This is a genomic window from Paraburkholderia sediminicola (genome assembly GCF_046027355.1).
Lineage (GTDB): Bacteria > Pseudomonadota > Gammaproteobacteria > Burkholderiales > Burkholderiaceae > Paraburkholderia > Paraburkholderia sediminicola_B.
This window is the reverse complement of sequence record NZ_JAQQEK010000022.1, coordinates 1-57,671: the sequence shown is the minus strand read 5'-3', so window position 1 is coordinate 57,671 and position 57,671 is coordinate 1. Positions and strand designations below refer to the sequence as shown.

Sequence of the window (57,671 nt, the reverse complement as noted above, 5' to 3'; positions counted from 1 at the left end):
CGGCAGTTCGGCATCGGTCGGCGACTGCACCTTGAGAACGAGTTCGGCGCCGAATGCGGTCGCCGCGTCGACGATCTCCGCGCCGGCGGCCGTAAAGGCATCGTCAGGAAAGCTGGCGCCGGTCCCGGCGCCGCTCTGGATCGTGACCCGGTGGCCCTGGGTCACATACTTCTTGACCGTTTCGGGCGTCGCGGCGACGCGGGTTTCGTGCGCGCGCGTCTCGGCTGGCACTCCGATGTGCATCTTGTTCCTCCTCGACTTCCTGTTTTACGACAGATGCGCCGACGAGGCACGCCGGCTTGCAAGTGCAACGGCTAACGCGTCACTTTAACCGAAACAGGGGGGTGCGCAGAAATCGGGGACAATCCGGGGGTGCCCGGCGGACCGGGCCGACATCGCGGCCGGCGAGCGGCCCGCCCGCCGGTCGCGCCTCCCACCCATGACCGGTCCCCCGCCGCCGGCCGCCCGCTTCCCGGCAGGCGAGGCCCATAAACGGTAAAATGCGCACCCATGAAACCGGAAACCTGGCTGCCGCACGTCACCGTCGCGGCCATCGTCGAGCGTGACGGGCGCTTTCTCGTGGTCGAGGAACATACGGCCGACGGCCTGCGCCTGAACCAGCCCGCAGGCCATCTGGAGGCGGGCGAGACGCTGTTGGAAGCGGTGATCCGCGAAACGCTCGAGGAAACCGCCCACCCGTTCGCACCCGAGGCGCTGGTGGGCATGTACATGACCCATTTCGAGCGGCCCGGCAGTGAGGGCGTGACCGGGGGTGTCACCGGGGGTGTCACGTATCTGCGCTTCACCTATTGCGGCACCGGCGGCGAAGCCGATCCGCAGCGCGCCCTCGACCCCGACATCGTCCGCACGTTGTGGATGAGCGCCGACGAATTGCGCGCCTGTCCCGAACGGCACCGCACGCCGCTCGTCATGCAATGTCTCGACGATTACCTCGCGGGCCGGCGTTTCCCGCTCGACTTCGTGCACACGCATTCGGTCGGGCCAAAAAGATAGCCGCAACGAGCGGCCAACCCACGATCCATGAAGTCAAGCAGCACCCAGTGAGCATCTTATGAGCAAGCAGAAAGTCGTAGTAGGCATGTCGGGCGGCGTCGATTCGTCGGTTACCGCATGGCTGCTGAAGGAACAGGGCTACGACGTGGTCGGCCTGTTCATGAAAAACTGGGAAGACGATGACGACAGCGAGTACTGCTCGACGCGGCAGGACTGGATCGACGTGGTCTCGGTGGCGGACCTGATCGGCATCGACGTCGAAGCGGTCAACTTCGCCTCGGAATACAAGGACCGCGTGTTCGCCGAATTCCTGCGCGAGTACTCGGCCGGCCGCACGCCGAATCCGGACGTGCTCTGCAACGCCGAAATCAAGTTCAAGGCTTTCCTCGACCACGCCATGTCGCTCGGCGCGGAAACCATCGCGACCGGCCACTATGCGCGCGTGCGCGAGAACAACGGCCGCTTCGAACTGCTGAAGGCGTTCGACCATACGAAAGATCAGTCGTACTTCCTGCATCGGCTGAATCAGGCGCAGTTGTCGAAGACGCTGTTTCCGCTCGGCGAGATTCCGAAAACCAGGGTACGCGAAATCGCCGAGCAGATTGCGCTGCCCAATGCGAAGAAGAAAGACTCGACCGGTATCTGCTTTATCGGCGAACGGCCGTTCCGCGATTTCCTGAACCGCTATCTGCCGACCAAACCCGGCCCGATGAAGACCACCGACGGCAAAGTGGTCGGCGAACACATCGGCCTCGCGTTCTACACGTTCGGCCAGCGCAAGGGCATCGGCCTCGGCGGCAGCAAGGACGGCAGCGGCGAGCCGTGGTTCGTCGCCGGCAAGGACATTCCGTCGAACACGTTGTATGTCGCGCAGGGTCACGATCACTCGTGGCTGCTCAGCCATACGCTGTCCGCGGGCAATACGAGCTGGGTGGCGGGCGAGCCGCCGGCGGACGGCTTCGCGTGCGGCGCGAAGACCCGTTACCGGCAAGCGGATGCGCCGTGCACGTTCAGTACGGCGGGCGTGGACGAAGGGCTCTTCGAGCTGAATTTCGACGCGGCGCAATGGGCTGTCACACCGGGGCAATCCGCGGTGCTCTACGATGGCGACGTGTGCCTCGGCGGCGGCATCATCGAACATGCGATCACCGGACAGCCGGTCGCGCGTGAGCCGCAAAAAGCGGCGCTGCTGACCGCCCGTTGATCCAGTCGTCCATTCGTGCGGCAACACGGCCTGGCGCCGCACCCGCTTCACTTTCACGTTTCAACCTGCGCCGCGCGTGGCATCCACGCGTTCGCTCTTCAAGCCGCAACTAGCTTCACCATAACAAGCAGTCGTTCGTTTTCCTTCGCGGCGGATTCCGTCTGCGCCGGCAGCGCTGGCGATCCCGCCGTGACGATCCTCACTGCACTGGAGTCCCCATGTTTTCTCGACGTTATCTGGCCATGTGGTGCGCAGCCGCGCTGTTCGCCGTCTGCGCGGCGTTGGCCGCGACGCATCATATTTCGTGGTTCTGGATCATCGTGCCGCTCGCGCTGGTCGCGCTCGGCCTGTTCGACCTGACGCAACAGCGCCACGCGATCCTGCGCAACTATCCGCTGTGGGGCCACTTCCGTTTCCTGTTCGAATTCATCCGCCCGGAAATCCGCCAGTATTTCGTCGAAGGCGACACGGACGAAAAGCCGTTCTCGCGCGCCCAGCGCAGCATCGTTTATCAGCGCGCGAAGAACGACGTCGACAGCCGCCCGTACGGCACCGAACTCGACGTCAAAGCCATCGCGCACGAATGGATCAGCCACTCGCTCGCGCCGACCACGCTCGAGAATCACGACTTCCGCATCGTCGTCGGACCGGATCGCGCGCAGCCTTATTCGATGTCGATCTTCAACGTCTCGGCGATGAGCTTCGGCTCGCTGTCGGCGAACGCGATCATGGCGCTGAACCTCGGCGCGAAGAAAGGCAACTTCGCGCACGACACCGGCGAAGGCTCGATGTCGAAATATCACCGCGAGCATGGCGGCGACATCATCTGGGAGATCGCTTCGGGTTACTTCGGCTGTCGCAACGACGACGGCACCTTCAGCGCGGAGAAATTCGCCAAGCAGGCCGCCGAGCCGCAAGTGAAGATGATCGAGGTGAAGCTCTCGCAAGGCGCGAAGCCGGGTCACGGCGGCGTGCTGCCGGCCGCGAAGATCACACCGGAAATCGCGGAGACGCGCGGCGTGCCGATGGGCCGCGACTGCATCTCGCCGGCCACGCACGCCGAGTTCTCGACGCCGCGCGGCCTGCTCGAATTCGTCGACCGTCTGCGCACGCTGTCGGGTGGCAAGCCGACCGGCTTCAAGCTGTGCATCGGGCATCCGTGGGAATTCTTCGGCATTGCCAAGGCGATGCTGGAGACGGGCATCCTGCCGGACTTCATCGTCGTGGACGGCGCGGAAGGCGGCACGGGTGCGGCGCCGCTCGAATTCACCGATCACGTCGGCGTGCCGTTGCAGGAAGGCTTGCTGCTGGTGCACAACACGCTGGTGGGCATCGGCTTGCGGCAACGTATTCGCATCGGCGCGAGCGGCAAGATGATCACCGCGTTCGACATCACGAAGACGCTCGCGATCGGCGCGGATTGGGTCAACGCGGCGCGCGGCTTCATGTTCGCGGTCGGCTGCATCCAGGCGCAGACTTGCCACACGGGGCGCTGCCCGACCGGCGTCGCGACGCAGGACCCGGTGCGCCAGCGCGCGCTTGTCGTGCCGGACAAGGCCGATCGCGTCTTCAACTTCCATCACAACACGCTGCATGCGCTCAAGGAAATCATTCAGGCCGCGGGGTTGAAGCATCCGGCGGAACTACGCGCGCATCACATCGTGCGGCGCGTGTCGTCGCATGAGGTGCGGCTGATGTCGGAGCTGCTGAAGTATCTCGAACCGAACGATCTGCTTAAGGGCAACTATCGCTATTCGCTGTTCGAGAAGTACTGGCCGGTGGCGCAAAGCGATTCGTTTTCGCCGAAGGTGGAACTGGCGGCGACGTGAGCCGGTAGCCGACGCAGCCGGTACGACGCAGGGCCGCCACACGCGGCCCTTTGTCGTCTAACGCACACTCGAACTCCCGTCCGACCCCGCAAAACGGACACCCCCCTCCCTTTCCGTTAAAATCTCCTGTTTAGCACTTCGCTCCACGGCCAGCCTGGCGCGCTTCGGCGCTCACGGCGTGGCCCCATGCCCGAAAGGCACTTCATGCTCACGTTTCAGCAAATCATCCTGACACTGCAGTCCTACTGGGACAAGCAGGGTTGCGCGTTGCTCCAGCCGATCGACATGGAAGTCGGTGCGGGCACGTCCCACGTCCACACCTTCCTGCGCGCAGTCGGCCCCGAGCCGTGGCGCGCCGCGTATGTGCAACCGTCGCGCCGCCCGAAAGACGGCCGCTACGGCGAGAACCCGAACCGTCTGCAGCACTACTACCAGTACCAGGTCGTGCTCAAGCCGGCGCCGGAAAACATCCTCGACCTGTACCTTGGCTCGCTCGAAGCCCTCGGCTTCGACCTGAAGCAGAACGACGTGCGCTTCGTCGAGGACGACTGGGAGAACCCCACGCTCGGCGCCTGGGGTCTGGGCTGGGAAGTGTGGCTGAACGGCATGGAAGTGACCCAGTTCACCTACTTCCAGCAGGTCGGCGGTCTGGACTGCAAGCCGGTGCTCGGCGAAATTACGTACGGGCTCGAACGCCTCGCCATGTACTTGCAGAAGGTCGAAAACGTCTACGACCTCGTCTGGACCGAGTGGGAAGAGCAAGGCCCGAACGGCCCGGAACTGCGTCGCCTGACTTATGGCGACGTGTACCACCAGAACGAAGTCGAACAGTCCACCTACAACTTCGAGTACGCGAACGTCGAGTTGCTGTTCTCGATCTTCAACAGCTACGAAGCCGAAGCCAGGCGCATGATCGAAGCGCAGATCGCGCTGCCCGCCTATGAGCTGGTGCTGAAGGCCGGCCACACGTTCAACCTGCTCGACGCACGCGGCGCCATCTCGGTCACGGAACGCGCGGCGTATATCGGCCGCATTCGTGCGCTGTCGAAGCTGGTCGCGCAGGCTTACTACGATTCGCGCGAAAAGCTCGGCTTCCCGATGCTCGGCAATCCGGTGCATGGCGTGCCCGGCCTCACGACCGACGAACAGGACGCCGCGATGCCCGCCTGGGCGCCGCCGCTGAAAGTCGAACGCAAGATCGACCAGGACTGACGAGAACATCAAGAAATGACTCAACCCCATCAAGCTACCCTGCTCGTCGAGCTGCTGACCGAAGAACTGCCGCCAAAAGCGCTCGCGCGTCTCGGCGACGCCTTCGCTGAAGGCATTGCGCAGCGCCTCGCGGCGCGCGATCTGGTCGAAGGCGAACTGTCGTTCGAACGTTATGCCACGCCGCGCCGCCTCGCCGTCACGATCAAGAACGTGCGCGCGGTCGCGCCGGAAAAACACGTGCGCGAAAAAGTGCTGCCGGTTTCCGTCGCGCTGGATAAAGACGGCCAGCCCACCGCGCCGCTCGCCAAGAAACTCGCCGCGCTCGGCTTCCCCGATTTTTCGGTGAACGACCTGGAGCGCGCACAGGATGGCAAGGCCGAAGCCTTCTTCCTGCGTTACGCCGCGCCCGGCGCCACGCTCGCCGACGGCCTGCAAAGTGCGCTCGACGAAACGCTCGCCAAGCTGCCGATCCCGAAGGTCATGACATATCAGCGCCCGGACGGCACCAACGTGCAATTCGTGCGTCCGGCGCATCGGCTGATCGCACTGCATGGCGAACAGACCGTGCCGGTGAGCGCGCTCGGCATCGACGCCGACGACACCACGCTCGGCCATCGTTTCCTCTCCGAAGGTTTCGTGCAGATCCAGCACGCGGATTCGTACGCCGAGACGCTGCTGCACAAAGCCCGCGTAGTGGCGAATTTCGCCGACCGCAAGGAAACCATCCGCACGCATCTGCTCGCGCAAGCCGACGGCGACCAGGTGGTGATGCCGGAATCGCTGCTGGACGAAGTGACGTCGCTGGTCGAATGGCCGGTGGTCTACGCGTGCCGTTTCGAGGACGAATTCCTGCAAGTGCCGCAGGAATGCCTGATCCTCACCATGCAGACCAACCAGAAATATTTCGCGCTGACCGATGCGAACGGCAAGCTGCGCTCGCGCTTCCTGATCGTGTCGAACATCGAGACGTCCACGCCGGGCGATATCGTCGAAGGCAATGAACGCGTGGTGCGTCCGCGTCTCGCCGACGCGAAGTTCTTCTTCGAGCAGGACAAGAAGAAGCCGCTCGCGGACCGCGTGCCGCTGCTCGCGAACGTCGTGTATCACAACAAGCTGGGCTCGGCGCTGCAACGCGTGGAGCGCGTCGAAGCGCTGGCCGGCGCGATCGCAGGATTGATCGGCGCCGACGTGACGCTCGCGAAGCGCGCGGCGCGTCTGGCCAAGGCCGACCTGATCACCGACATGGTCGGCGAATTCCCCGAGCTGCAAGGCACGATGGGCACGTACTACGCGCGCCACGACGGCGAGCCGGAAGAAGTCGCGCTCGCGTGCTCGGAACATTATCAGCCGCGTTTCTCCGGCGACGCGTTGCCCACCACCGCGACCGGTACTGTCGTCGCGCTGGCCGACAAGCTCGAAACGCTGGTCGGCATCTGGGGCATCGGCCTGCAGCCCACCGGCGAGAAAGACCCGTTCGCGTTGCGCCGTCACGCGCTCGGCGTGCTGCGCATTCTCGTCGAGAAGCAACTGCCGGTCGACCTCGTCGAACTGTTGCGCACCGCTTACGCGCAATTCGCCGCGGTGCCGAACGTCGCCGATTCGACGCAAGCCATTTACGAGTTCAGCATGGACCGCCTGCGCGGCCTGCTGCGCGAGCGCGGCTACGCGCCGGGCGAAATCGACGCGGTGCTGGCGCTGAACCCCACGCGCCTGGACGACATCGTCGCGCGTCTGGACGCGGTGCGAGAATTCGCGTCGCTGCCCGAAGCGGCCTCGCTCGCGGCGGCCAACAAGCGCATCTCGAACATCCTGAAGAAGTCGGAAGGCGCGGCGACCGGCGGCGTGCAGGCCACGCTGCTCGTCGAAGCGGCGGAAAAAGCTCTGCATGCGCAACTCGAACAGGTCGCGCCGCGTGTGCAATCGCAACTGGCCGCGCGCGACTACACGGGCGCGTTGACCGCGCTCGCCGCGTTGCGCGAACCGGTCGACACGTTCTTCAACGACGTGATGGTCAACGCCGAAGATCCGGCATTGCGCGCCAACCGTTTGGCCTTGCTCGGCGCACTGCATCAGCAGATGAACTGCGTCGCCGATATTTCACGACTCGCCGCCTGAGCCTCGCGCCATGCCAACCAAAAAAGTGGTGATCCTCGACCGCGACGGCGTGATCAACGTCGACTCCGACGCGTTCATCAAGTCGCCGGACGAATGGGTTGCTCTGCCCGGTTCGCTGGAAGCCATCGCGCGTCTGAACCAGGCCGGCTATCGCGTGGCGATCGCCACCAACCAGTCGGGCATCGGCCGCGGCCTGTTCGACATGAACGCGCTCAACGCGATGCATCTGAAGATGCATCGCATGGCGGCGGCGGTCGGCGGGCGCATCGACGCGGTGTTCTTCTGCCCACACACGGCGGAGGATCATTGCGAGTGCCGCAAGCCGAAGCCCGGCATGCTGAAGATGATCGCCGAGCGCTTCGAGGTCGCCCCGGAACATACGCCGGTAGTCGGCGACGCCATGCGCGATCTGCAAGCGGGCGCGTCGCTCGGCCATCCGACTCATCTGGTGCTGACCGGCAAGGGCCGCAAAACACTCGAAGCCGGCGGCTTGCCCGAAGGCACGATCGTGCATGACGACCTGCGCGCATTCGCACTCGACTTCCTCGCCGACGCTCAAGAGTGACGCGCGCCACGCGCGTCCCCATCCCTCACTGACCACGCCGATGCGCTTCATCCGTTCTTTGCTTCTGCTGATCTACTTCGTTCTGTTCACGGTGCCGTACGCGACTGCATGCTTCATCGCATTCCCGTTCATGCGCGCCGACAATCGCTACTGGATGGCCGCCGGCTGGTGCCGCGCGACGTTGCATACGGTGCGTTGGCTCAACGGTATCCGCTACCACATCGAAGGTTTCGAGAACCTGCCCAACGGTCCCGCCGTGCTGCTCTCCAAGCATCAATCAGCTTGGGAAACGCTGGCGTTTCCAGCGCTGATGCCGCGGCCGCTGTGCTACGTGTTCAAGCGCGAACTGCTGTACGTGCCGTTCTTCGGCTGGGCGCTCGGCATGCTGAAGATGGTTCATATCGATCGCAAGGAAGGCAAGTACGCGTTCGAATCGGTCATCAAGCAAGGCAAGGCGCGCATGGCGGAAGGCGCCTGGGTCATCATGTTTCCGGAAGGCACGCGCACGCCGACCGGCAAGCAAGGCAAGTACAAAACCGGCGGTGCGCGTTTCGCGACGGCCACCGGCGCGCCGGTCGTGCCGATCGCGCACAACGCAGGACGTGTGTGGCCTCGCAACTCGTTTCTCAAATATACGGGTATAGTCACAGTGTCGATCGGCAAGCCGATCGACACGACGGGGCTCACGCCCGATGAAGTGAACACGCGCGTCGAACAGTGGATCGAAGCTGAAATGCGTCGCATCGATCCTACCGCGTACCGCGCGGCGGAAAGCAGTTCCGCCGCCGCACCAATCTGACGCGCCCACGCCCTCGAAGGCGTATTTGCGCGAAGCCGAATCCGATGCAGAAGTCTCCCACGCCACAGTCCGCTGCGGCGCTCGATAACCGGCAACTCGATCTCCCGCTCTTCGCCGAGCCGGGGTCGACGTCGTCGTCCCCTTCACCTTCCGCACCAACGCCGGGCGCTTCGCAGAGCTCGCCAGGCGGCCAGCAGCCGGGCGTGCCCCTCGCGCCGGATGGCAGCAAGCTGCGCAGCCTCGCGATCGGCTCACGCACGCTCCATTACGTGCTCAAGCGTTCGGCGCGCCGCTCGATCGGCTTCGCGATCGACAGCACCGGTCTGACGATCACTGCGCCGCGCTGGGTCACGCTCACCGATATCGAAACCGCGATCACCGAAAAGCAGCGCTGGATTTTCACGAAGCTGATCGAGTGGCAGACGCGTGTCGAGCAGCGCGCATTGCCGAAGGTCGATTGGAAAGACGGCGCCGAGGTGCCGTATCTCGGTCATCCCGTGCGCGTGAAACTCGGCGCGCCGCAAGGCACGCTCGCGTTCAGCGCGGAAGATGCGGCGCTGCAAGTGCCGCTGCCCTTGCAAGCGGATCCGCAGCAGATCAAGGATCGCGTGCAAGGCTGGCTGCAGGGTGAAGCGAAGCGTCTGTTCGGCGAGCGTCTCGCGATTTATGCCGAAAAACTGGGCGTGAACTATCGCGCGTACGCGCTCTCTTCAGCGGCGACGCGTTGGGGCAGTTGTTCGAGTGACGGCAAGATTCGCCTGAACTGGCGGCTGATTCACTTCCCGCTTTCCATCATCGATTACGTCGTCGCGCACGAACTCGCGCATCTGCGGGAAATGAATCACAGCCCGCGCTTCTGGCAAACAGTCGAATCGATATTTCCGGAATTCCGCGAAGCGCGTCAAACGCTGAAGTCGCATCCGCCGGAATTGCTGCCGACGCTTTAAGGCCTTCCTGGTGCATTGAAACCGGCGCTTCAATTTCAATCTGAAGCGCCGGTTTGTCACACACTCCCGCTCATTCCGAGCAGAAAGTTTCCTGCAGATGACGCCACGTCACCTTGCCGTGCGCGTCGAGATCCATCACCGCCGTGGAGCGCCGCACGTTCGCGTTGCCGGCCTTGTCGCGCTGATACTCGCGATATTTCACCACCGCACCTGACGGATACTCAGCGACGATCTCCTTGTCGCGGATCGTGATTTGCGAGCCCGGACGCGCGCCGCGCAGCTTCGAGAAAATCTCGCGCACGGCGGCATGATCCAGTGCGATGCCCGATGTCATGACCAGCGTGAACTGCGGTGCGAAGCGTGCCATGATTCGCTGCAACGCGCCTTCGTCCGCGGAACCGTCGAACAGGGCTTCGATTTCGACGTGGATCTCGTCGAGTTCTTTGAAGTAGGGATTAATGTGATTCATTGTTTGAACTCGCCCTGCCGCCAGCCTTATTTCTTCTTCTGGATGAACTCGATCTTGTAGCCGTCCGGGTCCGTGACGAAAGCGATCACGGTCGTGCCGTGTTTCATCGGGCCGGCTTCGCGCACGACCGTACCGCCTTGTGCCTTGATCTTGTCACAGGCGGCGTAGGCGTCTTCCACTTCGACGGCGAGGTGGCCGAAGCCGGTGCCGAGGTCGTACGAGGGCGTGTCCCAATTGTGGGTGAGTTCGAGCACGGTGCCGTCGCGCTCATCTTCGTAACCGACGAATGCCAGCGTGAATTTGCCGTCCGGATAATCATCGCGGCGCAGCAGTTTCATGCCGAGCAGTTCAGTGTAGAAGGCAATCGAACGGTCCAGGTCGCCGACCCGGAGCATGGTGTGAAGCAGGCGCATGATGCACTCCCTGTTGCGTGGTAACGAGACCGTCAATGTACCCGGAATCCCGCGGCGCTGCAGAGAGTGCCACCTTTGAATCAGTACTCAGAACTGATGCCGCACGCCTGCCATCAAGCCGATCTGCGAGCCCTTCTGCGCGAGCCCGACGCTGTTGACGCCCTGCAACTGCGCGCCGATCAGGTCGCCGCGGTACAGCGAATAATCCCCTTCCAGATAGACGTCCGTGCGTCGGGACAGGTTGTAGTCGGCGACCAGTTGGTACTGCCACGCTGAGCCGTCCTGCGCGGCGGTCTTGCCGTCCTGCAGCGTGCGCCAGACGTTCGCGGCGAAGTGCCACTTGTTGCTGACCTGTTGCGTGATGCCGCCCATGATCATGCGGCGCCGCGCAAAGTCCGTGTACTTGAGCGCCGCCAGCACGGGCGCGGTGAACGGGCCGTTGGCGAAATTCGAAAAGCCCGCGTCGTTCTGATTGACGATATAGCCGGCGGAAAAGCGCGTGAGGTTCCAGGTGTACGAGCCGCCAAACGTCCATGTCTTCGCGGCCGCGCCGTTGACCGAATCTTTCGACACTTCGTACGCGCCGCCGACGCTGAGCGGACCGCCTTCCGGCTTATAGGCCGCGGCCGCGCCGATCTGACTGCCATAAGCATTGCCCGCGTTGCCGCCGAATGCGTAGCCGGCCGCGAACGTGAAGCCGTTGTATCTCGCCTGATATTGCACCTGGTTGCTGGTCCAGATGCCGCCCGTCATGGTGATTTCAGGTTGAAAGCTGAAGTCGTACGGGATCCAGGAATTGCTGCCATAGCCGGCCACCGTGACACCTTCGATCACGACGTTGTACTGACGGCCGAGGATGATCTGCCCATAAGAATCCGAACGCACGCCGACCTGCGCTTCATTGAAAAACGGCAGTGTGGGGTCGCTCTGGCCGGTGTTGACGTAGATGCGGTTTTCGAGCTTGAAGAAGGTAGACCAGCCGCCGCCGAGATCCTCGACGCCCTTCAGCCCCCAGCGGCTTTGCGTCATGCCGCCTGTGCCGAGTCCGATCGACGAATCGCCCGCCTTGTTGGCGTGAGTGAGATAGCGCACGCTTTCGTCGACCACGCCGTACAGCGTCACGCTGGATTGCGCGTGCGCCATCTGACATCCCAACGACGCCAATGCCGCGGGCACCGCGGCCGCCGCCCACCTGCCTACGTTCTTCATAGCTTCTCCTCGTACAGGCTCCGCGTCGCGCGGATAGGTTCGTCTGCCTTGAATGTCCTGACGAAACGTTAGTGGCTGAACCTTAGCGCGAAACGGTAAGAGTGCGATATTAGTCTGACGTAGGTGTTGCGCCGGTGTAGCGCAAACGTCGTTAAGCCCGCAAAAGTGCTTGCGGCACGGCAGAAGCACGCGTAGGCGGTGGGGTCATCGGCGGGCGGCTCGGGCAGGTTTGATATCGTACGAGCTGTTTCCAACTCGACGCCGCCCATGAGCACCTCCGCCCTGCCCGCACGCCGCGCCCCGGATAGCTTCGCCATCCTGTTGATGATCGGCCTGTGCGCGATCTGGGGTCTCCAGCAAGTCGCGATCAAGAGCACCAATATCGCCCTGCCGCCGGTCTTTCAGGCGGGCCTGCGCTCGGCGATTGCGGCGGTACTGGTATGGGGCTGGGCGCGCTCACGCGGTACGCCGCTCTTTCGCGACGACGGCACGCTGGGCGCCGGCCTGCTCGCCGGCGTGCTGTTCGCGAGCGAGTTCGTGTGCATTTTTCTCGGCCTGACGCTGACCAGCGCGTCGCGCATGGCGGTCTTTCTGTACACCGCACCGTGCTTCACGGCGCTCGGGCTGCACTGGTTCGTCGACGGTGAGCGTATGCGGCGGATCCAGTGGGTCGGTATCGTCGTAGCATTCGCGGGCATGTCGCTCGCCTTCGCGGACGGCTTCCTGCACGGCCACGCCGCGCGCGGCTCGGTGGTCACGGGTGTTGCCGGCGACGCGCTCGGTGTGTTGGCCGGCATCGCGTGGGCCGCGACCACCGTGGTGGTGCGCGCCACGCGACTTGCTCAATCGAGCGCCAGCAAGACGCTGTTCTATCAATTGACGGTGTCTGCGGTGGTGCTGCTCGCGCTTGCGCTCTGGCTCGGCCAGGCGCACGTGGAAACCGTCACGCCGCTGGCCGTGGTGAGCCTCGCGTATCAGGCGGTGGTCGTGGCGTTCGTCAGCTATCTGGTGTGGTTCTGGTTGCTGACGCGCTATATCGCGTCGCGCCTGTCGGTGTTCTCGTTCCTGACGCCGCTGTTCGGCGTGACCTTCGGCGTGCTGCTGCTCGGCGAGTCGTTCAGCCTGCGCTTTCTGACGGCCGCGGTGCTGGTGCTGACCGGTATCGCGCTGGTCAACGCACCGGCGAAGCGGATGACAATCTAGAGCCTACTGTGACCGTTAAGGCTCAGGACACTTAGGCTTTGGCCGCCACGATCTGCGCCACGCGCACGTATTCAGCCACCGGCACGTCTTCAGCGCGACGTTGCAGGTCGAAACCGAGCGCCTCGAAATCCACCGAATCGCGATACGCAGCGAGCGTGTTGCGCAACATCTTGCGACGCTGCGAGAACGCGGCCGTCACCACTTCGCCCAGCACGCGCTCGTCCACTGGCGCCAGTTCATGCAGCTCGTACGGAATCATCCGCACGATCGCCGAATCGACTTTCGGCGGCGGGTTGAACGCTTCGGGCGGCACGTCGAGTTGCTTGTCGATCACATAGCGATATTGCAGCATCACCGAGAGACGGCTGAACGCCTTGGTGCCCGGCTCCGCCACCATCCGCTCGACCACTTCGTTCTGCAACATGAAGTGTTGATCGATCACGCGATGCGCGAACGATGTCAGATGAAACAGCAGCGGGCTCGAAATGTTGTACGGCAAATTGCCGACAATGCGCAGCGACGCCTTCTCGCCCGGCGCGGCCAGCGAGCCAAAGTCGAACGCGAGCGCATCGCCCGCATGCAGTTCAAGCAGGCCGCCGAATTTCGTCTTCAGACGGCCGATCAGATCGCGATCCAGTTCGACGGCGTGCAACGGCGCTTCCGGCGTCGCCAGACGCTCGATCAGTGGTTCGGTGAGCGCGCCGAGGCCCGGCCCGATCTCGACCATACGCTCGCCGCGTTGCGGCCGGATGACATCGACGATCGAATCGATCACGCCCATGTCGACCAGAAAATTCTGACCGAAACGCTTGCGCGCGATATGACCTTGGTGCCGGCCCTGTTGCTGTCTGCTGGTGGACATCGAAGAAACGCTAAGAAAGAGAACTGCTTAAGAAAAGGAACCTGCTGAGCGGCGCGCACCTGCTCGATGCGCTGGACGCGCTCGCCATGCCGCATAGATTGCTAGTGGCAGGATACATGCGAGAAGCCGCGCGAGCGCGCCGACTCAGCCCGCGCGGCGGTGCTGCGCCATCGACACCGCCGTCTCGATCGCGGCGATCAGGCTGCCCGCGTCGGCGCGGCCCGTGCCGGCCAGATCGAGCGCGGTGCCGTGATCGACCGAGGTGCGGATGATCGGCAAGCCGAGCGTGACATTGATGCCTTCGCCGAACGTGGCGTATTTCAACACCGGCAGGCCCTGGTCATGGAACATGGCCAGCACGCAGTCGGCCTCCTCCAGATAACGCGGCTGGAACAGCGTGTCGGCGGGATACGGACCGCGCGCGTCGATGCCTTGAGCGTCCGCGAGTTTCAGCGCCGGCGTGATGACCTCGATTTCCTCGCGGCCCAGATAACCGTTTTCGCCCGCGTGCGGGTTCAGCCCCGTCACGAGGATGCGCGGCGCCGGCAACCCGAAGTGGTGCCGCAAGTCGTGATCGATGATGCGCAGCGTCTCGACAATGCTTTCGATCGAAAGCGCGGCGGAGACATCCTTGAGCGGCAAATGCGTGGTGGCCAGCGCGACGCGCAACGGACGCTTGCCGGTGCCGGCCAGCATCATCACCACGCGCGGCGTGTGCGTGCGCTCGGCCAGATATTCGGTGTGGCCGGTGAACGGCACGCCGGCATCGTTGATGGTGCTCTTTTGCAGCGGCGCGGTGACGATCGCGTCGAACGTGCCGGCTACCGCGCCGTCGATCGCGCTGTCGAGCAGATCGAGCACGTAGCGGCCATTGGCCGCGTTGAGCTTGCCCGCGATGGCAGGCGCCCCGAGCGGCCGGTGTTGCAGGCGCACGCGCTTGCCGTCCGCCACCAGTGCGCTCCAGTCGACCCCCACGGCGCGCGCGCGTTCGGCGAGCAGGTCCGCGTCGCCCAGCACGGTGAACTGCGCGTGCGGCCAATGCGCCGCCGCGCCCGCCAGTGCCTGCACCGTCAATTCGGGGCCGACGCCGGCGGGCTCGCCGGTCGTGATCGCGATCTGCAACGGTGGGCGGGCGGACTGGGCGGCGCTTGTCATGACAGTTATTGCATGCTCGACAGTGTGGGTTTCACTTCCACGTATGCAGTATCGCGCAGTTCGCGCAACCAGTCGGCGTAAGCCTGTTCCGCCTTGCGCTGACCGATGGCCTGGCGCGCCAGATCCATCTGCTGCGAGACTGAACCTTCTGATTCGCGGCGGCCCAGCACCTGAATCAGGTGATAGCCGTATTCGCTGCGGACCGGATCGCTGATCTGGCCGTCCTGCAGGCTGTTCATGGCGCGCTCGAATTCCGGCACCGTCTCGCCCGGGCTGATCCAGCCGAGGTCGCCGCCTTGCGACGACGAACCGTCTTGCGAGTAAGTGTGCGCGAATTTCGAAAAGTCACCACCCGCGGCGATCTCGTTCTTGATTTCGAGCAGCTTCTGACGCGCTTGCGGTTCCGACATGCCGTCGCCGACGCGCAGCAGAATGTGACGCACGTGCGTTTGCACGAGCTTCGGCGCATCCGAACTGGCGCCTTGACCCGCGCGGCGATCGACCAGACGCACGATTTCGAAACCGTCGTTGGTGCGGATCAGATCCGGATTGACTTCGCCGGGACGCATCGTCGAAGCGGCCTTGACGAATTCAGGCGGCAGCTTGGACGGCGAAACGAAACCCGTATCGCCGCCTTTCGAGGCATCCGGCGCCTGCGAATTGGACTTCGCCAGCTTTTCGAAATTGGCGCCGCCCTTGGCTTCGGCGAGCAACGCGTTAGCTTTCTGCTGAGCGGCTTCGATATCCGTCTCCGACGCGTTCAGCGGCGCCTTGATGAAAATGTGCTGCAGATGCAGGTCGCTCGCCAGGCCGGCGTTCGGGCCACGCTGACTGGCGATGTAGTTCGCGACTTCGGCGTCCGACACCGTGACCTTGCTGTCCACTTCCTTCTCGCGCAGACGCGAGAGCGTCAGTTCGGTACGCGCGTCGCTGGTGAACGTGGTCCAGGGCACGCCTTGCGCCTCGATCCGCGAGCGGTACACGTCGAGCGTCAGGTTGTTCGCCGCGGCAAGCCGTTCGAGCGTTTTTTGCACGGTGGCGTCGTCGATGTTGATGCCGTCTTCCTTGGCCTTCTGCAACTGGATGCGTTCCAGCACCATCTGGTTGAGCACCTGCTGGCGCAGCTGGTCCATCGGCGGGACCGGCGCGTTCTGCTGGTTCAGGCGGCGGGTGATCAGGCTCATGCGTTCGTCGAGCTCGCGCCGCGTGATGACACCGTTGTTGACCACTGCGGCAATGGTGTCGACCGTCTGGCCGCTACTGCCGCCCAGCGCCTGCGCCTGCACCGGCGCAACCGACAGGAAAGACGCCGCGGCCGCAAGACCGGCCGCAAGCGTTGCCAAGCGAAGCTTTTTCATGATTGCCACAGATACTCCAATGATGTCGGGCGCGCCTGGCCCGTCTTTTCGCACTTTATAAATGATGCGTCATTCGTCAAATGATGCGTCATTCGTAGTTGGTGAACCGCGATTCCGGCGGCGGCGGCGGCGGCAACGGCGTATAGCCCGCCACGCTGCTGCGGAATGCGGTCATCAGCCCGTTGTCGACGCTCGACAAGCCCTTGAACGTCAACTGCGCGAGGAACCGCGTGCTCGACTGATTCTGCCCCGAGGTGTTCAGACCGTTCGCGTAGCGCTGGATCCCGGCGCCGAGCGTCCAGCAGTCGGCGTCGTACTGCAGGCCGACCAGGCCGTCGACGATCCGATGGCCGCCCAGGTCGTAATTGAACCGTGCTACCCCGTACACCCGATGCGTGAGCGGCCATTGGCCCGAAATCAGCGCCTGATTGATCGGCTGGTTGTCCAGCGTGGTGTTCGCGCGCGTGTAGCGGTACGCGACGTTGATCACCTTGCCGGTGGCCGGACTGAACCCGAAGCCGACGCTCGTCTTCACCAACTGGTTGTTGTCGGCATTATATTGGAACGCCGTTTCCGAAGCGAAACCGGCACCGAGCTTGAACGACGCCCCCGCGATCAGGTCCGAATGCGTGGCCTGCGCGCTGGTCTGGGTAGGCTGCAGCGTGACGCGCTGGTCCGTGAAATAGTACTGCTGCGCGATCACGAAGCGCGCCCGTTCGTCGCCCGTGGCCGCGTCGATGAAGCGCGTAGTGAGGGCGGCCGTCAGACGGTTCGCGTCAGCGATCCGGTCGTTGCCGACGAACGTGTTCGGCGTGAAGATTTCCGCCAGCCCGAAGTCGGATTCGGCGGTGTCGAAGAGCGGCGCGGATTCCTGGTTGCGATACGGCGTGTAGACGTAGTACAGACGCGGCTCCAGCGTCTGGATGTAATCCTGGCCGAAGATCCGCACCGAACGGTCGAAGATCAAACCCGTATCGAACGACAGCGTCGGGATCGATTCGGTGAAATTCTTCGGCGTGCCGATCGGCACGTCGTCGCCGATATTGCGCAGGTTGTACGACGCAAAGTGCCACTGCACCTTCGGCGTGACGAAGTAACCCGGCCCGACCACCGAATACGAAATGTACGGGTTGAACATCACCCGCTGACCTTCGGTCATGTCCGCGGTGGTGATGCGGAAATTCGTGTAGTCGGCTTCCGCGCCGAAGTCGAAGCCGCCGACGTTGTACTTCGCGTACTTCACGTTCAACTGCGGCTCGCGGCCGTACGGCGCGACGGACGGCGTCAGCGTCTGCCAGTGCTGCTCACGCGCGAGCACGGACCATGGGCCGTTGTTGTAGGTCAACCCGGCTTCCTGTTGATACAGAAGCTGGGTGCCGTTCATGAACTGATTGACCGACGACGACAAGTCTTCCGGATACGTGTTGTCCGAAACCTTGTTGTAGTAGATGTAGCCGCCGAACCCGTTGCCGAAGTTCTGGTTGTGCTGGATGTACAGCGCGTAGCGGTTGGTCTTGGTCAGATGGTCGTCCGGCAGGAATTCGCCGGTGATCGAGCCGGAATACGTGGGCGACAGATAACGGAACGACGCCTGCGTCTGCACGCCGCGCTTGGAGATCAGACGCGGCGTGAGCGTCAGATCGCGATTCGGCGCGATGTTGAAGTAATACGGTACCGACAGTTCGAAGCCGTTCGACGAACTCAGCGAGAACGTGGGCGGCAGGATCCCGCTGCGCCGCTCGCCCGAGAGCGGGAACGACAGCCAGGGCGAAGCGAACACGGGCACGCCCTGGAAGAACAGCACGCCGTTGTAGGCGACGCCTTCGTCCGCGCCGGTGTCGAAATCGAACTCGCTGCCCTTGATGTACCAGGCCGGATCGTCCACGCACGCGCAGGCCGTGTAGGTGCCCTTCGTGAAGACCGAGCGCTCGTTGTCGAGCAGGTCGACGCGCTCCGCACTGCCCGAGCCGCCCGTCACGTTGAAGTGGTACTTCGGCGCGGTCATGAAGCCTTCGCTCGAATCCACCCGCATGTGCGCTTCCGGGCCGACGAACGAATTGCCGTTGTTGACCACGTGGACCTGGCCGTACGCGTCGGCCATATCCGTGTCCTGATCGTAATGCAGCGCGTCGGCCTTGATCACGACCGTATTGCGCCGCACCTCGGCCGCGCCCTTGGCGGCCATGTCCTGGTCGGTAGTGCCGGTGGTCGTGTCGCCGAGCACGAACGTGGCCGGCTTCTGGCCCGGCTGCAGCGGACGTTCCTGGAGCTGCGGGGCAAGCTGCATGCCCCAGGGCGCGTCGATAGGTTGCGGCTGCGCGGCTTCCCCCACCAGCTGGGCGTGCGCAAGCGCGGGCATCAGGCCCGGAACGGCGATCAACGCCGCGACGAGCCGCCTTTTGCGCGGCACACCAGCACAAGAGGGAGTCGTTTGGGAAAGCTGTCTAGGCGGCATGTATCGTTTGGCGAATCGGCTCGTCCGTCAGCATCTGCAGTCACGGTCCACCGCCTGCACACCCCGACCGTGACAGTCGGCTGCACATCAATATTTACAATCTGTCGAACGATGAGGCGGGCGGTAAAGCGGAATACGCGAAAGCTGGCGTGAGCCGCGTCAAAAAAGTCGTGGGGTATTATATGGCAAGACGTTGCCCCTCTGAATTTGCCGCCGGTTTTCATGACGCTGCCCCCATCCCAAGACTCCACCGATACCCGTCTCGAACTGCTCAAAGCCTGGCTGAAAGGCCACGTGGCGCGCTATGCGCTCGAGCTCGACACCCTTGCCCCGGCTTCGTCCGACGCCAGTTTTCGGCGCTATTTCCGTCTCGCCGGTAAGGCGGCGGAAGGCGAAAGCAACGGCACGCTGATCGCCGTCGATGCCCCGCCGCCCGAAAAGTGCCGCGAATTCGTGCAGGTCGCGCAGTTGCTCGCGGCCGCCGACGTGCACGTGCCGCGCGTGCTGGAGGTCGATTTCGAGGCCGGCTTCATGCTCGTCACCGATCTGGGCACGGCTTCGTACCTCGGCGCGCTGACCGAGGCGCAAAACGCGGACGACCCGCGCCGCGCCCGTGCGCTGATGCGCGACGCGCTCGACGCGCTGATCCGCTGGCAACTCACCTCGCGCGAAGACGTGCTGCCGCCGTTCGACGAAGCTTTCCTGCGTCGCGAAATGGAATTGATGCCGGAGTGGTTCCTCGGCCGGCATCTGGGCCGCGGGACGGACGAAAAAGCGGACGAAAAAGTGCGTGGCGTGCTCGATCGCACGTTCGCGCTGCTGATCGCGAGTGCGCGCGCGCAGCCGCAGGTGTTCATGCTGCGTGACTTCATGCCGCGCAATCTGATGATCGCAAGCGAGCCGAACCCGGTGAACCCTGGCGTGCTGGACTTCCAGGACGCGGTGTACGGCCCGATCACCTACGACGTCGCCTCGCTGTTGCGCGACGCGTTCCTGAGCTGGGACGAGGAGTTTGAGCTGGATTGCTTCGTGTACTACTGGGAGCGCGCGAAAAAAGCCGGCCTGCCGGTCGATCCCGATTTCGGCGAGTTCTACCGCCAGATCGAATGGATGGGTCTGCAACGGCACATCAAGGTGCTCGGGCTCTTTTGCCGGATCAACTACCGCGACGGCAAACCACACTACATGAAGGATCTGCCGCGTTTCATCGGCTATGCGCGCAAGGTTGCTGAACGCTATGCACCGCTGCGTCCGTTCGCGAAGCTGCTCGACGATCTCGAAGGCCGCGCGAACGAAGTCGGCTACACCTTCTGACCGATGACGATGTCCCTGAAGAAAGCGATGATTTTCGCCGCGGGCCGCGGCGAGCGCATGCGTCCGTTGACCGACGCGTGCCCCAAGCCTTTGCTCGACGTGGGCGGCAAGCCGCTGATCGTGTGGCAGATCGAACGGCTCGCGCTGGCGGGCTTTCGAACCATTGTGATCAACCACGCGTGGCTCGGCGAGCAGATCGAAGCCACGCTCGGCAACGGCTCGCGCTGGCAAGTCGAGTTGCGCTACTCGGCCGAGCGCGAGGCCTTGGAGACGGCTGGCGGCATCGTGCAGGCATTGCCGCTGCTCGAGGATGACGGCGCGAGCGAAGTGTTCGTCGCGGTCAGCGGGGATGTGTATGCCGATTTCGATTACGCCACGCTGAATATGCACGCCGAAAAATTGCAGGCGTTGCCCGAGCCGGGCATGCATCTGGTGATGGTGCCGAACCCGGCGTTTCATCCGAATGGCGACTTTGGTTTGGTGGACGGCGGCGCATTATCGCTCGACACCCAGCCCCGCTTCACGTTCGGCAACATCGGCCTCTACGACACGCGCATGTTCCGCGATCTGCCACGCGGCACGCGGCGCGCGCTCACGCCGTATTACCGCGACACGATTGCACGCGGTCTCGCGAGCGGCGAGTTGTACGAGGGCTTGTGGGAGAACGTCGGCACGCCGGCGCAGTTGGGCGAGCTGGATCAGCGTTTGCGCATGCGTTAAGCGCGACAAGTTCGGCGTTCGGCGTTCGGCGTTCGGCGTTCGGCGTTCGGCGTTCGGCGTTCGGCGTTCGGCGTTCGGCGTTCGGCGTTCGGCGTTCGGCGTTCGGCGCTAGAGTTTCGCATCGCGCTGCATCGCCACGCAACGGGGCAAAAAATCGCCGCACAAGTTTTATCGCCCACCGTCCCCCGCGCCCGCGGTTTCCACCGCCTCCGGCGCCTCGGCCGCGCGCTGCTGCTGCAACGCCCACATCTGCGCGAACAAACCGTTCGCGCGCAGCAGTTCCGCATGCGTGCCGCGCTCCACGATCCGCCCTTTGTCCATCACGATGATCTGCTGCGCGTGCACCACTGTCGAAAGCCGGTGCGCGATGATCAGCGTCGTGCGCTCGCGGGCGATCTGATCGAGCTCGTGCTGAATGGCGCGCTCGGAGCGTGAATCGAGCGCGGACGTCGCTTCGTCGAACAACAGGATCGGTGGATTCTTGAGGATGGTCCGTGCAATCGCCACGCGTTGCTTTTCGCCGCCGGACAACTTCAGGCCACGTTCGCCGACCGGCGTGTCATAGCCTTTCGGCAGCCCCTCGATAAACTCGTGAATATGTGCCGCGCGCGCCGCCGCGATCACTTCCTCGCGTGTCGCCGAGGGGCGGCCATAAGCGATGTTGTAGTAGATCGAATCGTTGAACAGCACCGTATCCTGCGGCACGATGCCGATCGACGCGCGCAGCGAATCCTGCGTGACGTCGCGAATATCCTGACCGTCGATGGTGATCGCGCCGCCCGTCGCGCGGTCCAGATCGTAGAAGCGGAACATGAGCCGCGCGAGAGTCGATTTGCCCGAGCCGCTATGACCGACCACCGCGGTCGTGGTGCCCGCCGGAATCGTGAAGCTCACGTCGTACAGAATCTGACGCGCCGGTTCGTACGCGAAGTTCACATGTTCGAAGCGCACCTGCGCGCCGCTCACGCGCAGCGCGGGCGCGCCCTCGAGGTCGGGCACTTCCTGCGCGGCGCCGAGCAGGGTGAACATGCGGTCCATATCGGTGAGGCTTTGCTTCAACTCGCGATACACCACGCCGAGAAAATTCAGCGGAATATAAAGCTGCAGCATGAAGGTGTTGATCAGCACCAGATCGCCGAGCGTGAGACGCCCCGCCATCACGCCTTGCGTGGCGCGCCACAGAATGAACACGAGCCCCGTGCCGATGATCGCCTGCTGGCCGAAGTTCAGCGCCGACAGCGAGCGCTGCGACTTGATCGCCGCCGTGCGGTAGCGCTTGAGGTTTTCGTCGTAACGGCTCGCTTCCCACTCTTCGTTGCCGAAGTACTTGACCGTCTCGTAGTTCAGCAGCGAATCGATCGCGCGTGAATTCGCCTTCGAATCGAGATCGTTCATGGTGCGGCGAAAATGCGTGCGCCACTCCGTGACCTTCACCGTGAAGACGATATACACGGCAAGCGCGATGAACGTGACCACCGCGTAATACGCCTCGTATTTGACGACGAAAAAGCCGAGCACGAGCCCGACTTCGACGAGCGTCGGCAGAATGCTGTACAGCGAATACGAGATCAGTTGCGTGATGCCGCGCGTGCCGCGCTCGATATCGCGCGACATGCCGCCCGTCTGCCGTTCGAGGTGAAAGCGCAACGACAGCGCATGCAGATGGCGGAACACTTTCAGCGCGAGTTGGCGCACCGCGCTTTCGGTCACCTTCGAAAACAGAATCTCGCGCAGTTCGGTGAACAGCGACGTGGACAGCCGCACCACCGCATACGCGACCACCAGCAGGCCGATGCCGCCCAGCAACACGATGCCCGGCGAATCGTGCGCGCGGCCGAGCGCGGTGAGATGCTGCACCGAGGCGAGACCGTCGACGATCCGCTTCATCACGATCGGCACGCCGAGATTGGCGACCTTCGCGCCGATCAGGCAACTCAGCGCGAAGCCGACCCGCCATTTATACGTGGCGAGATAGGGCAGCAGCGACAGGATCGTCTGCCAGTCGTTGCGCGGCTGGGTGGAGATCGGCGAGGGTTCGGACGAGGGCGTGCGGCGCATGGAGATCGGCTGGGGAGAGTGTGGAAATGCCGGAGTTCGCAGCGGCGCGGCGACCGCGGCATGCCGGCTCGGCACACTGCTTATTGTCGCGCGACCCGGCTGGGCGCTTTCCCGTACAATTCCTGATCTTTCTATTGTCGCAGAAGCCGGCTGGCGCCGCTTTTCATGGGTTGGCCCGCCGTGGGTGGCACGTTGGCCGCGCGGTGCGTGCCGTACCGTTGTCGTGAAATACCCCGCCTGCCGGTCGAGCCGACCGAGCCAACACGTTTCTCAAGGGTGCCCCGATGACCGATATTCTTCAACTCCCGCAAAAGCACTGTGCGCTGCGCGTGGTGCCGCAGCCCTCGGACGCGAACGTCCACGGCGACGTGTTCGGCGGCTGGATCATGGCGCAAGTGGACATTGCGGGCTCGATTCCGGCAAGCCGCCGCGCCAACGGGCGGGTGGCGACCATCGCGGTCAATTCGTTCGTGTTCAAGCAGCCGGTGTTCGTCGGCGATCTGCTGAGCTTTTACGCGGACATTGTCAAGACGGGCAATACGTCGGTCACCGTGGCAGTCGAGGTCTACGCGCAGCGCATGAGCCTCACCGAAGATCTCGTGAAGGTCACCGAAGCCACGCTGACCTACGTCGCCACCGATAGCGATCGCCGTCCGCGCGCGCTGCCGGTGCTGGATTGAGCGGCTTGCCGCACAACGAAAAACGAGGCGCCGCGGCCAAGCCTATTGCTTAATCTGTTGACGATTTAGCCGTATCCGCCGGTCCCCACCCTGGGATGTTCAGGTAATAGCGGGTCGAGCGACCGGCACCTACCTTGCGCAGAAGCCCCATGTCCTCGAGTTCGATGAGTTCGCGCGACGCCGTGGCGCGCGAGGTGCTGCCGACGCTCTCGTACTTCCGGGTGCTCATGCCTCCTTCGAAGCCCTTGGGACCGGCATCGAGCAGAAGGTTGACGACTTTGCGTTGTCGAGCCGTGAGTACTTTGTCCTGGTGGTTCATCCAGAAAATGGCTTTACCGAGCGCGGCGTCCACGACATTGGACGCTTCTTCGCAGGACACTCGCACCTGTTCCACGAACCACAGAACCCATTCGGTCACATCCAGCTCGCCATGCTGGGCGCGCTCGAGCTGCTCGTAGTAGTCGCGCCGCTTGTCAAGCAAGCGCTGTGAGGTACGAATCAAGCGGCTAACCTCACCGCTGTCGCGCGCCAGCACAAGGTCAATGAGGACTCGACCGATACGGCCATTCCCGTCCTCAAAGGGATGAATCGTCTCGAACCATAGGTGAGCGAGTGCTGCTTTGACCAGATTGTCGTGCTCGGTCGTTGCGTTGAACCAGTCCAGGAACTTCTGCATTTCGGCCGGAACGCCGTCCGATGACGGAGCCTCGTAGTGGATCCGTTCACGTCCCACGCTCCCGCTGACGATTTGCATTGGCTCGGCATGCTCGCGATAGGCCCCGACAAGAATTTTGGTCATGCCTGAGTAGCCGGTCGGGAAAAGAGCCGCCTGCCAGGCACACAAGCGCTCGTGTGTGAGTGGCGCCTCCCTTTGCCGCACTGCGTTATCCATGATGTCGAGCAGGCCTTCGACGCTTCTCGGCGCGACGGGGCCATCCTGATTCCCGACACCTAGTCGCCGCGCCACGGACGAACGCACTGCGGTGAGGTCGATGCGTTCACCCTCGATGGCTGCCGTCGCGACTGCATCCTGGCTCCAGGCCTCGGCGGCGAGTTCGAGGCACTGTTCGAAGCCAAGACCTGCTAGCTTGCCTTCAACGATCCCCTGAACTCGGTGCGCGTGGGCCAGCTCGCCGCCGACACGAACAACGTCGTAGTGCATGCCAGGCCACGTGGGGGCTTGCCAGATGAGAGATGAGGTTGGTGACATGGCGCTGGATGAGCGTTGAGGCGATTGAGGGCTCTATTCGACTCACATTACGAGTCGAATGGAAGTATAGCCGACTGTGAGGCGGTTGAACGCTTAATCGACTCAAAACATGAGTCGATATTCACGCGCCCGGCCGGCTGTAGCCGTTTGCTGCCGTCGGCAGTTCCGCTTTCAAGCGGGACGGCTCTTGCTCGACGTGGTACCTTCCAGCCCAGATGGGTCAGGAAGACCCGCTATGAAGAAGCCCCTGTAAGTCACTGACCAACAGGGGCTATTTGGCAGAATCAGAACGTGCTTTCCGACAACTATGTCTCCAGTCCGCACACAATGGATTCAGCGATAGGCTTGCGCCGCGGCGCCTCGTTTTCCTTAGGCCTGGTACAAGGTCACTGGCTCGCTGCCTCGCCGATTCCCGCCTTCTTCTGCGCCTTCTGAATGTCGTTCGGATAGTTCGGATCGGTGCTCGACGGCTGATAGCCGTTGGCCTCCAACTTCTTCAACTCGGCGTTTTTCTTCGCCCGCGCCTGCTTGCGCGCGGCCTTGCGCTGAGCCTTGGTGCTCGGAGCCGCCTTCGATGCGGCCGACGGAATGGCCGCGTCAGAGTCGCTCCCCGCCGGACCGCCACCGCCACCGCCGCCGCCGCTTTGCGCGAACGCCGGCGCGGCACAAGCCACGCTCAGTACAACCGATGCCAGCAACACAGACAGTTTCTTTGCAGGTGACGACGTCATTGTTCTCTCCAGTCGGATCAGTCGGATTGGCGGATAGTCGACGGCGAAACGCCCATGACCCAGTGCAAGCAGCGAAAATCGGGCGCAACGCCGCGTGAATCGATGCTTCGTGGTTCCCAGCGCGGTTTGAGATGGGAACCACGAATATATCCGACTGAAACGCCCGCGCAAACCGATTACGCGTACGAGTACGGGCTAACCTGCACGAATCGACACCGCAGGCGCGCCGTTGCTGCGCAGATAAGCGTCGACCTGCCCTTCAATCCACTGCGCGAAATGCGCCTGCGAAGCATTGAGCGTTTCGCGTTGCTGCCAGACCAGCCAGTAGGGATAAGGGTACGGCACGCGAATATCGGTGATCTGCACCAGCTTGCCGCGCGCCAGCGCATACGCGACCAGGCTGCGTCGTTCGAGCGCGACGCCCTGGCCTTGCAGCACGGCACCGATCACGATATTCGAGTCGTTCGCCGACAGCACCACCGCTCCCTCGGCCGGCTCCGCCACCTGGGCCGCCTGACACCAGTCATGCCACGGCGTATCAGGACTCGAGATCAGCGGACAGGCCATCACTTCTGCTGCGCTCAAAGGCAAGCGGCCATGCGGCGCGAGCGTGAAATGCGGGGCGGCGACCACCACCATCTCGTCGTCGAACAGTTTCTGTTGGGCGACGTCGGGCCAATGCCCCTGCCCCATGCGGATACCGATGTCGCTCGCGCCCTGGCGGAAATCCTCGACCTGCAAGCTCGTCTGCAAGCGGATCCGGTAGTACGGATGCGCGTCGCGAAAGCTGGCGAGGCGCGGCACGAGCCAATGCTGTGCGAACGACGGCAAGGTGGTGATCACCAGTTCGCTGTCGTGCGGCCGCGCCTGCGCGCGGCGCGTCGCATGGGTGATGTCGCGCAGCGCCATGCGGATGTCGAGCGCATAGAGCCGTCCTTCCTCGGTCAAACGCAGCCCACGCGCCTCGCGCATGAACAGCGCGACGCCCATCGAATCTTCCAGCACCTTGATCTGCTGGCTCACCGCCGAGTGCGTGACATGCAACTCCCGCGCGGCCTGCGTGACGCCGCCCAGTCGAGCGACGGCCTCGAAGCAGCGCAGCGCGGTCAAAGGCGGGATCGGTTTCATGTAAGAAATTCTGACGTAAATCGTCGTTAATTGTCGCTTTTTTTGCAGTGCGGAGATGCTTAACCTATCGATTCGATGCGCCTCGACCTTTGCCAGCAAGGGAACCGCCATGCCACAGCGGGCCCGGGCGCGCCATGATAGATGTTCTAACGGGAATGAGATGAAACTGATCGGAATGCTGGATTCGCCCTACGTACGCCGGGTCGCCATCTGCCTCAAATTGCTGAAGCTCGACTTTGAGCACGAGTCGATCTCGGTGTTCAGCACCTACGACCAGTTTGCGAAAATCAACCCTGTCGTCAAGGCGCCCACGCTGATCGCCGACAACGGCCAGACCGTGATGGACTCGACGGTGATTCTCCAGTACCTCGCCACGCTCGCCGGGCCGAACCAGCGGCTTTTCCCGACACGGCCCGACGCCGCCTTGCGCGCCGCCCGCCTCACGGGCCTCGCGCTCGCCGCCTGCGAGAAGAGCGTGCAGATCGTCTACGAACGCAATCTGCGCCCGGTGGAAAGGCAGCATGAGCCGTGGGTGGATCGCGTGAGCACGCAGTTGTTCGCCGCTTATGCCGAACTCGAGCGCGAGCTCGCGGCGGCGGCGCTGCCGATCGAGGCCAGTCAGTTCGACGCGGCCGACGTCACCGTGGCGGTCGCCTGGCACTTCACGCAGATGATGCTGCCGGGGATGGTCAGCAAGACGGCGCATCCCTTCCTGCAGTCGTTCTCCGAACTGGCGGAAGGTCTGCCGGTTTTCCTGGACACGCCGGCGCAGTGAGCCTGCGGGCGTGAGCGCTCAAACCGTCGCCAGCTCGCGCCCCACGCCACCTTGCAGCAACTCGGAGATCGCGTCCGTCGACAACGGCTTCGCGAAGTAGAACCCCTGCATCTCGTCGCACGCACGCTCTTTCAGGAAGTCGAGTTGCGCGGACGTCTCCACGCCTTCGGCGATCACCTGCAACTTCAGCGAATGCGCGAGCGCGATGATCGCCGAGGTGATCGTCTCGTCGTCGCCCGACACGCCGATGTCGGAGACGAACGAGCGGTCGATCTTCAGCCGGTCCACCGGGAAGCGCTTCAGATAGCTGAGGCTCGAATAGCCGGTGCCGAAGTCGTCGATGGCGAGGCCGATGCCGAGCGCGTGCAGCTCGTTGAGCATCGACACCGCTTCTTCCGCGTTGCGCATGATGGTGCTTTCGGTCAGCTCGAGTTCGAGGTATTGCGGCTCGAGGCCGGTCTCGGCCAGCACCTGCATGACCAGCTTGGCGATATCGCGCTGCTGGAACACCCGCGCCGACAGATTCACCGACACCCGCGCCGGCGGCAAGCCTTCGTCCTGCCAAGCCTTGTTCTGGCGGCACGCCTCGCGCAGCACCCACTCCGAGAGCGGCCCGATCAGCCCGCTTTCCTCCGCGACCGGAATGAACGACGACGGCGGCACCAGTCCGACTTCCGGATCACGCCAGCGCACCAGCGCCTCGGTGCCGACAATCTGTCCGCTCTCGATATCCACCTGTGGCTGGTAGTGCAGCAGGAATTCGTTGTCGCGCAACGCACGGCGCAAACGCCGCTCGAGATTCAGGCGCGCGCCCGCGCTCGCGTTCATCTCCGGCTGATAGAACTGGAACGTGTTGCGGCCCATGTCCTTCGCGCGATACATCGCGAGGTCGGCCTTTTTCATCAGCGTCTCGGCATCTTCGCCGTCTTGCGGGAACAGGCTCGCACCCATGCTGCAGCCGACATACAGCTCGGTGCCGTCGAGCCAGACCGGCTCGGAGATCGACGCACGCACGCGCTCCATCCACGCGATCAGCGACTGTTCGTCGACGGTGTCGGTCATCACGATCACGAACTCGTCGCCGCCGTGCCGCGCCACCGTGTCACTCGTGCGCGTGCAGCGCGCGAGGCGCTCGGCGACCACGCTGAGCAAACGATCGCCGACGCTGTGGCCGAGACTGTCGTTGACGTTCTTGAAGCCGTCCAGATCGATGAACACGACCGCGACGCCCTTGTGATGCCGTTGCGCGACGATCAGCGCATGCTGCAGGCGGTCGCGCAACAGATTGCGGTTCGGCAGGCGCGTCAGGCTGTCATAGTTGGCCTGGTATTCGAGCTGCTCCTGATAGCGCATCAGATCAGTCACGTCGTTGATCACGCCGATGTGATGCGTGATCACGCCGTCCTGATTCGGCACCGGCGCGATGAAGAGCTGATTCCAGAACAGCGCACCGTCCTTGCGATAGTTGCGCACCACCGCGCTGACTTCGCGGTTCGCCGCGAGCGCCTGACGGATCAGCGCGACGCCTTCCTGTTCGCGGTCGTCGCGTTGCAGTACGCGGCAATCGTGGCCAATCACCTCGGCGGGGTCGTAGCCGGTGATGCGCATGAACGCCGGGTTCACGTACTCGATCAGATTGCCGGTCGGCGACGGCGCGGTGATCAGAATCGCGTTGACGCTGGCATCGAGCGCACGGCTTTGCAGGCGCAAGGCAAGATCGGCACGCTTGCGCTCGGTGATGTCCGTGTAGGAACCGAGCACGCCGATCACGCGGCCGTCGCCGTCGGTGAACGGCAGTTTGCTCGTGACCGTGGTGCGGTGCACGCCGTCGATCACCAGATCGACTTCGAAGTTCATCTTCGGCACGCCGGTGCTCACCACTTCCTTGTCATGATCGTTCAGCAGCGTCGAGAAGTCGCGCCACGGCATGTCGGCGTCGCTCTTGCCCACCACCTGCTCCGGATACGCGAGCCCGGCATCGCGCGCGAACGCCATGTTGCAGCCGAGATAGCGCGACTCCATGTCCTTCCAGAAAATGCGCTGCGGAATATTGTCGATCACCGCTTCGAGCATCTGGTTCGAACGCTGCGCCTCGGCTTCGGCGTTGATCTGGTCGGTAACGTCGTCGGCGAGCACGAAGAACGCCGCGCGGCCCATGAAGTTCAGCGCGTGATACGAAATGTCGGCGCTGATCGTCGAGCCGTCCTTGCGCCGGTGATGCCAGATGCCCGCCATGGTGCGGCCGTGCTGGCCCGCGTCGCTGCGCTGCATATGCGATTCGAGACGCGAGATTTCGCCGTTCGGCCGGATCGCGCGAATCGTCATGCCGAGAAATTCGCTTTCGGTGTAGCCGTACTGCTGGATCGCGGCCGCGTTGACGGCGAGAAAGCGCAGCGTCTCGCGATCGAAGATGTACATCGGCACCGGATGATCGTCGAACAGGCCGCGAAAGCGTTCGTCATGGCGGCCGAGCGCGCGCACGGTGCGCAGCTTCTCGCGCGCGCTGTTTTCCCGGGCGCCGAACGTGAAGATCAGCAGCACGCTGCCGCCCAGCATGGTCACGATCAGCAGGAACATCGCCCGCTGGCTTTCGCTGGCGGACGCCGCGAGCGACGCCTGCAAGGCGCTGCTCTCCGCGCCGCGCAGCGCCGCGAGGCCGTCTTCGACGCGATCCAGGCCGAGCCCGAGATGGGTGTAAGTCGAGGCCGCCCACGCGCGCGAGGCGTCCGGTCCGGCATTGGCGCTCCTGAGCAGCGCGTCGTCGATGTCGTGTTGCAACGCGTGGCTGTCCGCGCTCAGCTTCGCGAGCGCGTCGAGCATGGCGGGTTCGGCGGCCAGTTCCTTACGCAGGTCGCGCTCCAGACCCGCGAGCGTGGTGGCCATCGCGGTGGCCGCGCCGGCCGGCGCCGACTCGCCCGACGCCTCGAAGCGGCCGAGCGCGGCGAGGCCGCCGTCGAGCGCCGTACGGTAGGCGTCGAGGTTCTGGCGCACGCTCGTCGAACGCAGCATGCGCGCGTCAGCGTCGCGTTGGCCGCAAATCTGCGTATAGGCGACGAACGCGTTCGCGCCGATCGCCGCGGCAACGACCGCCAGGTTGATCAGCAGCCGCTTCGATAAAAAAGGAGTCATGGGTTCCGAACGTCAATCGTTCTGCGGGCGGGAGCGCGCGATCGCTTTCGATGCGTCGGGCCGCATCGATACTCTCTTTACGCGCCAACCCATGGATAACGGCAGGGTTCGGAATAGATTGAGGGTAGCGATTAAAAAAAACCTGGCCGGCCGTACCTAGCCGGCGGCGCCGAATTCCTTCATGGCCGGGACGAAGTCGTGATTGGCCTCCGGCTTGCGCGACAGCTTGGCGAGCACGTAGCGCTTGAACGGCTCCAGTTCGGCCCACCGGGCGACGCCCGGCGCGGCGAGACCGGCCAGTTGCGCCTGGTGTGCGATGCCGTCAGGCACACTGTCCGTGCGGCGCCAGGCCGGCGCTTCCTCGGGCGTGAACCACTCCGGCTCGATGTTCGCGTGGGTCCGCAGCATTTCGAACAGGGCATGATCGAAATTCGGCTCGATTTCCGCGTCTTCCTCGACCGGAAAACGCGCCAGCAGCTTGCGGTCTTCGAGCGGCAGCGTTTGCCACTGATCGAGCGTGATGCGCAGCCCGAACCGGTCGAGATTGAAGCGCACCGACATCGGGATGTAAGTGAAATTCTCCGAAGACGCGACCTCGAAGTTGAACAGAAGCGGTGCTTCGTTGAGTCCCATGACAATGTCCCTCGTGGATGGCGGGCAACGCGCAAACCCAGCTTGGGGTATTTTAGAACCTTATTCGCGCGACGGCGGCATGGCTGGCGGGAACGTACCGGCCCGCCAACGGCTCGCGCACGCGCAGCATGGGAAAGGAGTGAACTAGCTTGAACGAACTGGAAACAGCCGGGCAGCCGGGCGCGGTGGAGCGCCAGGTGCGCCGGCATCGCGGCGCGGCGGTCGAAACCGTCACCGACCACGTCGGTCAGGAGTGGCCGGTCGCGCTCGTCTTCAACGGCATTTCGCACGCGGTGATGATGTGCACGCCGCGCGATCTGGAAGCGTTCGCGGTCGGATTTGCGATTTCGGAAGGGATCGTGGCGCGCGGCAGCGACATTCAGGACATCGAGGTCGAGCTGCATGATGACGGCGAATTGCCGCATGCCGAAGTGCAGTTGCAGGTGGTGCAGCAGGCGTTCGTCGCACTCAAGGAGAAGCGCCGCGCGCTCGCCGGGCGCACTGGCTGTGGTGTCTGCGGCATCGAAAGCATCGATCTGCTGGATCTGGAACCCGAGCGCGTGCCGGACACGGGTTTTCTGCAACGGCTCGCGCCGGACGCGATCGCGCGCGCCGCCCGCGAATTGCCCGAGCATCAGGCATTGACGCGACTCACCGGCGGCCTGCACGCCGCCGCGTGGTGCGACGCGGCGGGCGCGATCCGCTATGCGTTCGAGGACGTCGGCCGCCACAACGCGCTCGATAAGCTGATCGGCCAGCTGGTGCTCGATCGCGTGGATACCAAGGAAGGTTTCGTGTTTCTGTCGAGCCGCGCCAGCTACGAGCTGGTGCGCAAGGCCGCGCGCGTCGACGTGCCGATGGTCGCCACGATCTCGGCGCCGTCGTCGCTGGCGATTGCGATTGCCCGCAAGGCGGGCGTGCGGCTGGTGAGCTTCTGCCGCGAGAAAAGCTACGTCGACTACGATACGTTGCAGCCGGCGCAGTCCTGAACGGGTGACGCGCCTGACAGACGAGCGGGCGAACGTCCCAAGGCGCGGAAGCTGGAAACCGCACGAGCGGGCAAGTCCCTTCTACGCCGGAGCGCTCGCGCCCGAAGTGACTCAAGCGCTCAGGCACACCACTCAATCGAATTGCCGGAAGTCCGGCTTGCGCTTCTCGAAGAACGCCTTGAACGCCTCGCGTGCTTCGGGCGCGAGCAGCATCTTGCCGAAATGCACGGCTTCTTCGGACATCTGCGTTTGCAATTCCTGGTGGCTCGCGCGCTTCATCAAGCTCTTCGTCACGCGCAATGACGAAGCCGGCAGTGCGGCCAGCTTCGCGACTTGCGAAGCGGCGAATGCATCGACTTCGGCAGCGGGCAGCAGGCGATTCACGAAACCCATGCGCTGCGCCTCGGCGGCGTCGAACGCTTCGCCGAGCAGCAGTTTCTCCGCCGCTGCCTGGTAGCCGCCCACACGCTGCAACAGCAGGCTCGACGCCGCTTCCGGACACAGGCCGAGTTGCGTGAACGGCAGCGAGAAGCTCGCGGTGTCGGCCGCGTAGACCAGATCGCAGTGCAGCAGCAGGGTCGTGCCGATGCCGACCGCCGGCCCCGCCACCGACGCCACCACCGGCTTCTCCGCCGAACTGATCGCGCGCAGGAACTGGAACACCGGCGCGTGTTCGCCCATCGGCGGCGTCTTCATGAAATCTTCGAGATCGTTGCCGGCGCTGAAAATGCCCGCGCTGCCGCGAATCAGGATGGCGCGCACGGCTGCGTCGCCTTGCGCTTCGACCAGCGCGTCGGCCATCGTCTGGTACATCGCGGCCGTAATCGCGTTTTTCCTGTCGGGCCGGTTGAAGGCAATCGTCAGCACGCCGTCGGCGCGCTCGACCAGGATATCCATCGTCATCTCCTCGTACTCCTGCTGAGAATGTAAAAACGGTTCGCAAGCCAGGGGGCCTGCGAACCGTTCCGCGGTCTTCAACGCGTACGCGCGAAGTCCGAAGCGAACATCGGGGTGAACATGCTCACAGGCGCTCGATGATGCCCGCCGCGCCCATGCCTGTGCCGACGCACATCGTCACCATGCCGTACTTGTAGTTACGGCGGCGCAAGCCATGCACCACGGTCGACGCACGAATCGCGCCCGTCGCCCCCAGCGGATGGCCGAGTGCGATCGCGCCGCCGAGCGGGTTGATCTTCGCCGGATCGAGACCGAGGTCCTGAATCACCGCCAGCGATTGCGCGGCGAATGCCTCGTTCAGCTCGATCCAGTCCAGGTCGTCGATCTTCAGGCCGGCGGCCTTCAGCGCGGCCGGAATTGCTTCCTTCGGACCGATGCCCATGATTTCCGGCGGCACGCCACGGACGGCGAAGCTGACGAAACGCGCGAGCGGCGTCAGGTTGAATTCCTTCAGCATCTTTTCCGACACCACGATCAACGCGCCCGCGCCGTCCGACGTCTGCGAGCTGTTGCCCGCCGTCACCGAACCCTTGCTGGCGAACACCGCGCGCAGCTTGGCCAGACCTTCGAGCGACGTTTCCGCGCGCGGACCTTCGTCGAGCGAGACTTCGCGGGTCTTCACGCGGACTTCGCCGGTCGCGAGATCGGGGAAGCGCTCGGTGATCATGTAGGCGGCGATTTCGTCGTTGAATTCGCCGGCTTGCTGCGCGGCGATGGCGCGGCGGTGCGATTCGACCGAGAACGCGTCTTGTGCTTCGCGGCTGATCTTCCAGCGCTCGGCGACTTTCTCCGCGGTCAGGCCCATGCCGTAGGCGATGCCAATGTCCTCATTGCGATCGAAGATATGCGGCGACATGGACGGCTTGTTGCCCATCATCGGCACCATGCTCATCGATTCGCAGCCGCCCGCGATCATCGCGTCCGACTCGCCGACGCGGATGCGGTCGGCGGCCATCGCCAGCGCGGTCAGGCCCGATGCGCAGAAGCGGTTCACCGTCACGCCGCCGACGCTATTCGGCAAGCCCGCCAGCAGCGCGCCCATGCGCGCGACGTTCAGGCCTTGTTCCGCTTCAGGAATCGCACAGCCGATGATCGCGTCTTCGATCACCTTGGTGTCGAGGCCGGGCACTTGCGCCACGGCTGACTTGATCGCGTGCACCAGCAGTTCGTCCGGGCGCGTGTTCTTGAACATCCCGCGCGGCGCCTTGCCGATCGGCGTACGGCTCGCGGCGACGATGTATGCGTCTTGCAATTGCTTTGCCATTTGAAGCTCCTATGTCGACCGGAGTCGGCGCCTTAGCGCTTACTCCGGTCCCATGCATGTTTTTGCGATCCGCTCGTCGCTTAGTTGCGCACCGGCTTGCCGGTTTGCAGCATGCCCATGATCCGTTCCTGCGTCTTTTGCGTGCCGAGCAGATCGACGAACGCACGACGCTCGAGTTGCAGCAGCCATTCTTCATCGACCAGACTGCCCGCTTCCACGTCGCCGCCGCACACCGCTTCCGCGATACGGCTCGCGATCAGGAAATCGTGCTCGCTGATGAAACGGCCATCGCGCATGTTGACGAGCGACGCCTTGATGGTCGCGATCGCAGAACGCCCGGCCACCGGCACTTGCGTCACACGCAGCGGCGGACGATAACCCGACGCCGACAACGCGCGCGCTTCCTTCTTCGCGACGTCGAGCAGTTCGAACACGTTGAAGACGATCGTGTCCGACGGCTTCAGGTAGCCCATGGCGCGGGCGTCGAGTGCGGAGGCCGAGACCTTCGCCATCGCCGCGTTTTCGAACGACTTCTGCACGAACTTGAGCAAATCGTTGATCGCGCCCACTTGCGTCGCGGCTTCCGCCGCGCGCAATGCCGCTTCCTTCAGGCCGCCGCCCGCGGGCACGAGACCCACGCCGACTTCCACCAGACCGATATAGCTTTCGATGTGCGCGACCCGCTTCGCGCTATGCAACGCCAGCTCGCAGCCGCCGCCGAGCGCGATGCCCGACACGGCCGAGATGACCGGCACGCTCGCGTACTTCACGCGCAGCATGCCTTGCTGGAATTTCCTCACGAACGGCTCGATACCCTTCGCACCGCCCATCATGAACGCCGGCATCGCCTCTTCGAGGTTGGCGCCCGCGGAGAACGGGCCGCCCGGCGTGCCGAGTTTCAGCGACGTCGGCTGCCACACCACCAGACCCTTGTAGTCCTTTTCGGCCAGTTCGATGGCCTGCGTCAGACCGTCGATCACCGACGGTCCGATCGTGTTCATCTTGCTCTTGAACGAGACGATCAGCACGTCGTTCTCGCCCGCACGATCGTCGACCCATGCTCGCACGGCGTCGGTTTCGAACAGCGTCTTGCCGTAGGTCTTCGGATCAGCCTTGGTTTCGCCGGCCAGCGGTGCACGGAACACCTGCTTGTCGTAGACCGACAGCGACGAGCGCGGCACGAACGTCTTCGAAGCCGGCGACCACGAACCTTCGTTCGTATGCACGCCGCCCTGCTCGGCGACCGGACCTTCCAGCACCCACGACGGCAGCGGCACGTTGGAGAGCGCCTTGCCGGCCGCGATATCTTCCTGGACCCATTCGGCGACCTGTTTCCAGCCGGCCGTCTGCCAGCCTTCGAACGGGCCTTCGTTCCAACCGAAGCCCCAGCGGATCGCCAGATCGACGTCGCGCGCGTTGTCGGCGATCGATTCCAGATGCACGCCGATGTAGTGATACACGTCGCGGAAGATCGCCCACAGGAACTGGGCCTGCGGGTGCTGCGATTCGCGCAGCAGTTTCAGACGCTCCGCCGGCGGGCGCTTCAGAATGCGGCCGACCAGTTCGTCCGCCTTCGCGCCGCCGTCCACATACTCGCCTGTCTTCGGGTCGAGCACCTTGATCGCCTTGCCTTCCTTCTTGTAGAAGCCGCCGCCGGTCTTCTGACCCAGCGCGCCCTTCTTCACGAGTTCGGCCAGTACGGCCGGCGTTTCGTAGACCGGGAAGAACGGGTCGTCCTTCAGCGTGTCCTGCATCGTCTTGATGACGTGCGCCATCGTGTCCAGACCGACTACGTCGGCGGTACGGAACGTGGCCGACTTCGCACGGCCCAGACGCGCACCGGTCAGGTCGTCCACTTCGTCGAAACGCAGGCCGAATTTCGCGGCTTCGGTCACGACGGCGAGAATCGAGAAAATCCCGACGCGATTGGCGATGAAGTTCGGCGTGTCTTTCGCACGCACGACGCCCTTGCCGACCACGCTGGTCAGGAACGACTCGAGTTGATCGAGAATTTCCGGGCGCGTGGTGGCGGTCGGGATCAACTCGACCAGGTGCATGTAGCGCGGCGGATTGAAGAAGTGCACGCCGCAGAAGCGCGCCTTCAGTTCATCCGAGAAACCTTCCGACAGCGCGGTGATCGACAGACCCGACGTGTTGGTCGCGAAAATCGCGTTTGGCGCGAGGTGCGGTGCGACCTTTTTATACAGGTCGTGCTTCCAGTCCATGCGTTCGGCAATCGCTTCGATCACGAGGTCGCATTCGGCGAGCTTTTCGATGTCGTCGTCGTAGTTCGCGGGCTGAATGTATTGCGCGTCGTCCTTCACGCCGAACGGCGCCGGCGAAAGCTTCTTCAGGTTCTCGATCGCCTTCAGTGCGATCGCGTTCTTCGGGCCTTCCTTGGCGGGCAAGTCGAACAGCAGCACGGGCACCTTGGCGTTGATCAGGTGCGCGGCGATCTGCGCGCCCATCACGCCGGCGCCGAGCACGGCTACCTTGCGAATGATCAGATTGCTCACGTCGTTCCTCCGGGGAGTTATGCGATGTCGCGAAGCTTCATGGGACGCTTCGCGATGTGTGGCTGAAGTTGGCGCCGCGGGTTTGACACCCGCGGCGCCAGCCTTGATGTGATTGCGTAAGGCTTAGAACAGCGCTTCTTCGACGTCCATCAGCGACTTCGAACCCGCGCGTGCCTGACGGATCGTCATCGCCGTTTCCGGCAGCAGCTTGGCAAAGTAAAAGCGTGCCGTGGCGAGCTTCGCCTTGTAGAACGGATCGCCCGAGGCTTCCTTGTCGAGCGCGACGCGTGCCATGCGGGCCCAGAAGTACGAGAACACCAGGTGGCCGACGGTGCGCAGATACGGGACGGCGGCGGCGCCGACTTCGTCCGGGTTCTGCATGGCCTTCATGCCGATTTCCATCGTCAGCTTCTGCACCTTTTCGCCGATGTCGGCGAGCGGGTTGATGAACTCCTGCATCTCCGGCTTCACGCCTTCGGCTTCGACGAAATCGGACACCAGCTTGCCGAACTTCTTCATCTTCGCGCCCATGTCGCCGAGGATCTTGCGGCCGAGCAGGTCGAGCGCCTGGATCGCGTTGGTGCCTTCGTAAATCATGTTGATACGCGCATCGCGCACGTACTGCTCCATACCCCACTCGGCGATAAAGCCGTGGCCGCCGTAGATCTGCATGGCGTGGTTGGTGCTCTCGAACGCGTTGTCCGACAGGAACGCCTTCAGGATCGGCGTGAGCAGCGCGACGAGGTCGCCGGCTTCCTTGCGCACCGATTCATCAGCGTGCGACAGTTCCTTGTCGATATGCAGCGCGGACCAGTACGAGAACGCGCGCGCGGCTTCGGCGTAGGCCTTCTGGGTGAGCAGCATGCGGCGCACGTCCGGGTGCACGATGATCGGGTCAGCCGCCTTTTCCGGCGCCTTCGGGCCAGTCAGCGAACGCATCTGCAGACGCTCTTTCGCGTACGTCAGCGAGTTCTGGTAACCGATTTCGGTCAGCCCCAGGCTCTGCATGCCGACGCCGAGGCGCGCGGCGTTCATCATCACGAACATCGCGTTCAAACCCTTGTTCGGCTCGCCGACCAGCCAGCCCTTGGCGTTGTCGAGATTGATCACGCAGGTGGCGTTGCCGTGAATGCCCATCTTGTGTTCGATGGAGTCGCACTTCACGCCGTTGCGCTCGCCTGGTTCGCCCGCTTCGTTGGGCACGAACTTCGGCACGATGAACAGCGAAATGCCCTTGGTGCCCTTGGGCGCATCCGGCAGACGCGCGAGCACCAGGTGAACGATGTTCTCCGCGAGATCGTGTTCGCCGCTGGAGATGAAAATCTTCGTGCCGCTGATCGCGTACGAGCCGTCGCTGTTCGGTTCGGCCTTGGTGCGCAGGATGCCGAGGTCGGTGCCGCAGTGCGGTTCGGTCAGACACATCGTGCCGGTCCAGACGCCCGCGACCAGCTTCGGCAAATAGCGCTGTTGCAACTCCGGCGTGCCGTGCGCGTGCAGACATTCGTACGCGCCGTGCGAGAGGCCCGGGTACATGGTCCACGCCTGATTCGCCGAGTTCAGCATTTCATACAGCGCGTTATTGACGAACGCGGGCAGGCCCTGGCCGCCGTATTCCGGATCGCAGCCCAGCGCGGGCCAGCCAGCTTCGACGTATTGTTTGTAGGCTTCCTTGAAGCCCTTCGGCGTAATCACGACGCCGTCGCCGGCGTACGTGCAGCCTTCCTGATCGCCGCTGTGGTTGAGCGGGAACAGTACTTCGGAGCAGAACTTGCCGGCTTCCTCGAGCACCGCGTTGATCGTGTCGGTATCGAGATCCGCGTGCTTCGGCATCTGCTTGATTTCGGCTTCGACGTTAAGCAGTTCGTGCAACACGAATTGCATGTCGCGCAGCGGCGCGGCGTACTGTCCCATGACTCTCTCCCAAGTTTGACAAGAAGCCAGGCCGTTAGCCGAGTCCGTGGATCGGAGCTTTCTGCGCCGCTGAATCCGCCTGATTGGCGGCGACGCTGCTAACGGCTTTCGCTTTGATACGAAACAATCAATTTTTCCAGCGCGGCCCACGTGAGACGCACGGCATCCGGCAAATGCAGGAAGCGCGCGTCGTGATGCAGACCGAGCGTGAAGCTGTACAGTTCGAACAGCATCAGTTGCGGATCGGTGTCGGCACGCAGATGCCCTTCTTCCATTGCCTGCGAAATCGCGCGGGTGAGCGCCGCACGCCAGACCGTCACGCTCGACACCAGTTGCTCACGCACCGGGTTATCCGCGCGGTCGTCGTACTCGACGGCGCCGCTGATGTAGATGCAACCGGTGGTGACTTCCTGAATGCGTTTCTCGATCCAGCGGGAAATCATCGCGCGCAAGCGCGGCAATCCACGAGGCTCGCGCAAACTCGGGAAAAACACCTCGTCTTCGAAACGACGGTGATATTCGCGCACGACTTCGACCTGCAAATCCTCGCGCGACCCGAAATGCGCGAACACCCCGCTTTTGCTCATCTGCATGCGCTCAGCCAGCAGCCCGATCGTCAGACCTTCCAGTCCGTCGCGGCTTGCCAGATCAAGTGCTGCGTCGAGAATTGCGGCTCGCGTCTGTTCGCCTTTTCGCATAGCTTTTTACCGTTCTAATGTGACCGAAAGAAAATCGAACGGCCGTACTATTATTGAGTGCCGCCGTCCGCGAAACAAGGACTTTATTAGAAACCGGTTTCTAACCTGGTTTCAATTCTGCGGCATCCGTCAATCAGAGGAATGAGATTTTTTAGAGGCGTTTGCCTTGAGACAGGGGTTGCCCGCCTAAGTGCACGCTTTCTTCTGATTAACCCAGCCGGCCGACATGATGCAGCAAGTCGGTGCGAATGCAGAAGCGTTTGGCGTATCGCGGGTATTGGAGGGATGGTTTAGCGCTGGGAATTGCTGGTTGGAACGGGCGAGTCGATCGCTCCGTTAGACGCAGGCCTGGCATGGCGTTGCCGCCGTGGCGGCGGCGCCGCTCAGGCTTGCTCCATCGGAACATAAAGGAAGAAAGAAGAGCGCGTCAGGACGCGTTGTCGTGCGCCGGGAAAGTTTGCGTAAGCGCCGCGGCAACCCGCGCCAGCACATCGCTCCAGTCTCCACGCCGCGTCTGGGTGAAAACACGCAATCCGGGATACCACGGGCTGTCGTCCCGGCCATACAGCCAGCGCCAGCATCCGGCGAAGCGGTTGAGGAGCCAGACCGGCTTGCCCATCGCCGCGGCAAGATGGGCGACCGAGGTATCGACGGAAATCACCAGATCGAGGTTGTCGATCAATGCCGCGGTATCCGCGAAGTCGCTGATTTCGTCTGTCCAGTCGATTAGACGCGCTCGGGTGGCGGCGTCGGGAAGCTTGGCGGGATCGTCGGCTTTTTGCAGACTGATCCAGTGCACGTGAGTTAGGGCCAGCAGCGGCGCGAATTGCGCGGCGGCAAGGCTGCGCAGGGCATCCAGGTGGAAGCCGGAATGACCACCGGCCCAGACCACGCCGACGCGCGGCAAACGGGGATCGGGCAGCGCATCGAGTCGCCCGCGCCAGACGCCGGCGAGCCCGCCATCGGCATGAAGGTAAGGAAGCGCGGCTGGCACTGTGGCCACTCGCGTCGCGAACGCCCACGGCATGGACATCAGCGGGATATATTGATCCCAACTGGACAGATCGGTTGGGACCGCGTCGAGCAACACGAGGCCCGGCCAGCGTGAGCACAGCGATTGCGCGTAAAGGCGGTGCAAGGGTGGCGGGCACAGATACCCGACCTGACGAAAGTGCTTCAGCGCCAATGGCAGATAGCGCACGAACTGCAAGCTGTCACCAAGGCCTTGCTCATGAAGGACCAGCAGACGCCCGTCCGGCGCGCGCGCTGTCTGCGCATCGTGACCGTTGGGGGCGCTTTCACCCATCCAGCGCGGCAGCGGCACTTCCAGAGGAACGCGCATAGGAGTGCCGTCGGCGAGCTTGAAGCCGAACCAGCGGTCCTCGAAATACGGCCACGCTTCTTCGTAACGGCCAGTCGCTAGCAGCGCCATGGCCAGGTTGTTGCGCGCGACGAGGTTGGCGGGCGCCAGTTCGATGGCGCGCCGGTAATGTTGCTCGGCTTCTTCCAATGCGCCGAGGTCCGCGTACACGCGGCCCAGATTGTTATGCGCCGCCGAGTGGCCCGGTTCGAGTTCGAGCGTTCGCCGATAACTGACTGCGGCGCCCTCGAGGTTGCCAAGATGCTGCAGAGTCAACGCGAGGTTGTAGTGGAACGCAACAAAATCGGGCTGAAGCGCCAGTCCCTGCCGAATACTCTGCACGGCGCCGGTGAAGTCTCCCAGCTTCAGGCGAATGGCGTAGAGGGTGTTGTACAGAATCGGCTCCGGCCGGATCTGGATCGCGCGTTCGAGCCAGCGCAGCGCGTCTTGCGCGTGTCCGGACGCAAACGCGAGCAGGCCTCGCAAGTGGATGGCGCCGACATGGTCCGCGTCCTCGGCGAGGATTCGATCGGCGAGTGCCTGCACCAGATCATGGTGACCGGCCTGATAGGCCTGCACTGCCTCGTCGTGAAGGCTTGAATGATCGGCAGCTTGGGAGGAAGGGGAGTCGGACATGGTTGGCGAATGCGTATCCATTACGCAGCCGATCCGGTTGCCGTGAGCGCGCAGTCGAAACGGCAGCGAGGCTTGAGGAGGGAGACGGTTCGAGTGGCGCGTGGATTACGCCGGACCGCTCGATTTATAGCGAGCGCAGATTATCTTCGCCGAGGTGTGGCCGGTCTCTAGGATCAATCCGAAACGCGGCCTGCCGTCCGTCGACGCAAAGCAAAGCGGCCCAAGCATTGCGCTTGAGCCGCTTCGTGCCTGGCAGGCGTTGGCGTTGGCCGCAAACGCATTACCGCAAGTCAGTCGTACCCGCCCACCGTCAGCAGCTTCATCACGGCCCGGTAGGTCGTATAGGCGAGCCAGTTGAGTGCGCGCTCACCGGCCGGCCGCGCGTCGTAGCGCGCTTCGTCGATACGGCGCGAGTCCTTGAAGGCGACGAGGATCGCTTCGCGCAGCGCGTCGATCGACGGGTCGTTCACCAGCACCACATTGGCTTCGTTGTTGAGCATCAGGCTCAGCGCGTCGAGGTTCGACGAGCCGACCGTCGCCCAGTTCGAATCCACCACCGCGACCTTGCCGTGCAGCAGCGTTTTCTCGTACTCGGCGATCTGCACGCCGGCCCTGAGCAACGCGCGATACAGAAACGGCACCGCGTAATCGAGCGCCTTGAATTCCTTGCGCCCGATGATGAGCTTCACCACGACGCCGCGCCGCGCCGCGAACACCAGCGCGCGCCGCAGCTTGCGCCCCGGCATGAAGTACGGATTGGCGAGCAGCACTTCGTTGCGCGCCTGGCCGATCGCCGCCAGATACGCTTTCTCGATAGCGCGACGGTTGATCAGGTTATCGCGCGCGACGAACGCCACACAGGGTTGCCCGCCCGCCCACAATTCCTCGTTACGACGCCGGCGCCTGCGCCGCAGACTGCCGAGCGAGGCCGTGGCGTTCGGCCCGAGATCCGGCTCCATGGCCTCGATCGGCCGATGCCCGAGTCGAATCCGGCGCCACTGCACCTCGAACGCCTGGCGGACATCGGCGACCACCGGCCCGTGCAATTCGACAGCGAAATCCCAGCGCCGGTAAGGCAGCTTCTCGCCATTGTTCTCGTAATCGTCGACGATGTTGATCCCGCCGCAGTACGCGAACTGATCGTCGATCACCGCCAGTTTGCGGTGCGTGCGAGAAAAGCCGAAGCGGCCGAACAGGTGCGGGTTGTAGATGCGATGATCGATGCCGGCGGCGGCCCACTCGTTGAACAGCGGCAAACGCGCGGTGCCGATGCCGTCGGTGATCGCACGCACCTTCACGCCGCGCGCGGCCGCGCGCAACAGCGCCGCGCTGACCGCCTTCCCGGCGTTGTCATGGCAGAAGATATACGTTTCGAGCACTACGTCGCTCTGCGCGGCATCGACGCGGGCGATCAGCGCGCTGAAGAACTCATCGCCAGAACGTAGCAGCTTGACGTCGTTGCCGCTGGTGAAGCGGTAACGCTGCCAATAGCGGCGGCCGAGCAGCGATTGCCGAAGTCGCGCGAAACGGCGCGCGCCGCCGACGCTCACCGGCCACGCTCCGTGGGATGCCCAACGACAGCACGCCCACTGAGCCGCTTAGGCAACTGCAGGATCGCATCGGCATTCGACGACGAAAAGCAGCGCGACGCCGCCTCTTCATATGGCAGCCACAGAAACGCGGTGTGCTCGCGCGGCGCCAGCGTGACCTCGAGTTGCTCGGGCACCTGCAGGCTGAACCAGTGCTCGGTATTGTGGATCACGCCTTCGGCATAGCGATAGCGGAACTCCGGGTAGATCTCGTATTCGATCGAATATTGCCAGTCGAACAACGCAGCGTGCGGCACTTGCGCGCCGCCCACCACGATGCCGGTCTCCTCGGCGACTTCGCGCGTCGCCGTCTCGGCAAGCGGCTCGTCGAGCCGGTCTTTGGAGCCCGTGACCGACTGCCAGAACCCGGCGTGATCGGCGCGCTCGATCAGCAGCACGTCGAGCGCGGGCGTATGGATGATGACGAGTACGGATTGCGGAATCTTCGGCGGTTTCGGCATGGCGTAAAAGCTGGGCGCAACGCTTGCGCGGTACATGTCGGCGGGTGGTCCAGAGAGCGGTCCAAGCAGTTGCATCGACTGTAACGCAAAAAACGAAAAAGGCGCATGACGCGCCTTTTCCGGTTGCTCCTGCTGTCGTTTTTCAGACAGCACTGACTGGCTTCAGGCCATTACACCTTCGGTTCCGGCTGACGCAGACGGATGTGCAACTCGCGCAACTGGCGCTCGTCCACTTCGCTCGGCGCCTGCGTGAGCAGACACTGCGCGCGTTGCGTCTTCGGGAACGCGATCACGTCGCGGATCGAATCGGCGCCGGCCATCATCGTGACGATGCGGTCCAGACCGAACGCGATACCGCCGTGCGGCGGCGCGCCGTATTGCAGCGCGTCGAGCAGGAAGCCGAACTTGGCTTGCGCCTCTTCCGCGTTGATCTTCAACGCGCGGAACACCTTGCTCTGCACTTCTTCACGGTGAATACGCACCGAGCCGCCGCCAATTTCCCAGCCGTTCAGCACCATGTCGTAGGCCTTCGCGAGGCAGCGCGCCGGATCCGTTTCCAGATACTCGAGGTGCTCGTCCTTCGGGCTCGTGAACGGGTGATGCGCGGCGACGTAGCGGTTGTCTTCCTCGTCGTATTCGAACATCGGGAAGTCGACCACCCACAGCGGCTTCCAGCCGGTCTCGACGAGGCCGTTGGCCTTGCCGAATTCCGAATGACCGATCTTCAGACGCAGTGCGCCGAGGCTGTCGTTCACCACCTTCGCGCGATCCGCCGCGAAGAAGATGATGTCGCCATCTTGCGCGCCGGTGCGCTCGATGATCGCCTTGACCGCTTCGTCGTGCAGGTTCTTGACGATCGGGCTTTGCAGACCGTCACGGCCCTTCGCCACTTCGTTGACCTTGATCCACGCCAGGCCCTTCGCGCCGTAGATGCGCACGAATTCCGTATAGCTGTCGATGTCGCCACGCGAGAGCTCGCCGCCCTTCGGCACGCGAATGGCCGCGACACGGCCGTCCTTCGTGTTGGCCGGCGTGCTGAACACCTTGAAATCGACGTCGCGGACCGCGTCCGTGAGGTCCGTGAATTCGAGCTTCACGCGCAGGTCCGGCTTATCCGAACCGAAGCGGCGCATGGCTTCCGAATACAGCATGACCGGGAACTTCGCGTCCAGCGTGACGCCGATCGTTTCCTTGAACACATGACGGATCATGTCTTCGAACAGATCGCGAATTTCCTGTTCCGACAGGAACGAGGTTTCGCAGTCGATCTGCGTGAATTCCGGCTGACGGTCAGCGCGCAGGTCTTCGTCGCGGAAGCACTTGACGATCTGGTAGTAGCGATCGAAGTTCGCCACCATCAGCAGTTGCTTGAACAGCTGCGGCGATTGCGGCAGCGCGAAGAACTGGCCCGGGTTCGTACGCGACGGCACGAGGTAGTCGCGCGCGCCTTCCGGCGTGCTCTTGGTCAGCATCGGCGTTTCGATGTCGATGAAGCCCAGCGAGTCGAGGTACTTGCGCGCCTCGATCGCGACGCGGTAACGCAGACGCAGGTTGTGCTGCATCTGCGGACGGCGCAGGTCCAGCACGCGGTGCGTGAGGCGCGTGGTTTCCGACAGGTTGTCGTCGTCGAGCTGGAACGGCGGCGTGATCGACGGGTTCAGCACGATCAGCTCGTGGCACAGCACTTCGATCTTACCGCTCTTGAGCGCGGCGTTCGTGGTGCCTTCCGGACGGGCACGAACCACGCCCTTGATCTGCAGGCAGAACTCGTTGCGCACGCCTTCGGCCGCCTTGAACATCTCCGCGCGGTCCGGGTCGCAGACGACCTGGACGAGGCCTTCGCGATCGCGCAGGTCGATGAAGATGACGCCGCCATGGTCGCGGCGGCGACTCACCCAGCCGCACAGCGAGACGGATTGGCCCAGCAGTTCTTCGGTCACCAGACCGCAGTATTGAGATCTCATCGACATGATGTTTGTCTTTCGTTTTGCATTGGTTGAACGGCGCGTGGCATGGAAACGCTACGCGCCGCGTTACAGCGGAGGCTCGACTGTCGTGCGGCGCACCGGCGCCGGCGGCGCGGACGGCGCCACGACGCCCATCGAGACGATGTACTTGAGCGCAGCGTCGACCGTCATGTCGAGCTCGATCACTTCGCTCTTGGGCACCATCAGGAAGAAGCCGGACGTTGGATTCGGCGTGGTCGGCACATACACGCTGACGTGATCTTCTTTCAGGTGATTGATGACGTCGCCGCCCGGAATGCCGGTCAGAAACGCAATCGTATAGGAGCCGCGGCGCGGGTACTCGATCAGGAGCGCCTTGCGAAACGCGTTGCCGCTGCTCGACAGCAGGGTATCGGACACCTGTTTGACGCTGGTGTAGATCGGGCCGACCACCGGAATGTGAGCGACCACGACTTCCCACCACTTCACGAGCTTCTGCCCAATGAAGTTCTGCGTCAACAGTCCAACGACAAAGATGAAGGCGAGCGTGAGCACTGCACCGAGGCCGGGCAGGCGAAAGCCGAACAGGCGCTCCGGCTGCCACGCGCGCGGCAGCAAAAGCAGCGTCTGGTCCATCGTGCCGATGATCAGGCCGAGCACCCACAGTGTGATGGCCAGAGGCACCAGCACCAGCAGGCCAGTCAGGAACACCGATTTGAGCGTCGTTTTTTTCGTCGTCATGTGTACCGCCAGAAAGCCGCGCGGGCCGAAGCCCAACGCGCGGCGTGTGCGCCGCCCCGGAGGGCGGCAGTCCTACTAGGCGCTGCCGGAACCGCTCGAACTCGCCGAAGCGGCCGGTGCGGCAGCAGGCGCGGACGGCGTTGCCGCCGTGCTGCTGGCCGGCGTCGCGTCGGATTGCGCGGCGCCGTTATTGGCGCCCGCGTTCTCGCCGGAGGCGCCATTCGAGGCGCCGTTGGCGTCAGGCTTGGCAGGCGCGCTCGCGCCGCCATTGCCGCCGCGAAAATCGGTCACGTACCAGCCGGAGCCCTTCAACTGGAAGCCGGCAGCCGTGACCTGCTTGCGAAACGTGTCTTTCCCGCACTCGGGACACTGCGTCAACTGCGGGTCGCTGATCTTCTGAAGCACGTCCTTCCCGAAGCCGCATGATTCGCAACGATAAGCGTAGATCGGCATGATCTTTTTCCCTACTGAAATCTAGTAAACGCTTGCAAAGCTTTGAATTATAGCCGCAAACGATACCCCTCCCCCGGATTTCGGGGACGAGCGCTCGACGCAGCCGCCGTCCGTATAAGTGGGGGCGGCTGCAGTCGAATCAAGTACGGCCCGCGCCGCCGTGCAGCGCCGCAGCCGCATTGTCAGGCGCGGCGACGCCAGGTTAGCCAGCGCTCACGTCCCGCGAACACGGCAATCGAATCGTGCACGGCTTCGTCTTCGATCAGCTCGAAGTACGGCGTGAGCAGCGCGTCGAGTTCCGGGCGATCGATGCCGAACGGCGGCCCTTTCGGCGTCGCGCCGATAAAAAAGAAGCCCGCGAGCAACGCGCCGCCGGGCAGCAGGTCGGCCATTCGTCGCGCATAGTCCGCGCGGCGCGCGAGCGGCAGCGCGCAAAGGAACGCGCGCTCGTAGATCCAGGCCGGCGTGAAAGGCGGCTCATACGCGAAGAAATCCGCCTGCTCCACCAGTTGCGCGTGCTGCTCGCCCAACTGCTCATGCGCCGCCGCGACGGCGGCCGGTGAAAAGTCGATCGCCCGGACCGGATTGCCCTGCCCGGCCAGCCAAACCGCTTCGTACGCGCTGCCGCAACCTGGAATCAGCACCGCGGCGCCGCTGTGGCGAGCGGCGAACGACTGAAACGCGGACGGCACGCCCGCCTGATCCCACGGCATGAACCCGCGTTGGAAACGCTCGTCCCAGAACTCGGGCGAGTTGGGGTCGCGGCTCTCGAAGTCGGGCGCGGAGGGTTGGGTCGGGTCGCTCATCGGTTACCTCGCAGGGATCGCCATCAACCGCCGTAAGCGAGCGCCAGAAACGCCCGCGCCAGCACCGCGCCGACGCCGACCGCCACGCCAAAGAGCAGCAAGCCTTGCAACAGCCGATTGGTGCGCTTCTGCTCGAGCAAAATCTGGCGAATCATGTCGTCGTTCGCGCCGCGCTTGTTGTCGTGACGCTCGGCCAGCACGTGATGAATCAGGCGTGGCAACTGCGGCAGCGTCTTGCTCCACTGCGGCGCTTCGATCTTCAGGCGCTCGTACCAGCCGCGCACGCCGATCTGTTCGTTCATCCAGCGTTCGAGGTACGGCTTGGCCGTCTTCCACAGATCCAGTTCGGGATCGAGCGAGCGGCCAAGGCCTTCCACGTTCAGCATGGTTTTTTGCAGCAGCACCAGTTGCGGCTGGATCTCGACGTTGAAGCGGCGCGAGGTCGAGAACAGGCGCATCAGAACCTGGCCGAGCGAAATATCTTTCAGCGCGCGGTCGAAGTACGGCTCGCACACCGCGCGGATCGCGCTTTCGAGTTCTTCGACGCGGGTAGTCGGCGGCACCCAGCCCGACTCCAGATGCAGCGTGGCGACACGATGGTAGTCGCGCTTGAAGAACGCGAGGAAGTTCTGCGCGAGGTAGTTCTTATCGAAGTCCGACAGCGCGCCGATGATGCCGAAGTCGAGCGCGATATAGCGGCCGAAGTGGGCCGGATCGAGACTCACCTGAATGTTGCCCGGGTGCATGTCGGCGTGGAAGAAGCCGTCGCGGAACACCTGGGTGAAGAAAATCTCGACGCCTTCACGCGCCAGCTTCGGAATATCGATGCCGGCCGCGCGCAGCGTCTCCACCTGGCTGATCGGCACGCCGACCATGCGCTCCATGACCAGCACCGTGGGCGTGCAAAACTCCCAGTACATCTCCGGCACCAGCAGCAAATCGAGCCCGGCGAAGTTGCGCCGCAACTGGCTGCCGTTCGCCGCCTCGCGCATCAGGTCGAGTTCGTCATGCAGATATTTGTCGAATTCGGCGACCACCTCACGCGGCTTCAAACGCTTGCCGTCGGCCCACAGGCGCTCGGCCCACACGGCGATGTCGCGCAGCAAGGCAAGGTCGGAATCGATCACCGGCAGCATGTTCGGGCGCAGCACCTTCACGGCGACGGCCTTGCCGGCGTGTTGTCCCGCCTTGACCGTGGCGAAGTGCACCTGCGCGATCGAGGCGCTCGCCACCGGCACCCGCTCGAAGTCGTCGAACAGCACGTCGACCGGCGCGCCGAGCGACTTCTCGACCAGACCGATCGCCACCGCCGAATCGAACGGCGGCACCTGATCCTGGAGCTTCGCCAGTTCGTTGGCGATATCCACCGGCAACAGATCGCGCCGCGTGGACAACACCTGCCCGAATTTGACGAAGATCGGCCCGAGGCTTTCCAGCGCGAGCCGCAAACGCACGCCCGGCGGCGCATCGAACTTGCGGCCGATGGTGGTGATACGCAGCAGCAGACGCACGCGCCGGTCGTTGACGCGGCTGAGCATCATCTCATCGAGACCGAAGCGGATGACCGTGAAAAAAATCTTGAGGAAACGCAGAAAACGCATAGTTGTGCCCGGTGACTAGCGCGTGCCGCGCGACGTGGCGGCGCCGCCCGGCGCATCGGCGCCGCGGGCTTCGACCTTCTGTTCAAGACGCTCGAGGCGTTTTTCCACGCGCGCCAGTGCGTCGCGCGCGCGGGCCAGTTCGACGTTGAAGTCCTCGAGCGCGGCGCGGCGCACCAGTTGCGGGTTCTCGTCGAGCAGATATTCGGCGGCGGTGTCGAGCAGATTGCGCCCGGTGCGCTGCACATGTTCGCCGACAGTGCGCACGACCGAGGCCACCCGCCACGCCGGGCCGTCGCCGATGAGTTTGGCCAGATCTTCTTCCGGCTCCCAGCGCAGATGTTCGGCGAGCTTGGCGATGACGGTGGCGAATTCGGCGTCGCCCTCGATCTTCACATGCTTCATCACCGCCGCCTGGCCGCCTTGCACGAAAGCGGGCAGCGCGTCGGAGGGCACCGAGATGGTCACGTCGAACTGTTGCGCCTCGGTGGCGGCGACCGCGCTCAGATAGCCGTCCGGTTGCACCAGCAGCATCAGCACGACCGGCGGACATGACAGTCTCGCGGTCTTGCCCGCGTAGGGGGCGAGGCGCTCACGAGCCCACGATTCGCGGGCGAGCAGATGATTGACAGCAGCAGCGAAGGGCTTGGCGGCGAGGGTCATTGACAGTGGCAAGAAAAAACCCGCGCGAGCGAGGTGCCCGCGCGGGTTCCTATTGTAACGTCCGTTCGCTTCGCGGCCTGCTATGCCGAACGGCCAACGCGTGGCGCAAAGTCAGGACAAACAGTCCTGCCTCACGCCGTCGCGCAGTTGTTCAGTGCTGCGCCACCTGCTGGATGCCGGCCAGCAACCAGCCCTCGCCGGGACGGTTCGCCTTGGACAGGTTCCAGACCTCGACGAACGGCTCCGCCGCCGCGCCCGGTGCTTCGCGGATCAGGCCCGAGAAGCGCACGCTGGCGAAGTATTCGTTCGCGCGCTCTTCCACGCCCAGCAATTCGGCGTTCAGTTGCACCACGTCCGTCTGATTCGTCTCCGCACCGCGCGAAGACAGATCGACCTTCACCTCAGCGAACATCTCCGGCGTGGTGAACTCGCGGATGTCGTCCATGTTGCCAACGTCCCATGCGGCTTGCAGACGCACAAAGTAGACCTTGGCGTTGCGCAGGAACGCTTCCGAGTCGAAGCCGGCCGGCACCACCGGCGCGGCGTTGACGGTCGGCGTGTTCAGCGGATTGCCTTGCGGTTCGAGATACGAGCCGGTGGGCGGCGCGCCATAACGCGGTTCCTGCGAGTAGCCCGTACCGCCCGAGTTGAGCGAGGGCGAACTGCCTGCGTACGCCGGCTGCGCCGAGTCGCGCTTGCGGCCCATGAAGCGGCGGATCAGCCAGATGCCGATCATCGCGATGATCGCAATCACGATGATATTGGCCATGGCGCCGGCAAACGCGCCGCCCAGGCCGAAGTGCGACAGCAACGCGGCGATGCCGAGACCGGCCGCCAGACCGGCGATCGGCCCGAGCCAGCGCGAACGGTTAGGCTGCGCGGCCGGCGTCGGCGCGGGCGCCGGTGCCGGCTGCGCGCGCTGCTGCATGGCCTGATTGCCTTGGGAAGGTTGCGAGGGCGCGGACTGCTGCGTCACGCTGTTCGACTGACGGCCGATGCTACGGCCACCGCCCATGCGGCGAGCTTCCGCATCGAGCGAAGCGAGGGAGCCGGCCATGATCAGGCCGACCATCGCGATCAGTCCGATTCTTCTCGCCAGCGACCGCCCAACCTTACGGGGAGATAACACACCTGAATCGGACATTTTCGTACTTTCCTTTAAAAATCGATGGGTTAGGAACCCTAGTATTTGGTCCCCACATGTAAAGCTACCACGCCAGCTGACAAATTGTAATATTTGACGCCGTCCAGGCCTGCTTGTTCCATCATTGTTTTCAAAGTTTCCTGGTCCGGATGCATCCGGATCGATTCCGCGAGGTATTGGTAGCTCTCGGCATCTTTCGCAAAGCGTTCGCCCAACCACGGCAACACCTTAAAAGAATAGACGTCGTAGACCTTTTTGAGCGGATCCCATACCTTCGAAAATTCCAGCACCAGCAGGCGCCCTGCCGGTTTCAGCACGCGCCGCATTTCCGCCAGCGCGACATCCTTGTGCGTCATGTTGCGCAGGCCGAACGCCACCGTGACCACGTCGAAGTAATTGTCCGGAAAGGGGATTTTCTCTGCGTCGCAAAGCAGAGCCGGCGTGATCACGCCCTTGTCCAGCAGACGGTCGCGGCCCACGCGCAGCATCGATTCGTTGATGTCGGTATGCCAGACTTCGCCGCTTTCGCCTGCCTGCTTCGCGAATGCCTTCGACAGATCGCCCGTGCCGCCCGCGATGTCGAGCACCTTGTAGCCTGGCCGCACGTTGGCCTGGGCGATCGTGAACATCTTCCACGCCCGGTGCAACCCGCCCGACATCAGGTCGTTCATCAAGTCGTAGTTGGCGGCAACCGAGTGGAACACGCCCGCCACCTTCTGCGCCTTGTCCTGTTCGTCGACCGATTGAAAGCCGAAGTGGGTTTTGCTCATCGCGCTCGTCCTTTCGCGTATTCTGAAATGTTGCGCCGCATCAGTGCGGCGTCCGGGGCGAATCGTATCAGTGACAGTGCCCGTGCGCAGCGCCGGCTTGAACCATCGGCGTATCGCGGTCGACGCCGGCCGCCTGAAGTTTGGCGAGATAGTCGCGCCAGAGTTCATCCTGGCGCACGGCCATGTCGTATAGCAGGTCCCACGAATAGATGCCGGTGGCGTGTCCGTCGGAGAAAGTCGGCTGCAGCGCATAGTTGCCGACGCCTTCGATCATCGTGATCGTCACTTCGCGCTTGCCGGTCTGCAACGTTTCCTGGCCGGGCCCGTGGCCCATCACTTCCGCCGACGGCGAATACACGCGCAGCAGTTCGAACGGCAGGCGATACGATTCGCCGTTTGCGTACTGCAATTCGAGCACACGCGATTTGGAATGCACGACCACGCCGGTCGGCACCGGAGTATCGGGAGTCAGACCACTCATATTGACCTCATAGAAAACGCCGTCTCAAGTTTTCCTGCTCCCTCGGACGCCTGGCACGACGCGACACGTTCGCGGGCGCTCAACCCAGCGCCTGTTCGATTTCCTGTCGCACCGCTTCGCGCAGCAGGGTAGCTTGCGCGCGGCGCGACGACAGCATGGCTTCGGACACCGTGCGCTGGCGCGGCGCCCAGATGGGCAGCGGAAAATGAGCGTCGTTCGAAAAACGCGGAATCACATGCCAGTGCACGTGCGGCACCTGGTTGCCGAGGCTCGCCAGGTTGACCTTGACCGGGGCAAGGATGCGCCGGATCGCGCGCTCGACCGCATACACGGCCTTCATCAGGCGATCGCGGTCGTTTCCGTCGAGGTCGGAAAACTCGGCCACGTGCTCGTTCCAGATGACCCGGCAAAAGCCCGGGTAATCGTGTTCATCGGCGAGGACGACACGCAAGGTGTCGTCGTGCCACAGCACATCGCCGCCATCTTCACGGCAAAAAACGCAATCCATCGTCGTCCTCAGGCAAAAATCGTCAGTCGTGCCATTAAACCAGCACGCGCTCGATTCCGCCATTGTTCGCCCGTTGCACGTAGTCGACCATCCAGTCTTCTCCGAGCACGTGACGTGCCATCTCGACGACGATGTAATCCGCCTCGATGCCCGCATCTTCGTTGTAACGCGACAGACCTTGCAAGCAGGACGGGCAGCTCGTGAGGATCTTCACGTCGGTGGCGCCCTTCGGCTGCGGGCCGTCGCCGGCCTTGAGCACGGAGCCGTTCGGCGCACCCGCCGAGCCGGCCGACGCATTGGCCGGATTGATCCCGTTCGCGCCGGCTTCGGCGACGAGCGGAATGCCGCGCAGCTTCGCCGCGCCCTTGCGGATCTCCTCTTCCTTGCGGAAGCGGACCTGCGTCGAAATATCCGGACGCGTCACCGCGAGTGTGCCGGATTCGCCACAGCAGCGATCGTTCTTCTCGATCGTGTAGCCGTCCTTCTCCGAGCCCATCAACTGATTGACCAGCTTGACCGGGTCCATCGTCTTGATCGGCGTGTGGCACGGGTCGTGGTACATGTAGCGCACGCCGTTCACGCCGTCGAGCTTCATGCCTTTCTCCAGCAAAAACTCGTGGATGTCGATGATCCGGCAGCCCGGGAAGATCTTCTCGAATTCGTAACCGGCGAGCTGGTCGTAGCACGTGCCGCACGACACCACCACCGTCTTGATGTCGAGGTAGTTCAGCGTATTGGCGACGCGGTGGAACAGCACGCGGTTATCCGTGACGATCTGCTCGGCCTTGTCATACTGGCCCGAACCGCGTTGCGGATAGCCGCAGCACAGATAGCCCGGCGGCAGCACCGTTTGCACGCCCGCTTCCCACAGCATGGCCTGAGTGGCGAGACCCACCTGCGAGAACAACCGCTCGGAGCCGCAGCCCGGGAAGTAGAACACTGCTTCCGTGTCGGCGGTGGTCGTCTTCGGATTGCGGATGATCGGGACAATCTTGTTGTCCTCGATGTCGAGCAACGCGCGCGCGGTCTTCTTCGGCAGGTTGCCCGGCATCTTCTTGTTCATGAAGTGGATCACCTGCTGCGTGACCGGCGGCTTGCCGACGGTTGCCGGCGGGTGCGCCGTCTGCTTCTTCGCGAACTTCTTCAGCACGTCGTTGCCGAGGCGCTGCGCCTTGTAGCCGATGCCCATCATCGCGGTGCGCGCGAGGTTGATGGTCTGCGGGTTGGTCGCGTTGAGGAAGAACATGCCGGCCGCGTTGCCCGGATTGAACTTCTTCTTGCCCATCTTGCGCAGCAGGTTGCGCATGTTCATCGTCACGTCGCCGAAGTCGATCTTCACCGGGCACGGCGTCACGCATTTGTGACAGACGGTGCAGTGATCCGCGACGTCGTTGAACTCGTCCCAGTGCTTGATCGACACGCCGCGGCGGGTCTGCTCCTCGTACAGGAACGCCTCCACCAGCAGCGAGGTGGCGAGAATCTTGTTGCGCGGGCTGTACAGCAGGTTCGCGCGCGGCACGTGGGTCGCGCACACCGGTTTGCACTTGCCGCAGCGCAAGCAGTCCTTGATCGACTCGGAAATCGCGCCGATATCGGACTGCTGCATGATCAGCGATTCATAGCCCATCAGGCCGAAGCTCGGCGTGTAGGCGTTGCGCAGGTCGGCGCCTTCGAGCAGCTTGCCCGCATTGAAGCGGCCATGCGGATCGACGCGCTGCTTGTACTGGCGGAATTCGCTGATCTCGTCTTCGGTGAGGAATTCGAGCTTGGTGATGCCGATGCCGTGCTCGCCGGAAATCACGCCGTCGAGCGAACGCGCCAGCTTCATGATGCGCGCGACCGCCGTGTGGGCGTCCTGCAGCATCTCGTAGTTGTCGGAGTTGACCGGCAGGTTCGTGTGGACGTTGCCGTCGCCCGCGTGCATGTGCAGCGCGACGAACACGCGGCCACGCAGCACCTGCTTATGGATCGCCTGGGCTTCGTCGAGGATCGGCTTGAACTCGCCGCCGTTGAAGATCTGCCGCAACTCGGCGCGGATTTCCTGCTTCCACGACACGCGGATCGTACGGTCCTGCGTGACATGGAACACGGTGGCGTCGGGCTGCGCGTCGGCGCGGTCAGCGAACTTTTCCGCCAGCGCTTCGTAACCCAGGCCGACCAGATAGTGCTGCGCCTCACGCAGCGACAGGTCGAGCTTGTCGCGCAGGAATTCCCAGCGCGTACGCACGCGCTTGAGCAAATCGAGCGCCTGCTGCACACGGTCTTCGAGCAGTTCGGCGCTCGGAATTTCATTGGCGTCGTCGCTCTTGCCGAGCGGCAGCTTGCCGGCCTGGAAGAACGCTTCGAGCGCGTCGACCAGTTGCAGTTTGTTCTTGATCGACAGCTCGATGTTGATGCGCTCGATGCCGTCCGTGTATTCGCCCATGCGGTCGAGCGGGATCACCACGTCTTCGTTGATCTTGAAGGCGTTGGTGTGTTTCGCGATCGCGGCCGTACGGCTGCGGTCGAGCCAGAAACGCTTGCGCGCCTCGGCGTTGACCGCGACGAAGCCTTCGCCGCTCTTGCCGTTGGCCATGCGCACGACTTCCGAGGTGGCTTGCGCGACCGCGTCCGCGTCATTGCCGACAATGTCGCCGATCAGCACCATCTTCGGAAACGCGTTGCGCTTGCTCTTGGTCGCGTAACCGACCGCGCGCAGATAGCGCTCGTCCAGATGCTCCAGGCCGGCGAGAATCGCGCCGCCCTGCTTCGACGTCTCGAACAGGTAATCCTTGATTTCGACGATGCTCGGAATCGCGTCGCGCGCCTGGCCGAAGAATTCGAGGCAGACGGTGCGCGTGTGCGCCGGCATCTTGTGCAGCACCCAGCGCGCGGACGTGATCAGCCCGTCGCAGCCTTCTTTCTGCACGCCCGGCAAACCGGCGAGGAATTTGTCCGTGACGTCCTTGCCGAGACCTTCCTTACGGAACACGCGGCCCTTGATGTCGAGCGCTTCCGTGCGCAGCAGCTTTTCGCCCGGCGCGTAGTTGCCGTCGAACCATTTGAGCTCGAAACGCGCGACTTCGATGTCGTGAATCTTGCCCATGTTGTGCTCGAGGCGCGTGACTTCGAGCCAGTTCCCTTCCGGGTCGACCATGCGCCACCAGGCGAGGTTGTCGAGCGCAGTGCCCCACAACACCGCCTTCTTGCCGCCCGCATTCATCGCGACGTTGCCGCCCACGCAGGAGGCATCCAGCGAAGTCGGATCGACGGCGAACACGAAGCCGGCCTGCTCGGCGGCTTCGGTCACGCGGCGCGTGACCACGCCCGCGCCGGAGAAAATCGTCGCGACTTTACGATCGACGCCCGGCAATTCGGTCATTTCGACCGCGCCGAGCTGTTCGAGCTTTTCAGTGTTGATGACGGCCGAGAACGGCGTGAGCGGCACCGCGCCGCCCGTGTAGCCCGTGCCGCCTCCACGCGGAATCACGGTCAGACCGAGCTCAAAACACGCCTTGATCATGCCCGCGATCTCGGCTTCGGTATCCGGCGTCAGCACGACGAACGGGTACTCGACGCGCCAGTCGGTCGCATCGGTCACGTGCGAGACGCGGGACAAACCATCGAACTTGATATTGTCCTTTTCCGTGACCTTGCCCAGCACCTTGGTCGCACGCTTGCGCAGATCGTAGGTCTTCTGGAATTCGCTGGCGAATTCGTCGACGGCGCGGCGCGCGGCCTGAACCAGCGTTTCGACGCGAGCAGCGCGGTCCACGCCCGCTTCGTCGCCGTGTTCGGTCAGATCGGCGCGGCGGCGCTTCTCGATCTCGCTCAAACGGTGATGCAATGCTTCGATCAGCATCGCGCGACGCTTCGGGTTGTCGAGCAGGTCGTCTTGCAGGTAAGGATTGCGGCGCACCACCCAGATGTCGCCGAGCACTTCGTACAGCATCCGTGCCGAGCGGCCGGTACGGCGTTCCGCGCGCAGCACGGCAAGCACGGCCCAAGCTTCGTCGCCGAGCAGGCGGATGACGATTTCGCGATCGGAAAACGACGTGTAGTTATAGGGAATTTCGCGCAGACGCGCTTCGGGATCGGTGGCCACCGCGGCGGCGGCCCCGTGCGGATCGAAAACTTGAGGTGCGTTCATGTTCGGACGACTCGGTAGGTCAACCTGGCGCGCTCATCGATGAGGCGTCGGCTGACGGTGCGCGTGGCGCGCAATGCTGGAAATCTTCTTGGGGAGCGAAGCACGACCGACGGCCAAACCCACACCGGTCGCTTCGCGGCGCTCAGATATAACTACACGATCGTGCGTGGCGGACGTGACGCTCCGCCGCGGGGCAAGACTCACGCGGGGCGGGCATCAAGTGGGCGATCCGAGGCTGCCAGTGCATCTTCCGATCCTTATTCCAAAATGGAATTCTACCGCATGATCCCGCCACGCGTTGACGGCTGAAATCGGAACAGCAGCGGGGGTTTGGGCACTTTCATGGCGAATCGTAAGGCGGCGCCCCTATGCCGAATTGACCAACCGAACGGTCGGACGGCGCTGTACGGCGCGGCTGCAGTGCATCAGCCGACGGCCTGAGCGTACACCGTTGGCGCTATCATTGACGCTTTCCCGTCCCACCAAGCGCTCCGCGCCACCCGCATGGCTTCCCACGACTACCTGAAAAAAACCCTGACCGCGCGCGTCTACGACGTGGCCCGCGAGACCGAACTCGAACGCGCGCCGAATCTGTCGGCCCGTCTGCGCAATCCGGTCTACCTGAAGCGTGAGGACAACCAGCCGGTGTTCTCGTTCAAGGTGCGCGGCGCGTACAACAAGATGGCGCATATTCCTTCTGAGGCGCTGGAGCGTGGGGTGATTACGGCGTCGGCCGGCAATCATGCGCAGGGCGTGGCTTTGTCGGCGGCGCGCATGGGCGTGAAGGCGATCATCGTGGTGCCGGTCACGACTCCGCAGGTCAAGGTCGATGCGGTGCGCGCGCACGGCGGTCCGACCGTCGAG

48 protein-coding genes (1 of these 48 running past the window's edge) are annotated in these 57,671 nt (G+C 63.7%); 15 read left to right on the top strand and 33 right to left on the bottom strand.

The window, feature by feature from the left end; translation table 11 throughout:
• Positions 1-243 carry the 5' end (the start) of a Re/Si-specific NAD(P)(+) transhydrogenase subunit alpha gene (locus tag PQR42_RS30715; protein WP_408443748.1) on the bottom strand. Its footprint begins 900 nt before the window's first position, so only the first 243 of its 1,143 coding nucleotides appear in the window; it begins with the start codon at positions 241-243; its stop codon lies beyond the left edge, outside the window.
• A gap of 267 nt (positions 244-510) precedes the next feature.
• On the opposite strand from PQR42_RS30715, the gene PQR42_RS30710 reads away from it, so the two are divergent.
• From PQR42_RS30710 to PQR42_RS30675, 8 genes are all read left to right on the top strand, one after another.
• Complete coding sequence (locus tag PQR42_RS30710) at positions 511-1,014, top strand: NUDIX hydrolase (protein WP_408219838.1); 504 nt, start codon at positions 511-513, stop codon at positions 1,012-1,014.
• A gap of 58 nt (positions 1,015-1,072) precedes the next feature.
• On the top strand, positions 1,073-2,218 hold the full coding sequence (gene mnmA, locus PQR42_RS30705) for a tRNA 2-thiouridine(34) synthase MnmA (RefSeq protein WP_408392739.1): 1,146 nt from the start codon (positions 1,073-1,075) through the stop codon (positions 2,216-2,218).
• Positions 2,219-2,436: 218 nt separating this feature from the next.
• On the top strand, positions 2,437-4,047 hold the full coding sequence (locus tag PQR42_RS30700; protein WP_408392736.1) for an FMN-binding glutamate synthase family protein: 1,611 nt from the start codon (positions 2,437-2,439) through the stop codon (positions 4,045-4,047).
• A 204-nt stretch (positions 4,048-4,251) separates the two neighbouring features.
• Positions 4,252-5,259: a glycine--tRNA ligase subunit alpha gene (glyQ, locus tag PQR42_RS30695; protein ID WP_310815264.1), complete on the top strand. Its 1,008-nt coding sequence runs from the start codon at positions 4,252-4,254 to the stop codon at positions 5,257-5,259.
• A gap of 15 nt (positions 5,260-5,274) precedes the next feature.
• Positions 5,275-7,374, top strand: coding sequence for a glycine--tRNA ligase subunit beta (gene glyS / locus PQR42_RS30690; protein ID WP_408392733.1), 2,100 nt, complete (start codon positions 5,275-5,277; stop codon positions 7,372-7,374).
• Positions 7,375-7,384: 10 nt separating this feature from the next.
• On the top strand, positions 7,385-7,939 hold the full coding sequence (gene gmhB, locus PQR42_RS30685) for a D-glycero-beta-D-manno-heptose 1,7-bisphosphate 7-phosphatase (protein WP_408219828.1): 555 nt from the start codon (positions 7,385-7,387) through the stop codon (positions 7,937-7,939).
• Between the two features lie 40 nt (positions 7,940-7,979).
• Positions 7,980-8,738, top strand: coding sequence for a lysophospholipid acyltransferase family protein (locus PQR42_RS30680; protein ID WP_408219847.1), 759 nt, complete (start codon positions 7,980-7,982; stop codon positions 8,736-8,738).
• A gap of 44 nt (positions 8,739-8,782) precedes the next feature.
• Positions 8,783-9,685: a M48 family metallopeptidase gene (locus PQR42_RS30675; RefSeq protein WP_408392730.1), complete on the top strand. Its 903-nt coding sequence runs from the start codon at positions 8,783-8,785 to the stop codon at positions 9,683-9,685.
• Positions 9,686-9,755: 70 nt separating this feature from the next.
• Here the strand turns inward: PQR42_RS30675 and PQR42_RS30670 are convergent, their stop codons facing one another.
• The 3 genes from PQR42_RS30670 to PQR42_RS30660 form a co-directional block, all read right to left on the bottom strand.
• Positions 9,756-10,154 (bottom strand): hypothetical protein, encoded by a 399-nt coding sequence (locus tag PQR42_RS30670; protein ID WP_408219823.1) that lies wholly within the window; start codon positions 10,152-10,154, stop codon positions 9,756-9,758.
• Positions 10,155-10,180: 26 nt separating this feature from the next.
• On the bottom strand, positions 10,181-10,567 hold the full coding sequence (gene gloA, locus PQR42_RS30665) for a lactoylglutathione lyase (protein ID WP_408219820.1): 387 nt from the start codon (positions 10,565-10,567) through the stop codon (positions 10,181-10,183).
• 87 nt (positions 10,568-10,654) lie between these two features.
• The gene (locus tag PQR42_RS30660; RefSeq protein ID WP_408392727.1) at positions 10,655-11,776 is read right to left on the bottom strand and encodes a porin; all 1,122 of its coding nucleotides are present in this window, start codon (positions 11,774-11,776) and stop codon (positions 10,655-10,657) included.
• Between the two features lie 267 nt (positions 11,777-12,043).
• Here PQR42_RS30660 and PQR42_RS30655 point away from each other — a divergent pair, with 267 nt between their 5' ends.
• On the top strand, positions 12,044-12,979 hold the full coding sequence (locus PQR42_RS30655; RefSeq protein ID WP_408392724.1) for a DMT family transporter: 936 nt from the start codon (positions 12,044-12,046) through the stop codon (positions 12,977-12,979).
• A gap of 31 nt (positions 12,980-13,010) precedes the next feature.
• On the opposite strand, the gene rsmA is transcribed toward PQR42_RS30655, so the two are convergent.
• From rsmA to PQR42_RS30635, 4 genes are all read right to left on the bottom strand, one after another.
• Entirely contained in the window at positions 13,011-13,841 is an 831-nt protein-coding gene (gene rsmA / locus PQR42_RS30650; RefSeq protein ID WP_310813064.1) for a 16S rRNA (adenine(1518)-N(6)/adenine(1519)-N(6))-dimethyltransferase RsmA, read from the bottom strand.
• A 144-nt stretch (positions 13,842-13,985) separates the two neighbouring features.
• Positions 13,986-14,996, bottom strand: coding sequence for a 4-hydroxythreonine-4-phosphate dehydrogenase PdxA (gene pdxA / locus PQR42_RS30645; protein ID WP_408392720.1), 1,011 nt, complete (start codon positions 14,994-14,996; stop codon positions 13,986-13,988).
• 5 nt (positions 14,997-15,001) lie between these two features.
• Positions 15,002-16,363, bottom strand: a complete 1,362-nt coding sequence (locus PQR42_RS30640; RefSeq protein WP_408392718.1) for a peptidylprolyl isomerase — start codon at positions 16,361-16,363, stop codon at positions 15,002-15,004.
• Positions 16,364-16,442: 79 nt separating this feature from the next.
• Positions 16,443-18,809 carry an LPS-assembly protein LptD gene (locus PQR42_RS30635; protein WP_408392715.1) on the bottom strand — a complete coding sequence of 789 codons (2,367 nt, stop codon included), beginning with the start codon at positions 18,807-18,809 and terminating at the stop codon, positions 16,443-16,445.
• Positions 18,810-19,031: 222 nt separating this feature from the next.
• Here PQR42_RS30635 and PQR42_RS30630 point away from each other — a divergent pair, with 222 nt between their 5' ends.
• The gene (locus PQR42_RS30630) at positions 19,032-20,123 is read left to right on the top strand and encodes an aminoglycoside phosphotransferase family protein (RefSeq protein ID WP_408392713.1); all 1,092 of its coding nucleotides are present in this window, start codon (positions 19,032-19,034) and stop codon (positions 20,121-20,123) included.
• 3 nt (positions 20,124-20,126) lie between these two features.
• The gene (murU, locus tag PQR42_RS30625) at positions 20,127-20,843 is read left to right on the top strand and encodes an N-acetylmuramate alpha-1-phosphate uridylyltransferase MurU (protein WP_408219800.1); all 717 of its coding nucleotides are present in this window, start codon (positions 20,127-20,129) and stop codon (positions 20,841-20,843) included.
• Between the two features lie 168 nt (positions 20,844-21,011).
• Here murU and PQR42_RS30620 read toward each other — a convergent pair whose 3' ends face one another.
• Positions 21,012-22,901 (bottom strand): ABCB family ABC transporter ATP-binding protein/permease, encoded by a 1,890-nt coding sequence (locus PQR42_RS30620; protein WP_408219797.1) that lies wholly within the window; start codon positions 22,899-22,901, stop codon positions 21,012-21,014.
• 284 nt (positions 22,902-23,185) lie between these two features.
• Here PQR42_RS30620 and PQR42_RS30615 point away from each other — a divergent pair, with 284 nt between their 5' ends.
• Entirely contained in the window at positions 23,186-23,581 is a 396-nt protein-coding gene (locus tag PQR42_RS30615) for an acyl-CoA thioesterase (RefSeq protein WP_116118972.1), read from the top strand.
• A gap of 49 nt (positions 23,582-23,630) precedes the next feature.
• Here PQR42_RS30615 and PQR42_RS30610 read toward each other — a convergent pair whose 3' ends face one another.
• The 3 genes from PQR42_RS30610 to PQR42_RS30600 all read right to left on the bottom strand — a co-directional run bounded on the left by PQR42_RS30610 (position 23,631) and on the right by PQR42_RS30600 (position 26,650).
• Positions 23,631-24,791 carry a Fic family protein gene (locus tag PQR42_RS30610; RefSeq protein ID WP_408392711.1) on the bottom strand — a complete coding sequence of 387 codons (1,161 nt, stop codon included), beginning with the start codon at positions 24,789-24,791 and terminating at the stop codon, positions 23,631-23,633.
• A 386-nt stretch (positions 24,792-25,177) separates the two neighbouring features.
• On the bottom strand, positions 25,178-25,522 hold the full coding sequence (locus tag PQR42_RS30605; protein ID WP_408494369.1) for a DUF4148 domain-containing protein: 345 nt from the start codon (positions 25,520-25,522) through the stop codon (positions 25,178-25,180).
• Between the two features lie 195 nt (positions 25,523-25,717).
• Positions 25,718-26,650: a LysR substrate-binding domain-containing protein gene (locus PQR42_RS30600; protein WP_408392708.1), complete on the bottom strand. Its 933-nt coding sequence runs from the start codon at positions 26,648-26,650 to the stop codon at positions 25,718-25,720.
• 160 nt (positions 26,651-26,810) lie between these two features.
• On the opposite strand from PQR42_RS30600, the gene PQR42_RS30595 reads away from it, so the two are divergent.
• Entirely contained in the window at positions 26,811-27,425 is a 615-nt protein-coding gene (locus PQR42_RS30595) for a glutathione S-transferase family protein (protein WP_408219783.1), read from the top strand.
• An 18-nt stretch (positions 27,426-27,443) separates the two neighbouring features.
• Here PQR42_RS30595 and PQR42_RS30590 read toward each other — a convergent pair whose 3' ends face one another.
• Together PQR42_RS30590 and PQR42_RS30585 are read right to left on the bottom strand one after the other, a co-directional pair.
• Positions 27,444-30,554, bottom strand: coding sequence for a sensor domain-containing protein (locus tag PQR42_RS30590; RefSeq protein WP_408392705.1), 3,111 nt, complete (start codon positions 30,552-30,554; stop codon positions 27,444-27,446).
• Positions 30,555-30,710: 156 nt separating this feature from the next.
• A complete protein-coding gene (locus PQR42_RS30585; RefSeq protein WP_408392703.1) occupies positions 30,711-31,187 on the bottom strand; it encodes a nitrate reductase associated protein in 477 nt (158 codons plus the stop codon).
• A 149-nt stretch (positions 31,188-31,336) separates the two neighbouring features.
• On the opposite strand from PQR42_RS30585, the gene fdhD reads away from it, so the two are divergent.
• Positions 31,337-32,176: a formate dehydrogenase accessory sulfurtransferase FdhD gene (gene fdhD / locus PQR42_RS30580; protein ID WP_408392700.1), complete on the top strand. Its 840-nt coding sequence runs from the start codon at positions 31,337-31,339 to the stop codon at positions 32,174-32,176.
• Between the two features lie 132 nt (positions 32,177-32,308).
• Here fdhD and PQR42_RS30575 read toward each other — a convergent pair whose 3' ends face one another.
• The 19 genes from PQR42_RS30575 to PQR42_RS30485 form a co-directional block, all read right to left on the bottom strand.
• Positions 32,309-33,079 carry an enoyl-CoA hydratase gene (locus PQR42_RS30575; protein ID WP_408392697.1) on the bottom strand — a complete coding sequence of 257 codons (771 nt, stop codon included), beginning with the start codon at positions 33,077-33,079 and terminating at the stop codon, positions 32,309-32,311.
• Positions 33,080-33,197: 118 nt separating this feature from the next.
• The gene (locus tag PQR42_RS30570) at positions 33,198-34,397 is read right to left on the bottom strand and encodes an acetyl-CoA C-acyltransferase (RefSeq protein ID WP_408392694.1); all 1,200 of its coding nucleotides are present in this window, start codon (positions 34,395-34,397) and stop codon (positions 33,198-33,200) included.
• A gap of 80 nt (positions 34,398-34,477) precedes the next feature.
• Entirely contained in the window at positions 34,478-36,913 is a 2,436-nt protein-coding gene (locus tag PQR42_RS30565; protein ID WP_408392691.1) for a 3-hydroxyacyl-CoA dehydrogenase/enoyl-CoA hydratase family protein, read from the bottom strand.
• A 123-nt stretch (positions 36,914-37,036) separates the two neighbouring features.
• Positions 37,037-38,824, bottom strand: a complete 1,788-nt coding sequence (locus PQR42_RS30560; protein WP_408393253.1) for an acyl-CoA dehydrogenase C-terminal domain-containing protein — start codon at positions 38,822-38,824, stop codon at positions 37,037-37,039.
• Positions 38,825-38,922: 98 nt separating this feature from the next.
• Positions 38,923-39,522: a TetR/AcrR family transcriptional regulator gene (locus tag PQR42_RS30555; protein WP_106282004.1), complete on the bottom strand. Its 600-nt coding sequence runs from the start codon at positions 39,520-39,522 to the stop codon at positions 38,923-38,925.
• A gap of 427 nt (positions 39,523-39,949) precedes the next feature.
• Entirely contained in the window at positions 39,950-41,518 is a 1,569-nt protein-coding gene (locus tag PQR42_RS30550; protein ID WP_408393250.1) for a tetratricopeptide repeat-containing glycosyltransferase family protein, read from the bottom strand.
• 290 nt (positions 41,519-41,808) lie between these two features.
• Positions 41,809-43,068, bottom strand: coding sequence for a cardiolipin synthase ClsB (clsB, locus tag PQR42_RS30545; RefSeq protein WP_408393248.1), 1,260 nt, complete (start codon positions 43,066-43,068; stop codon positions 41,809-41,811).
• Positions 43,065-43,568, bottom strand: a complete 504-nt coding sequence (gene nudB, locus PQR42_RS30540; protein WP_408393256.1) for a dihydroneopterin triphosphate diphosphatase — start codon at positions 43,566-43,568, stop codon at positions 43,065-43,067. Before nudB ends, clsB begins: the two co-directional genes overlap by 4 nt.
• A gap of 170 nt (positions 43,569-43,738) precedes the next feature.
• Positions 43,739-45,538 carry an aspartate--tRNA ligase gene (gene aspS, locus PQR42_RS30535; protein WP_408219756.1) on the bottom strand — a complete coding sequence of 600 codons (1,800 nt, stop codon included), beginning with the start codon at positions 45,536-45,538 and terminating at the stop codon, positions 43,739-43,741.
• A gap of 63 nt (positions 45,539-45,601) precedes the next feature.
• Positions 45,602-46,255 carry a DUF502 domain-containing protein gene (locus PQR42_RS30530; RefSeq protein ID WP_012431717.1) on the bottom strand — a complete coding sequence of 218 codons (654 nt, stop codon included), beginning with the start codon at positions 46,253-46,255 and terminating at the stop codon, positions 45,602-45,604.
• Between the two features lie 75 nt (positions 46,256-46,330).
• Positions 46,331-46,708, bottom strand: coding sequence for an FmdB family zinc ribbon protein (locus PQR42_RS30525; RefSeq protein WP_408393245.1), 378 nt, complete (start codon positions 46,706-46,708; stop codon positions 46,331-46,333).
• Between the two features lie 182 nt (positions 46,709-46,890).
• The gene (locus PQR42_RS30520) at positions 46,891-47,514 is read right to left on the bottom strand and encodes a class I SAM-dependent methyltransferase (protein WP_408219750.1); all 624 of its coding nucleotides are present in this window, start codon (positions 47,512-47,514) and stop codon (positions 46,891-46,893) included.
• Positions 47,515-47,537: 23 nt separating this feature from the next.
• Positions 47,538-49,115: a ubiquinone biosynthesis regulatory protein kinase UbiB gene (gene ubiB, locus PQR42_RS30515; RefSeq protein ID WP_408393243.1), complete on the bottom strand. Its 1,578-nt coding sequence runs from the start codon at positions 49,113-49,115 to the stop codon at positions 47,538-47,540.
• A 15-nt stretch (positions 49,116-49,130) separates the two neighbouring features.
• Positions 49,131-49,775: a ubiquinone biosynthesis accessory factor UbiJ gene (locus tag PQR42_RS30510; protein WP_132376071.1), complete on the bottom strand. Its 645-nt coding sequence runs from the start codon at positions 49,773-49,775 to the stop codon at positions 49,131-49,133.
• 151 nt (positions 49,776-49,926) lie between these two features.
• Entirely contained in the window at positions 49,927-50,919 is a 993-nt protein-coding gene (locus tag PQR42_RS30505) for a Tim44 domain-containing protein (RefSeq protein ID WP_408393241.1), read from the bottom strand.
• Positions 50,920-50,957: 38 nt separating this feature from the next.
• Positions 50,958-51,689, bottom strand: a complete 732-nt coding sequence (gene ubiE, locus PQR42_RS30500; RefSeq protein ID WP_408219741.1) for a bifunctional demethylmenaquinone methyltransferase/2-methoxy-6-polyprenyl-1,4-benzoquinol methylase UbiE — start codon at positions 51,687-51,689, stop codon at positions 50,958-50,960.
• Between the two features lie 67 nt (positions 51,690-51,756).
• A complete protein-coding gene (locus PQR42_RS30495) occupies positions 51,757-52,170 on the bottom strand; it encodes a gamma-butyrobetaine hydroxylase family protein (RefSeq protein ID WP_106282019.1) in 414 nt (137 codons plus the stop codon).
• Positions 52,171-52,249: 79 nt separating this feature from the next.
• Positions 52,250-52,678 carry an HIT family protein gene (locus PQR42_RS30490; RefSeq protein WP_408393239.1) on the bottom strand — a complete coding sequence of 143 codons (429 nt, stop codon included), beginning with the start codon at positions 52,676-52,678 and terminating at the stop codon, positions 52,250-52,252.
• A gap of 34 nt (positions 52,679-52,712) precedes the next feature.
• The gene (locus PQR42_RS30485; protein WP_408393237.1) at positions 52,713-56,807 is read right to left on the bottom strand and encodes a DUF3683 domain-containing protein; all 4,095 of its coding nucleotides are present in this window, start codon (positions 56,805-56,807) and stop codon (positions 52,713-52,715) included.
• A gap of 504 nt (positions 56,808-57,311) precedes the next feature.
• Here PQR42_RS30485 and PQR42_RS30480 point away from each other — a divergent pair.
• Positions 57,312-57,671 (top strand): pyridoxal-phosphate dependent enzyme (locus PQR42_RS30480; RefSeq protein ID WP_408393235.1); only part of this gene is annotated, 360 nt, incomplete at its 3' end.

Excerpts from the sequence above, each read along its gene's own strand:
- PQR42_RS30710 (WP_408219838.1), top strand. The coding sequence starts at position 511 with ATGAAACCGGAAACCTGGCTGCCGCACGTCACCGTCGCGGCCATCGTC.
- mnmA (WP_408392739.1), top strand. The coding sequence starts at position 1,073 with ATGAGCAAGCAGAAAGTCGTAGTAGGCATGTCGGGCGGCGTCGATTCG.
- PQR42_RS30700 (WP_408392736.1), top strand. The coding sequence starts at position 2,437 with ATGTTTTCTCGACGTTATCTGGCCATGTGGTGCGCAGCCGCGCTGTTC.
- glyQ (WP_310815264.1), top strand. The coding sequence starts at position 4,252 with ATGCTCACGTTTCAGCAAATCATCCTGACACTGCAGTCCTACTGGGAC.
- glyS (WP_408392733.1), top strand. The coding sequence starts at position 5,275 with ATGACTCAACCCCATCAAGCTACCCTGCTCGTCGAGCTGCTGACCGAA.
- gmhB (WP_408219828.1), top strand. The coding sequence starts at position 7,385 with ATGCCAACCAAAAAAGTGGTGATCCTCGACCGCGACGGCGTGATCAAC.
- PQR42_RS30680 (WP_408219847.1), top strand. The coding sequence starts at position 7,980 with ATGCGCTTCATCCGTTCTTTGCTTCTGCTGATCTACTTCGTTCTGTTC.
- PQR42_RS30675 (WP_408392730.1), top strand. The coding sequence starts at position 8,783 with ATGCAGAAGTCTCCCACGCCACAGTCCGCTGCGGCGCTCGATAACCGG.
- PQR42_RS30670 (WP_408219823.1), bottom strand. The coding sequence starts at position 10,154 with ATGAATCACATTAATCCCTACTTCAAAGAACTCGACGAGATCCACGTC.
- gloA (WP_408219820.1), bottom strand. The coding sequence starts at position 10,567 with ATGCGCCTGCTTCACACCATGCTCCGGGTCGGCGACCTGGACCGTTCG.
- PQR42_RS30660 (WP_408392727.1), bottom strand. The coding sequence starts at position 11,776 with ATGAAGAACGTAGGCAGGTGGGCGGCGGCCGCGGTGCCCGCGGCATTG.
- PQR42_RS30655 (WP_408392724.1), top strand. The coding sequence starts at position 12,044 with ATGAGCACCTCCGCCCTGCCCGCACGCCGCGCCCCGGATAGCTTCGCC.
- rsmA (WP_310813064.1), bottom strand. The coding sequence starts at position 13,841 with ATGTCCACCAGCAGACAGCAACAGGGCCGGCACCAAGGTCATATCGCG.
- pdxA (WP_408392720.1), bottom strand. The coding sequence starts at position 14,996 with ATGACAAGCGCCGCCCAGTCCGCCCGCCCACCGTTGCAGATCGCGATC.
- PQR42_RS30635 (WP_408392715.1), bottom strand. The coding sequence starts at position 18,809 with ATGCCGCCTAGACAGCTTTCCCAAACGACTCCCTCTTGTGCTGGTGTG.
- PQR42_RS30630 (WP_408392713.1), top strand. The coding sequence starts at position 19,032 with ATGACGCTGCCCCCATCCCAAGACTCCACCGATACCCGTCTCGAACTG.
- murU (WP_408219800.1), top strand. The coding sequence starts at position 20,127 with ATGACGATGTCCCTGAAGAAAGCGATGATTTTCGCCGCGGGCCGCGGC.
- PQR42_RS30620 (WP_408219797.1), bottom strand. The coding sequence starts at position 22,901 with ATGCGCCGCACGCCCTCGTCCGAACCCTCGCCGATCTCCACCCAGCCG.
- PQR42_RS30615 (WP_116118972.1), top strand. The coding sequence starts at position 23,186 with ATGACCGATATTCTTCAACTCCCGCAAAAGCACTGTGCGCTGCGCGTG.
- PQR42_RS30610 (WP_408392711.1), bottom strand. The coding sequence starts at position 24,791 with ATGTCACCAACCTCATCTCTCATCTGGCAAGCCCCCACGTGGCCTGGC.
- PQR42_RS30605 (WP_408494369.1), bottom strand. The coding sequence starts at position 25,522 with ATGACGTCGTCACCTGCAAAGAAACTGTCTGTGTTGCTGGCATCGGTT.
- PQR42_RS30600 (WP_408392708.1), bottom strand. The coding sequence starts at position 26,650 with ATGAAACCGATCCCGCCTTTGACCGCGCTGCGCTGCTTCGAGGCCGTC.
- PQR42_RS30595 (WP_408219783.1), top strand. The coding sequence starts at position 26,811 with ATGAAACTGATCGGAATGCTGGATTCGCCCTACGTACGCCGGGTCGCC.
- PQR42_RS30590 (WP_408392705.1), bottom strand. The coding sequence starts at position 30,554 with ATGACTCCTTTTTTATCGAAGCGGCTGCTGATCAACCTGGCGGTCGTT.
- PQR42_RS30585 (WP_408392703.1), bottom strand. The coding sequence starts at position 31,187 with ATGGGACTCAACGAAGCACCGCTTCTGTTCAACTTCGAGGTCGCGTCT.
- PQR42_RS30575 (WP_408392697.1), bottom strand. The coding sequence starts at position 33,079 with ATGACGATGGATATCCTGGTCGAGCGCGCCGACGGCGTGCTGACGATT.
- PQR42_RS30570 (WP_408392694.1), bottom strand. The coding sequence starts at position 34,397 with ATGGCAAAGCAATTGCAAGACGCATACATCGTCGCCGCGAGCCGTACG.
- PQR42_RS30560 (WP_408393253.1), bottom strand. The coding sequence starts at position 38,824 with ATGGGACAGTACGCCGCGCCGCTGCGCGACATGCAATTCGTGTTGCAC.
- PQR42_RS30555 (WP_106282004.1), bottom strand. The coding sequence starts at position 39,522 with ATGCGAAAAGGCGAACAGACGCGAGCCGCAATTCTCGACGCAGCACTT.
- PQR42_RS30550 (WP_408393250.1), bottom strand. The coding sequence starts at position 41,518 with ATGTCCGACTCCCCTTCCTCCCAAGCTGCCGATCATTCAAGCCTTCAC.
- nudB (WP_408393256.1), bottom strand. The coding sequence starts at position 43,568 with ATGCCGAAACCGCCGAAGATTCCGCAATCCGTACTCGTCATCATCCAT.
- aspS (WP_408219756.1), bottom strand. The coding sequence starts at position 45,538 with ATGTCGATGAGATCTCAATACTGCGGTCTGGTGACCGAAGAACTGCTG.
- PQR42_RS30530 (WP_012431717.1), bottom strand. The coding sequence starts at position 46,255 with ATGACGACGAAAAAAACGACGCTCAAATCGGTGTTCCTGACTGGCCTG.
- PQR42_RS30525 (WP_408393245.1), bottom strand. The coding sequence starts at position 46,708 with ATGCCGATCTACGCTTATCGTTGCGAATCATGCGGCTTCGGGAAGGAC.
- PQR42_RS30520 (WP_408219750.1), bottom strand. The coding sequence starts at position 47,514 with ATGAGCGACCCGACCCAACCCTCCGCGCCCGACTTCGAGAGCCGCGAC.
- ubiB (WP_408393243.1), bottom strand. The coding sequence starts at position 49,115 with ATGCGTTTTCTGCGTTTCCTCAAGATTTTTTTCACGGTCATCCGCTTC.
- PQR42_RS30510 (WP_132376071.1), bottom strand. The coding sequence starts at position 49,775 with ATGACCCTCGCCGCCAAGCCCTTCGCTGCTGCTGTCAATCATCTGCTC.
- PQR42_RS30505 (WP_408393241.1), bottom strand. The coding sequence starts at position 50,919 with ATGTCCGATTCAGGTGTGTTATCTCCCCGTAAGGTTGGGCGGTCGCTG.
- ubiE (WP_408219741.1), bottom strand. The coding sequence starts at position 51,689 with ATGAGCAAAACCCACTTCGGCTTTCAATCGGTCGACGAACAGGACAAG.
- PQR42_RS30495 (WP_106282019.1), bottom strand. The coding sequence starts at position 52,170 with ATGAGTGGTCTGACTCCCGATACTCCGGTGCCGACCGGCGTGGTCGTG.
- PQR42_RS30490 (WP_408393239.1), bottom strand. The coding sequence starts at position 52,678 with ATGGATTGCGTTTTTTGCCGTGAAGATGGCGGCGATGTGCTGTGGCAC.
- PQR42_RS30485 (WP_408393237.1), bottom strand. The coding sequence starts at position 56,807 with ATGAACGCACCTCAAGTTTTCGATCCGCACGGGGCCGCCGCCGCGGTG.